61 protein-coding genes and 2 pseudogenes (2 of these 63 cut by a window edge) are annotated in these 57,671 nt (G+C 39.5%); 26 read left to right on the top strand and 37 right to left on the bottom strand.

Annotated elements, in window-relative coordinates; translation table 11 throughout:
- Both ACRQ5D_RS31855 and ACRQ5D_RS31850 read left to right on the top strand, forming a co-directional pair.
- Window positions 1-225 carry the 3' end of an adenylyltransferase/cytidyltransferase family protein gene (locus ACRQ5D_RS31855; RefSeq protein WP_431198752.1) on the top strand. It extends 225 nt beyond the left edge of the window, so the window shows 225 of its 450 coding nt (coding positions 226-450); its start codon lies off the left edge, out of view; its stop codon occupies window positions 223-225.
- 140 nt (window positions 226-365) lie between these two features.
- A complete protein-coding gene (locus ACRQ5D_RS31850; protein WP_431198751.1) occupies window positions 366-1,526 on the top strand; it encodes a glycosyltransferase family 9 protein in 1,161 nt (386 codons plus the stop codon).
- Here the strand turns inward: ACRQ5D_RS31850 and ACRQ5D_RS31845 are convergent.
- Window positions 1,523-1,810 carry a hypothetical protein gene (locus ACRQ5D_RS31845; protein ID WP_432327788.1) on the bottom strand — a complete coding sequence of 96 codons (288 nt, stop codon included), beginning with the start codon at window positions 1,808-1,810 and terminating at the stop codon, window positions 1,523-1,525. The genes ACRQ5D_RS31850 and ACRQ5D_RS31845 overlap by 4 nt on opposite strands.
- Before the next feature lie 819 nt (window positions 1,811-2,629).
- Between ACRQ5D_RS31845 and ACRQ5D_RS31840 the strand changes: the two genes are divergently transcribed.
- The 3 genes from ACRQ5D_RS31840 (at window position 2,630) to ACRQ5D_RS31830 (ending at window position 5,734) form a co-directional block, all read left to right on the top strand.
- A complete protein-coding gene (locus tag ACRQ5D_RS31840) occupies window positions 2,630-3,130 on the top strand; it encodes a response regulator (RefSeq protein WP_176844562.1) in 501 nt (166 codons plus the stop codon).
- 417 nt (window positions 3,131-3,547) lie between these two features.
- Window positions 3,548-4,792, top strand: a complete 1,245-nt coding sequence (locus tag ACRQ5D_RS31835; RefSeq protein ID WP_256337530.1) for an MBOAT family O-acyltransferase — start codon at window positions 3,548-3,550, stop codon at window positions 4,790-4,792.
- 3 nt (window positions 4,793-4,795) lie between these two features.
- A complete protein-coding gene (locus tag ACRQ5D_RS31830; protein ID WP_091174168.1) occupies window positions 4,796-5,734 on the top strand; it encodes a hypothetical protein in 939 nt (312 codons plus the stop codon).
- Window positions 5,735-5,815: 81 nt separating this feature from the next.
- Here the strand turns inward: ACRQ5D_RS31830 and ACRQ5D_RS31825 are convergent, their stop codons facing one another.
- Both ACRQ5D_RS31825 and ACRQ5D_RS31820 read right to left on the bottom strand, forming a co-directional pair.
- On the bottom strand, window positions 5,816-6,799 hold the full coding sequence (locus ACRQ5D_RS31825) for a UDP-glucuronic acid decarboxylase family protein (protein ID WP_431198750.1): 984 nt from the start codon (window positions 6,797-6,799) through the stop codon (window positions 5,816-5,818).
- An 878-nt stretch (window positions 6,800-7,677) separates the two neighbouring features.
- The gene (locus ACRQ5D_RS31820) at window positions 7,678-8,046 is read right to left on the bottom strand and encodes a hypothetical protein (protein ID WP_091174161.1); all 369 of its coding nucleotides are present in this window, start codon (window positions 8,044-8,046) and stop codon (window positions 7,678-7,680) included.
- 399 nt (window positions 8,047-8,445) lie between these two features.
- Between ACRQ5D_RS31820 and ACRQ5D_RS31815 the strand changes: the two genes are divergently transcribed.
- A complete protein-coding gene (locus ACRQ5D_RS31815; RefSeq protein WP_091174159.1) occupies window positions 8,446-8,841 on the top strand; it encodes a response regulator in 396 nt (131 codons plus the stop codon).
- A 167-nt stretch (window positions 8,842-9,008) separates the two neighbouring features.
- Complete coding sequence (locus ACRQ5D_RS31810; protein WP_091174157.1) at window positions 9,009-10,103, top strand: acyltransferase family protein; 1,095 nt, start codon at window positions 9,009-9,011, stop codon at window positions 10,101-10,103.
- Between the two features lie 303 nt (window positions 10,104-10,406).
- Here ACRQ5D_RS31810 and ACRQ5D_RS31805 read toward each other — a convergent pair whose 3' ends face one another.
- On the bottom strand, window positions 10,407-10,622 hold the full coding sequence (locus tag ACRQ5D_RS31805; RefSeq protein ID WP_431198747.1) for a hypothetical protein: 216 nt from the start codon (window positions 10,620-10,622) through the stop codon (window positions 10,407-10,409).
- Between the two features lie 25 nt (window positions 10,623-10,647).
- Here ACRQ5D_RS31805 and ACRQ5D_RS31800 point away from each other — a divergent pair, with 25 nt between their 5' ends.
- Window positions 10,648-11,709, top strand: a complete 1,062-nt coding sequence (locus ACRQ5D_RS31800; protein ID WP_143020866.1) for a hypothetical protein — start codon at window positions 10,648-10,650, stop codon at window positions 11,707-11,709.
- A gap of 71 nt (window positions 11,710-11,780) precedes the next feature.
- Here the strand turns inward: ACRQ5D_RS31800 and ACRQ5D_RS31795 are convergent, their stop codons facing one another.
- Both ACRQ5D_RS31795 and ACRQ5D_RS31790 read right to left on the bottom strand, forming a co-directional pair.
- Window positions 11,781-12,866: a glycosyl hydrolase gene (locus ACRQ5D_RS31795; protein ID WP_091174150.1), complete on the bottom strand. Its 1,086-nt coding sequence runs from the start codon at window positions 12,864-12,866 to the stop codon at window positions 11,781-11,783.
- Window positions 12,867-13,978: 1,112 nt separating this feature from the next.
- Entirely contained in the window at window positions 13,979-14,398 is a 420-nt protein-coding gene (locus ACRQ5D_RS31790) for a hypothetical protein (protein ID WP_432327783.1), read from the bottom strand.
- Between the two features lie 413 nt (window positions 14,399-14,811).
- On the opposite strand from ACRQ5D_RS31790, the gene ACRQ5D_RS31785 reads away from it, so the two are divergent.
- On the top strand, window positions 14,812-15,504 hold the full coding sequence (locus ACRQ5D_RS31785) for a hypothetical protein (protein WP_091174143.1): 693 nt from the start codon (window positions 14,812-14,814) through the stop codon (window positions 15,502-15,504).
- 9 nt (window positions 15,505-15,513) lie between these two features.
- Here ACRQ5D_RS31785 and ACRQ5D_RS31780 read toward each other — a convergent pair whose 3' ends face one another.
- The 15 genes and pseudogenes from ACRQ5D_RS31780 to ACRQ5D_RS31710 all read right to left on the bottom strand — a co-directional run bounded on the left by ACRQ5D_RS31780 (window position 15,514) and on the right by ACRQ5D_RS31710 (window position 29,981).
- Window positions 15,514-16,527 (bottom strand): virulence RhuM family protein, encoded by a 1,014-nt coding sequence (locus tag ACRQ5D_RS31780; RefSeq protein ID WP_091174486.1) that lies wholly within the window; start codon window positions 16,525-16,527, stop codon window positions 15,514-15,516.
- A 318-nt stretch (window positions 16,528-16,845) separates the two neighbouring features.
- Complete coding sequence (locus ACRQ5D_RS31775; RefSeq protein ID WP_431198742.1) at window positions 16,846-17,034, bottom strand: hypothetical protein; 189 nt, start codon at window positions 17,032-17,034, stop codon at window positions 16,846-16,848.
- A 688-nt stretch (window positions 17,035-17,722) separates the two neighbouring features.
- Entirely contained in the window at window positions 17,723-18,967 is a 1,245-nt protein-coding gene (locus tag ACRQ5D_RS31770; RefSeq protein ID WP_431198741.1) for a hypothetical protein, read from the bottom strand.
- A 115-nt stretch (window positions 18,968-19,082) separates the two neighbouring features.
- Complete coding sequence (locus ACRQ5D_RS31765) at window positions 19,083-19,352, bottom strand: AAA family ATPase (protein WP_431198740.1); 270 nt, start codon at window positions 19,350-19,352, stop codon at window positions 19,083-19,085.
- A complete protein-coding gene (locus ACRQ5D_RS31760; RefSeq protein WP_432327780.1) occupies window positions 19,352-19,672 on the bottom strand; it encodes a hypothetical protein in 321 nt (106 codons plus the stop codon). Before ACRQ5D_RS31760 ends, ACRQ5D_RS31765 begins: the two co-directional genes overlap by 1 nt.
- The gene (locus ACRQ5D_RS31755) at window positions 19,669-21,120 is read right to left on the bottom strand and encodes an Eco57I restriction-modification methylase domain-containing protein (RefSeq protein ID WP_432327779.1); all 1,452 of its coding nucleotides are present in this window, start codon (window positions 21,118-21,120) and stop codon (window positions 19,669-19,671) included. Before ACRQ5D_RS31755 ends, ACRQ5D_RS31760 begins: the two co-directional genes overlap by 4 nt.
- Window positions 21,089-21,916 (bottom strand): hypothetical protein, encoded by an 828-nt coding sequence (locus ACRQ5D_RS31750; protein ID WP_431198738.1) that lies wholly within the window; start codon window positions 21,914-21,916, stop codon window positions 21,089-21,091. Before ACRQ5D_RS31750 ends, ACRQ5D_RS31755 begins: the two co-directional genes overlap by 32 nt.
- A 430-nt stretch (window positions 21,917-22,346) precedes the next feature.
- Entirely contained in the window at window positions 22,347-22,766 is a 420-nt protein-coding gene (locus tag ACRQ5D_RS31745; protein ID WP_431198737.1) for a hypothetical protein, read from the bottom strand.
- Complete coding sequence (locus ACRQ5D_RS31740; protein ID WP_431198736.1) at window positions 22,759-22,890, bottom strand: hypothetical protein; 132 nt, start codon at window positions 22,888-22,890, stop codon at window positions 22,759-22,761. Before ACRQ5D_RS31740 ends, ACRQ5D_RS31745 begins: the two co-directional genes overlap by 8 nt.
- Window positions 22,891-23,195: 305 nt before the next feature.
- The gene (locus ACRQ5D_RS31735; protein WP_431198734.1) at window positions 23,196-24,353 is read right to left on the bottom strand and encodes a C-terminal helicase domain-containing protein; all 1,158 of its coding nucleotides are present in this window, start codon (window positions 24,351-24,353) and stop codon (window positions 23,196-23,198) included.
- 307 nt (window positions 24,354-24,660) lie between these two features.
- Complete coding sequence (locus ACRQ5D_RS31730) at window positions 24,661-26,049, bottom strand: SNF2-related protein (protein ID WP_432327776.1); 1,389 nt, start codon at window positions 26,047-26,049, stop codon at window positions 24,661-24,663.
- A 371-nt stretch (window positions 26,050-26,420) separates the two neighbouring features.
- Window positions 26,421-27,617, bottom strand: a complete 1,197-nt coding sequence (locus tag ACRQ5D_RS31725; protein ID WP_091163332.1) for a relaxase/mobilization nuclease domain-containing protein — start codon at window positions 27,615-27,617, stop codon at window positions 26,421-26,423.
- Entirely contained in the window at window positions 27,614-27,910 is a 297-nt protein-coding gene (locus ACRQ5D_RS31720) for a plasmid mobilization protein (protein ID WP_432329929.1), read from the bottom strand. The genes ACRQ5D_RS31725 and ACRQ5D_RS31720 overlap by 4 nt, the downstream gene beginning before the upstream one ends.
- Before the next feature lie 142 nt (window positions 27,911-28,052).
- A pseudogene (locus tag ACRQ5D_RS31715) lies at window positions 28,053-28,220 on the bottom strand (helix-turn-helix domain-containing protein); the annotation flags it as partial.
- Between the two features lie 504 nt (window positions 28,221-28,724).
- Window positions 28,725-29,981, bottom strand: a complete 1,257-nt coding sequence (locus ACRQ5D_RS31710; RefSeq protein WP_091163335.1) for a site-specific integrase — start codon at window positions 29,979-29,981, stop codon at window positions 28,725-28,727.
- Between the two features lie 541 nt (window positions 29,982-30,522).
- Between ACRQ5D_RS31710 and ACRQ5D_RS31705 the strand changes: the two genes are divergently transcribed.
- Window positions 30,523-31,476 (top strand): hypothetical protein, encoded by a 954-nt coding sequence (locus ACRQ5D_RS31705; protein WP_091207758.1) that lies wholly within the window; start codon window positions 30,523-30,525, stop codon window positions 31,474-31,476.
- A 335-nt stretch (window positions 31,477-31,811) separates the two neighbouring features.
- Here ACRQ5D_RS31705 and ACRQ5D_RS31700 read toward each other — a convergent pair whose 3' ends face one another.
- The 15 genes and pseudogenes from ACRQ5D_RS31700 to ACRQ5D_RS31630 form a co-directional block, all read right to left on the bottom strand.
- A complete protein-coding gene (locus ACRQ5D_RS31700) occupies window positions 31,812-32,666 on the bottom strand; it encodes a bestrophin family protein (RefSeq protein WP_243487254.1) in 855 nt (284 codons plus the stop codon).
- Between the two features lie 79 nt (window positions 32,667-32,745).
- Window positions 32,746-33,333, bottom strand: coding sequence for a D-sedoheptulose 7-phosphate isomerase (locus ACRQ5D_RS31695; protein ID WP_208864631.1), 588 nt, complete (start codon window positions 33,331-33,333; stop codon window positions 32,746-32,748).
- A gap of 20 nt (window positions 33,334-33,353) precedes the next feature.
- Complete coding sequence (locus ACRQ5D_RS31690; RefSeq protein ID WP_167667796.1) at window positions 33,354-34,043, bottom strand: DUF1345 domain-containing protein; 690 nt, start codon at window positions 34,041-34,043, stop codon at window positions 33,354-33,356.
- Window positions 34,043-34,708, bottom strand: a complete 666-nt coding sequence (locus ACRQ5D_RS31685) for a hypothetical protein (RefSeq protein WP_091207752.1) — start codon at window positions 34,706-34,708, stop codon at window positions 34,043-34,045. The genes ACRQ5D_RS31690 and ACRQ5D_RS31685 overlap by 1 nt, the downstream gene beginning before the upstream one ends.
- Window positions 34,709-34,719: 11 nt before the next feature.
- Window positions 34,720-35,217 (bottom strand): hypothetical protein, encoded by a 498-nt coding sequence (locus ACRQ5D_RS31680; protein WP_432327773.1) that lies wholly within the window; start codon window positions 35,215-35,217, stop codon window positions 34,720-34,722.
- Window positions 35,218-35,498: 281 nt separating this feature from the next.
- Entirely contained in the window at window positions 35,499-35,942 is a 444-nt protein-coding gene (locus ACRQ5D_RS31675) for a hypothetical protein (protein ID WP_432327772.1), read from the bottom strand.
- Window positions 35,939-37,285, bottom strand: coding sequence for an RIP metalloprotease RseP (gene rseP, locus ACRQ5D_RS31670; protein WP_091207743.1), 1,347 nt, complete (start codon window positions 37,283-37,285; stop codon window positions 35,939-35,941). The genes ACRQ5D_RS31675 and rseP overlap by 4 nt, the downstream gene beginning before the upstream one ends.
- Window positions 37,282-37,917, bottom strand: a complete 636-nt coding sequence (locus tag ACRQ5D_RS31665) for a hypothetical protein (RefSeq protein WP_143065075.1) — start codon at window positions 37,915-37,917, stop codon at window positions 37,282-37,284. The genes rseP and ACRQ5D_RS31665 overlap by 4 nt, the downstream gene beginning before the upstream one ends.
- Entirely contained in the window at window positions 37,893-38,072 is a 180-nt protein-coding gene (locus ACRQ5D_RS31660; RefSeq protein WP_091207738.1) for a hypothetical protein, read from the bottom strand. The genes ACRQ5D_RS31665 and ACRQ5D_RS31660 overlap by 25 nt, the downstream gene beginning before the upstream one ends.
- Before the next feature lie 6 nt (window positions 38,073-38,078).
- Window positions 38,079-38,810 (bottom strand): ZIP family metal transporter, encoded by a 732-nt coding sequence (locus ACRQ5D_RS31655; RefSeq protein ID WP_091207735.1) that lies wholly within the window; start codon window positions 38,808-38,810, stop codon window positions 38,079-38,081.
- On the bottom strand, window positions 38,807-39,487 hold the full coding sequence (locus ACRQ5D_RS31650; protein ID WP_091207733.1) for a hypothetical protein: 681 nt from the start codon (window positions 39,485-39,487) through the stop codon (window positions 38,807-38,809). The genes ACRQ5D_RS31655 and ACRQ5D_RS31650 overlap by 4 nt, the downstream gene beginning before the upstream one ends.
- Before the next feature lie 22 nt (window positions 39,488-39,509).
- A pseudogene (locus ACRQ5D_RS31645) lies at window positions 39,510-40,801 on the bottom strand (Nramp family divalent metal transporter).
- 1 nt (window position 40,802) lies between these two features.
- Window positions 40,803-42,923 (bottom strand): heavy metal translocating P-type ATPase, encoded by a 2,121-nt coding sequence (locus ACRQ5D_RS31640; protein ID WP_243487255.1) that lies wholly within the window; start codon window positions 42,921-42,923, stop codon window positions 40,803-40,805.
- Window positions 42,924-42,937: 14 nt separating this feature from the next.
- The gene (locus tag ACRQ5D_RS31635) at window positions 42,938-44,140 is read right to left on the bottom strand and encodes an efflux RND transporter periplasmic adaptor subunit (RefSeq protein WP_091207722.1); all 1,203 of its coding nucleotides are present in this window, start codon (window positions 44,138-44,140) and stop codon (window positions 42,938-42,940) included.
- Window positions 44,141-44,148: 8 nt separating this feature from the next.
- A complete protein-coding gene (locus ACRQ5D_RS31630; protein WP_091207720.1) occupies window positions 44,149-48,537 on the bottom strand; it encodes a CusA/CzcA family heavy metal efflux RND transporter in 4,389 nt (1,462 codons plus the stop codon).
- A gap of 52 nt (window positions 48,538-48,589) precedes the next feature.
- Here ACRQ5D_RS31630 and ACRQ5D_RS31625 point away from each other — a divergent pair, with 52 nt between their 5' ends.
- The gene (locus ACRQ5D_RS31625) at window positions 48,590-48,808 is read left to right on the top strand and encodes a hypothetical protein (protein WP_143065073.1); all 219 of its coding nucleotides are present in this window, start codon (window positions 48,590-48,592) and stop codon (window positions 48,806-48,808) included.
- 10 nt (window positions 48,809-48,818) lie between these two features.
- Here the strand turns inward: ACRQ5D_RS31625 and ACRQ5D_RS31620 are convergent, their stop codons facing one another.
- On the bottom strand, window positions 48,819-49,124 hold the full coding sequence (locus ACRQ5D_RS31620; protein WP_394332295.1) for a DUF6660 family protein: 306 nt from the start codon (window positions 49,122-49,124) through the stop codon (window positions 48,819-48,821).
- 163 nt (window positions 49,125-49,287) lie between these two features.
- Here ACRQ5D_RS31620 and ACRQ5D_RS31615 point away from each other — a divergent pair, with 163 nt between their 5' ends.
- From ACRQ5D_RS31615 to ACRQ5D_RS31545, 15 genes are all read left to right on the top strand, one after another.
- Window positions 49,288-49,743 (top strand): MgtC/SapB family protein, encoded by a 456-nt coding sequence (locus ACRQ5D_RS31615; protein ID WP_091207715.1) that lies wholly within the window; start codon window positions 49,288-49,290, stop codon window positions 49,741-49,743.
- Between the two features lie 32 nt (window positions 49,744-49,775).
- Entirely contained in the window at window positions 49,776-50,159 is a 384-nt protein-coding gene (locus tag ACRQ5D_RS31610; RefSeq protein ID WP_091207713.1) for a YidH family protein, read from the top strand.
- Between the two features lie 116 nt (window positions 50,160-50,275).
- The gene (locus ACRQ5D_RS31605) at window positions 50,276-50,626 is read left to right on the top strand and encodes a hypothetical protein (protein WP_432327769.1); all 351 of its coding nucleotides are present in this window, start codon (window positions 50,276-50,278) and stop codon (window positions 50,624-50,626) included.
- Window positions 50,627-50,759: 133 nt separating this feature from the next.
- Window positions 50,760-51,260, top strand: coding sequence for a MarR family winged helix-turn-helix transcriptional regulator (locus ACRQ5D_RS31600; RefSeq protein WP_432327767.1), 501 nt, complete (start codon window positions 50,760-50,762; stop codon window positions 51,258-51,260).
- Window positions 51,261-52,154: 894 nt separating this feature from the next.
- The gene (locus ACRQ5D_RS31595; protein ID WP_091207706.1) at window positions 52,155-52,979 is read left to right on the top strand and encodes a hypothetical protein; all 825 of its coding nucleotides are present in this window, start codon (window positions 52,155-52,157) and stop codon (window positions 52,977-52,979) included.
- A 270-nt stretch (window positions 52,980-53,249) separates the two neighbouring features.
- Complete coding sequence (gene mobC, locus ACRQ5D_RS31590) at window positions 53,250-53,561, top strand: plasmid mobilization relaxosome protein MobC (protein ID WP_432327765.1); 312 nt, start codon at window positions 53,250-53,252, stop codon at window positions 53,559-53,561.
- A 448-nt stretch (window positions 53,562-54,009) separates the two neighbouring features.
- Window positions 54,010-55,164, top strand: a complete 1,155-nt coding sequence (locus tag ACRQ5D_RS31585; RefSeq protein WP_432329927.1) for a relaxase/mobilization nuclease domain-containing protein — start codon at window positions 54,010-54,012, stop codon at window positions 55,162-55,164.
- A gap of 21 nt (window positions 55,165-55,185) precedes the next feature.
- A complete protein-coding gene (locus tag ACRQ5D_RS31580) occupies window positions 55,186-55,821 on the top strand; it encodes a ParA family protein (RefSeq protein ID WP_091207698.1) in 636 nt (211 codons plus the stop codon).
- Between the two features lie 159 nt (window positions 55,822-55,980).
- On the top strand, window positions 55,981-56,151 hold the full coding sequence (locus tag ACRQ5D_RS31575) for a hypothetical protein (protein WP_432327763.1): 171 nt from the start codon (window positions 55,981-55,983) through the stop codon (window positions 56,149-56,151).
- The gene (locus tag ACRQ5D_RS31570; protein WP_091207693.1) at window positions 56,148-56,468 is read left to right on the top strand and encodes a hypothetical protein; all 321 of its coding nucleotides are present in this window, start codon (window positions 56,148-56,150) and stop codon (window positions 56,466-56,468) included. The genes ACRQ5D_RS31575 and ACRQ5D_RS31570 overlap by 4 nt, the downstream gene beginning before the upstream one ends.
- A gap of 5 nt (window positions 56,469-56,473) precedes the next feature.
- Window positions 56,474-56,605, top strand: coding sequence for a hypothetical protein (locus ACRQ5D_RS31565; protein WP_432327761.1), 132 nt, complete (start codon window positions 56,474-56,476; stop codon window positions 56,603-56,605).
- Window positions 56,606-56,642: 37 nt separating this feature from the next.
- Window positions 56,643-56,768: a DUF4134 family protein gene (locus tag ACRQ5D_RS31560; RefSeq protein WP_432327758.1), complete on the top strand. Its 126-nt coding sequence runs from the start codon at window positions 56,643-56,645 to the stop codon at window positions 56,766-56,768.
- A gap of 90 nt (window positions 56,769-56,858) precedes the next feature.
- Window positions 56,859-57,167 (top strand): DUF4134 domain-containing protein, encoded by a 309-nt coding sequence (locus tag ACRQ5D_RS31555; protein ID WP_091207688.1) that lies wholly within the window; start codon window positions 56,859-56,861, stop codon window positions 57,165-57,167.
- The gene (locus ACRQ5D_RS31550; RefSeq protein WP_091207685.1) at window positions 57,167-57,475 is read left to right on the top strand and encodes a plasmid transfer protein; all 309 of its coding nucleotides are present in this window, start codon (window positions 57,167-57,169) and stop codon (window positions 57,473-57,475) included. The genes ACRQ5D_RS31555 and ACRQ5D_RS31550 overlap by 1 nt, the downstream gene beginning before the upstream one ends.
- Window positions 57,453-57,671: the 5' end (the start) of a TraG family conjugative transposon ATPase gene (locus ACRQ5D_RS31545; protein WP_091207682.1), read on the top strand. It continues 2,235 nt past the right edge of the window; the window shows 219 of its 2,454 coding nt (coding positions 1-219); it begins with the start codon at window positions 57,453-57,455; the stop codon falls past the right edge of the window. Before ACRQ5D_RS31550 ends, ACRQ5D_RS31545 begins: the two co-directional genes overlap by 23 nt.

The following is a 57,671-nucleotide window of genomic DNA, read 5'->3' as shown; positions in this document are numbered from 1 at the left end:
GGGCTTAATCGCCCTATAAACAACCAGCACGACAGGGCGGCTCTGTTATCCGCATTATATTTTGTTGATGCCATAGTTGTATTTGAAGATGATACCCCACTTAACGTGATCACCAATATCAATCCTGATATACTTGTAAAAGGAGGGGATTACACTGTGAAAAACATAGTTGGAAGCCAGGAAGTGCAGGCCAGGGGGGCGGGTAGAAACAATAATTTTTGTTGACGGTGTTTCATCAACAAAAATTATTGAAAGACTTCAGGCCCAGGCGTCTGAATGACAATCAGGCCACACAATTTCCTGCTTACCTGGCAATGTGACAATGCCGTTTCCTTGTTAAATATTTTAAAAGCGAAAACACAACAATGAAAACGCCGGTTAATTATCGATTCTATCCTGATTCGTCAGAAAGATCTATCAAGTTCATTAAGTTGATAGATCGGATAACATACTTTTTTAAAAGCCAAAACGATCATAGATTTAAGTGTGATGAAAAAGAAGAGATAACACTTGTACAGTTAGCTCATATTGGTGATATGATATTAATGCTACCCGCCATAAAGGCTTTAAAAATTATGACGGGGGCCAAAATAAGCTTGGCAGTTAGCAGCGGAAACTTTAAAATAGCTACTAAAGTGCCTTTTATAGATGCTGTGTATGTTGCCGACGCCCCTTATTTTTCAAGAGACAAAAAAATATCCTATCTGAAATTTTTGGATCAGCTACGCAGAATAAAGACAGGGATACTGTTTGACGTTAGAGGGGATCTAAGAAATAATTTATTTTTAAAGCTTTTTGCAAAAAAAATATTTGCCGGTTATAACGTAGGGGGTGGCGGTGCTTTACTGGATGCAGAATTACCTTACGTGCACCGCGGGCATGTATCAAAAAGGATTAATCCGCTTTTTAACTATCTGAATTTGCCAGATCCAGTGTTTTCAGAATACTGGGAGCCAAACGATTTACCCTGTGATCCCATTGAGGGCGTAACATTACCCGAAAAATTTGTGTTGGTACATTTAGGCACTGGAGCACAGGCGCGGAAATGGCCGGTCCAAAATTTTATTCAGGTAATTAAAGGGATAGCGTTATACTTTCCGGTATATGTGATGGGAGTAGAGGCTGATTTATCGCCAGATGAAATGACGGAGATTTCCCTGCTTAATAATGTCACCAACGGTGTTGGCAAATTTTCAATGTTACAGTCAATTTCCATCGTTAAAAAATGCACATTGTTTTTAGGTTTAGATTCAGGCTTTTCACATATAGCAGCGTTGCTTTATCGAAAAATAGTTTTAATATTTAGCGGGACGGTTAATGTCGATGAATGGAAACCAATATCTTTATACAAAGATCAGGTAATTATTATAAAAGAGACTGTTGATTGTGATTTTACTACTGGCTGCGGGAAATTAAAATGCAGCCATAATATATGTATGACTCGTATATCGCCACACAGGGTTAGTGAAGCAGTACTACGTAATGTACACGAAGCACTTGCTATAAATAAAAGTGAAATAAATTAACTAGTCCGCTGATCCTTATTGAAGGAACCGGTATCTACATCGCTACTGTCTACTTTTTTAATAAGAAGGTCTAACTCTTGATGGTAATTATCGAGGCTCATTTTTGCCTTGCTCATCTTATCAAACAACGATTCCAACTCAATTTTTAGTAGCTCATTTTTATTGAGGCCGTCAATTACTTTAAGCGTACCCATGGAGTAAGAAATGAATTCAGGTTCCTGGAAAAAATTAAGTTCTTTTTTAAGGTATTCAATTTTTACTTTTTCGAGCTTAACCAAGTTCAAAACCGCTAAGTTTTTTTTGGTTCGGATAATGTTCAAAGCGCGTTTTCGTTGGTTGCTCATTTTATAATATCTAAAAGGAGGTGCATTTTTTGATAAACATCGTGAGTTTCTTGCTGTATGTATTCATACGCAATCAATTGGTGTTTGTTGTGTTTATTTGAAAATAATCAGTAATAATAACTAAAAAAAGCACTAATTTTCAATGAAAAAAATGGACAAACTGCCAGCAAATGATCGTCGCAACACTCTCTTACAAAGATTATTTATAATCATGAAGAATGAATGAATGCATTGGCTAGTTGCTGGCAGTCCCCTGAACAATTTCTAATTTAAATTCGGCCCGATTTTTTCTGTCATCGCGGCGGTTTTACCGGAATTCCTAAATAAATTAGTCCTTCGATCGGGCTTGTATAGGGCTATGTTAAATTTGTTGCCTTTTTAAGCTGGATAAATGTAAAAAAACATATATCGCCTCAGGCTAATAAAGAAAACAATCAGTAATCCAATAACTCAATAAATTAATATAAAGAAATGGGCATATGTGTGTAATATATTGGGTAGCAGTGAGAAGGTTATTGCCGTTCCCGTTTATTACTTTTGAAAGTGGATTTTTCAATTGTGGTTTATATGATATAGAATAAGGTCTGAAAAGGGCTCATTCTATTTTTTAAGTAAAGAGATAGTAAATAGGAAAAACCCTGGTTTCAGCTTTTACTCAGATGATTTGTTGTGATGAAAAATTCGACATTTACAATTTGTTATTGCTTTAATAAAGACTGTCCAAATTCGGTATACGGTTACCAATGTGTGCCCGTTAAATTGAGTGAGGAAGCGGTACTTACTCAATCGTTCGGTTGTGCTACTTGTGGTTCTGAACTTTTATCTTCTGTCACGCTCGATTTGCAAATCGAGCTTTTTTCGATGCTAAATCACAGGCCAATAAAATCAATAGCGATAGTCGATGACGACTTGATGTATCATTATTCTGTTAAGAATTTGCTTCGAAATGCGCCTTTTATCAAGGCAGATTTTTATAAAAATGGAAAAATGCTTCTTCATGACCTGGAAATTAATTTAAAAAACGAAAGTGGTTTACCCGCTATTATATTTTTAGATATACACATGCCGGTTATGGATGGTTGGGAGTTTCTTGAACATTTTGAAAAAATTAATAACAATTTAAATGTTCCTATACACGTTCATCTCGTTTCAAATTCAATTGAACCTTTAGATAATATTATAAATCAGCGCTACCCTTTTATTAAAAGCTATATACCCAAACCTTTAACAATGCAGTTGTTAGCACAAGTGTTAACCTGAAGCATTAAAACCCATGCTACATCTCTTACTATTATATGCGTTTGGTTTTTGCGCATAATTGCTCACATTTTGTGCATTAAACTGTCGCTTCAAAAAAGCTTTCTATTAATATAATCCTACTATTTTTATCGATAGCAAAAGGAGCTGAAATGAATTTGATTTTCGATGCAATCAATTTATATTTAGCTACTTAGTTGGTTTTATTTAAAATAATAGCCTATGCTTTTTAATTCACTTAACTTCGCCTTTTTTTTACCAATCATTTTCTGTTTATACTGGTTAATAAATAAAAATGGATTAAAAATTCAAAACATACTTTTATTAGCAGCCAGCTATTATTTTTATTCTTGCTGGGACTACAGGTTTCTTTTTTTATTGATCTTTTCAACCTTACTTGATTATTTCACCGGGTTGAAAATGGAAGACGCAAAGAGCTTAAAACTAAAGCGATTTTTGTTTTGGCTAAGTGTAACCGTTAATCTTGGTTTTTTAGGTGTATTTAAATACTATAACTTTTTCGCTGAATCGTTGATTTCAAGTTTCAGCCATTTCGGAATAACGCTTCACGCTTCTGCAATTAATGTAATACTACCGGTAGGTATTTCGTTCTACACATTTCATGGCCTATCTTATGTTATCGATATATATAAAGGACGGATCAAACCGGAGCGTAATTTTGTAGATTATTCATTATTCGTGAGTTTTTTCCCACTGCTGGTAGCAGGCCCAATTGAGAGGGCGACTCACTTATTACCGCAAATAAAGCAGAAAAGGGTTTTTGATTACAGTAAGGCAATAGACGGATGCCGGCAAATTTTGTGGGGACTTTTCAAGAAAGTGATTATCGCCGACAATTGCGCCGAATATGCCAATATGGTTTTTAATCATTCTTCAAATTATACAGGCAGTACGTTAGCATTAGGGGCCTTGATGTTTACGTTTCAAATATATGGGGATTTTTCAGGCTACTCAGATATTGCCATCGGAACGGCTAAACTCTTTGGCATTGACTTGCTTCGGAATTTCGCGTTTCCTTACTTTTCGCGCGATATGGCAGAGTTCTGGAGACGATGGCATATCTCGTTATCAAGCTGGTTTAAGGATTATTTGTATATCCCTTTAGGCGGAAGTAAAGGCAACCTTTGGATGCGGATAAGAAACACTTTTATCATATTTATAGTAAGTGGTTTCTGGCATGGCGCAAACTGGACATTTATAATCTGGGGTTTTTTAAACGCGTTGTTTATCATACCATCCATTGTGATGAAAACAAACCGGAACAACCTCGAAATCGTAGCCCAGGGTCGTTTACTACCATCATTTAAGGAATTAATGCAAATGGTTTCCACATTTTCGTTAACTGTAATTGCGTGGATATTTTTCCGATCGGCCAGTATTGGCCAGGCTTTTCAAATTATAGGTGATCTTTTTAACCGCAGCTTGTTCACTGCTCCCCATAATCCTCCCCGCCCGGTAATGTTATTGATCCTGGTAGTTTTTATGGCGGTTGAATGGATTGGAAGGGAGGGGAGATATGCTATAGAGAATGTTGGTTTGAGATGGCCACCCATTTTGCGTTGGAGCTTTTATTCAATTATCATAGTTTTTATAGGAATGTACATGCAAACCGGTGGTTCTGATTTTATTTATTTTCAGTTTTAGATCATGAAAAAATTTGTATTCAGATTTTTCTTTTTTTCTGTGTTTTGCAGCTTATTTTATGTTGTACTAATACTATTATATGGCACAATAGTGCCTGCATCATTTGCAGTGAATTTTAATTATTTCGGTGGCATGGGGTTTACCAGGCAACGATTTGATGAAGTTTCGAAAATAAAAAATGTTGATTTGGTGGTAGCAGGGTCGTCGCACGCCTATCGCGGGTACGATCCCAGAATATTCAAAAAATCGGGGATATCAATGTTTAATTTAGGGTCAAGCTCGCAATCGCCCTTACAAACGCGTTATGTTTTAGGTAAGTACGTAACAAAATTAAAACCTAAATTGGTTATTGTTGATGTTTATCCGGTTTTGTTCGGCGTTGATGGACTTGAATCGCAAATTGACCTCATATCAAGCGGACTAATAGATAAAGATATTATTGCTTTATCCTTTAAAATTAACAACATCAAATTATACAATACCTTACTGTTTGGTGCTTTCAATAATGAATTTCACATAAAAAAGCAGAAGCTATCAGACAATGAAGGAGACACCTACATACCCGGAGGATATGTCCAATCTTTCAGGCATTTGCAATTCAAAAAAACAAGATTTAAACAAAACGTTAATATCTCTGCCACACAGTTGGAAGCTTTTAAAGCAGGCTTAAATGAGTTGCGGTCGCAACAAATAAAATTCGTAATTATCCAGGCACCCTTTTCAAGAAGCAATTATGCTTCATATCAAAATAATGATGAAATAGATAGGGTATTTTCCAGCCTTGGTGAATACTATAATTTCAATAAAATATTAAACCTTCCGGATAGCATGTACTATGATGATAGCCATCTAAACCAACGGGGTGTAAATATTTACAATGCTAAACTTATTGATACGTTGTCAAAAAGAGGGCACTTTCGAAGGTTGTCAATGAATAATTAGCCGTCGTACGATGATATAATGCAGGGACTTCATAAATAGCATATGCCGGTAAGCCAAAAGCACACCGGCATTGTTATTTTGTTATTTGTTATAGTAGTAAAAATCCTTATGCTCAATCTCCATTTTTGAAAGAGATTTGAAATACTCAAGCGTTATTTTTAATCCTTCGTTTCGCGAAACCTGCGGCTCCCATCCCAATATAGCTTTGGCTTTCGTTATATCGGGCCTGCGTTGTTTCGGATCATCGGTCGGCAATGGTAAACAAATTAGTTCCTGGTCGCTCCCTGTTAATTTAAGTATTTCTTCTCCAAACTGGCGTATCGTTATTTCATCAGGGTTACCTATATTCATGGGTTGAACATAGCTGCTATGCAGAAGGCGATATATTCCTTCAATCAAATCATCAACATAGCAAAAAGAACGAGTTTGCGAACCATCGCCAAATATAGTTAAAGGCTCTTCTCGTAAAGCCTGCCCAATAAAGGCCGGCAGCACGCGGCCGTCATTTAATCTCATCCTTGGCCCATATGTGTTAAATATCCTCACAATTCTTGTTTCCACACCATGAAATGTATGGTACGCCATTGTAATGGCCTCTTGAAAACGTTTTGCTTCATCATAAACGCCTCTTGGCCCCACAGGATTTACATTGCCCCAATATTCTTCGGGCTGGGGGTTAACGGAAGGATCTCCATATACCTCAGAGGTTGAAGCTATAAGAATCCTGGCATTTTTAGCCCGGGCCAATCCCAATAAATTGTGAGTGCCCAGTGAGCCCACTTTTAATGTCTGTATGGGGATTTTTAAGTAATCAATAGGACTTGCTGGTGATGCAAAATGTAAAATATAATCTAATTCTCCCGGAACGAAAATGAATTTAGATACGTCATGGTGATAAAATTCAAAGTTTTCTAGTTTGAACAGGTGTTCTATGTTGCGGAGTTCGCCGGTAATTAAATTGTCCATCCCTATAACATGATAATCCCCAAGGATAAATCTATCGCAGAGATGAGAGCCTAAAAAACCTGCGGCTCCGGTGATCAAAATTCTTTTTTGTTTTCCCATTTTGCTGAATTTCCAGCTATTTTACCAAAAAAAGTGCCGTTACAGCTGCTTAAATGAGATTGCGATTTTATTGAGAATAATTGAGCAAATGTGTACAGCAGCGCATGGTGATTTAAAATTAGTTTCTTTGTATATTATGATTTCTACCAAAATATGCAGCTAGGTAAAACATAGAGTATTAGCTAATGTACTATTCTGTTAGCTGGCTATTAAGTAAGAGAAATGGAATTTAAAGAATTTATACCTAACCCCAAGCTCTAATCCGGTATCGTCTGTTGCTTAAACAGGGGCTTTCGTAAAAACAGCCTGGTCTTAGTACAAACCCTTTCATTATATAACCATATTCAATACCCGTCTGCCAAGCCAATTTTTTCTGTTTCTTCAATAAAGCCGCCCGGCGCGTCTGCAAATAAAAAGCTTTTGAGGAAATCGATACATAGTCGTTTCCCCGTTTTGTCGTCATCCCAGTGAATTTCAACTGCCGGAGAGGAGGGTAAGAGGTTTGTTGAAATCCAACGCAAAAATAGACTTGCTGATATGGTTCAAATCTGAAGCGTTGGGCTAGTGTTAAGAAAGGGATTCCCCTGTACGCGAGCTCGCTAAGTACCTCCATCCACACCAGTTTGCTTGCTTAAAAACAGCAAAACAAGTGCTAGTTAGATAGTGTTGATTGGGATTTTTATCATGCGATTGGCCTGTTAAATAGGGTTTTATCGTAGTGGTTATAAAATACTATAATAGAGGTATTTAGTTGACCCGAAACGCGCCGTTATGAGACAGAAAGTTTCTCAGTTGTGTGTATTTAGCATAAAATTACACACAATAACTTTAATAGTAAAGGTGATGGAAGAGCTATTTGTCGGCGAAAAAAGAAAAATTTATTTTGCGGTCACTAACCACTTCTTGTCGGTAATTAGTACTGCTGTATCATATTCTTCTAACAGGCGTAAATATTTTTCCTTCCAGTCCGTTAATTGTTGTTGAGTGGTTGAAACCAAAATGTTATCAGCGTAACGTTGATTGATAAACTTAAAATCATCTTTAGTAAACATATCAGGAAATTCAACTGAAAAATCATGCCGTATAACATTTCCAATTTTAAAGATATGTGCGGCACTCAGGTCCTTTTGATTAAACCAGTTATACAACGATCTTCTGTTGATGTCTAAACTTCGGGCCAGATCGCTTATATTATAGCCTTTTTTCCTGATAACGTATTCAATTATTTGTCCGTAATGTTTTTCCATATGTCAATAAAGTTTAGTTGTTTAATACCCAAGTTAGAAGGATGCTAACAAGTGAATATGTTTCCAATATAACCTATTTTTTTCTTAATGTGAAAAAGATTATGAATAATTTTTGAGTTCTGTAGTCAAATAGTTACCCGCAGAGGTAAATTTTAACCCAAATCGAGATTGTTTTATAAAAATTTAACAATTAGAGAATGAAAAAGTCTCTTAACACTGGATTAGCATTAATTCGGTAAATTTTGCCATAAAAAACGGCGTTATTATCACAATATTTAATCAATTGTTTCACTAAAAATGAGCATTTTGGGGTTTTTAGAAGTAGCAGCATTAAACAATTTAGATAAATTGATAGGTTAGTATTGTTGAAGGTTAGGGTGTTGTACAGGCTTTTAATATATGTTGAAAAATGTCTTATATATTGATGATAATCAGTTGGATCTTTATATTCTGACACTTCTGCAAAGAAAGTATCATTTATTTAAATCCTGTATAACAACGGCAGATGCGGTTGGCGCACTTCGGGAATTAAAAGAATGTGCTACTGATAAAGATCATTTGCCTGAAATTATATTTTTGGACTTGTATATGCCTAAGTTTAATGGCTATCGATTTTTGGATAAGTTTGAGCAGATTTATCCCTTGTTTACAAAAAATATTGAAGTTCATATATTATCTTCGTCAATGAGTCCTAAGGATATGCAACGATGTATGCTGTACCCGCATGTTTGTGCATATCATATAAAACCTATAACCCTCGAACAGCTTTTAAGTGTGATCGGAAGTAAACCATAATTATTTCTATAAAGTAGTGTTGAACAGATTCCGAAAGTGACTAGTTGTATGCTGTTACAATTCTTAATATCTCATAAATACACATTTTAGTATCAATTGTATTTAAGTGAGGTTAACTTTAGTTAAAACCCGTTAGTTTAGTTTTTCCGCAAACAGAAATTTTTAATATGCAGAGCTACATCCAAGCACAAACACCAGGGGTAACTAAGCTCCATAACCTAAGCGATAGATTGTTGTGGGTTGACTATGCTAAAGGAGTGGGAATTGTGTTGGTTGTTTACGGCCATGTGTTGCGAGAAATCAGGCCGGTAAAAGGATTGTTTAACCAATATGCAAGCTTCTTTGAGTTGTCTGATAAATTTATCTATAGCTTTCATATGCCTTTGTTTTTTATGTTGTCTGGATACTTTTTTATGTCGTCATTATATAAAAAGGATTTTCTGTTCGACAAAATTAGGGGATTGGTTTATCCGTTTATTATCTGGTCTATACTACAAACATCGGCCGAGATCCTAATTTCTACCATGAGCCCCTATACCAATACGCAAACACCCTTGGCCGAATTAATTACCTGCCTAATAATACCAAGGGATCAGTTCTGGTTTTTATATGCATTGTTTTTCATAACAATGATTAATTATTTTTTATTCCGGCTAAACGCTGCGGCAGGGATCTATTTTTCAACAGCATTATGGGTTGCATATGTTTTATTCAGGCAGTTTGTGCCCGAAACATTTAATAACACTTTTCAATTTTTAATATTTTTCAATATAGGGATATTGTTTTCTCAAAGCCGGAGGTTTATTCTAATAATGGGGCAGTGGAGTTTTTTGTTGGCAGGGATAATTGCTTTTGCGGCAACGGAATACTTTTATTTAACCGGAATTTCTCCTTTCAATTCAACAATCTTGTCGAAGTTTTTAGTGGGTGTCGCGGGATCGGTGTTAGTAGTTCAGCTTTCAAGGCTGGCAATAGCAGCAAATTTTCTTTCGATACTTGGTTATATCGGAAAACGGTCACTGCCTATTTACCTTGCCCATATGCTTGTTGCAAGTGGAACGCGCATTTTTTTATTAAAAATTTTAAAAGTAGATAATCTTGCTGTTAATTGTGTTGCAGGTACATTAGCGGGCATATTTATACCTCTGTTTTTGTATAAAATAGCAGTGAAAAACGAGTACACCGCCTGGTTATTTGTGTTCCCGAAAAAAATCGACAAAAAGCGCGAATCGATAAGGCAAACTATTATAAAAACCGCCTGAATCTATGGGGCTGGTGTTTTTGTAATTGCCGGTACCGTCAAAGGCGGTAAGTGCTAACAGTGGGAGGGAATGTAAATTTAGCACACTATTATACAATATTTCACATAAAGCACCCAATCAATCAAGTCCGGTTATTAATGGATAAAACTTTGCAATATTTGCTTAAATACTTATTTAACAAGTATTGCGCAATGAGACAAATGCTTCGGCTGATTCAATTATAGCACATGAGGAACTTAATGATAAATGGGCCAACCTATATGTTGGATACCGATGCTGATGCAGCTTTTGTAAAGAGATGCGTTAATTTTTTGATGCTTTTTTTCCGATTACAACCTTCGTGCTTGTACCCTCAATACCTGGTACTACTATTATAACAGTTTTTGCGGGTTTGCTATTTCCGTTTATTCCTCTGTTGCCATCAGTAGCAAGTAAAAGGCGTTTTTTCCGGGAATTCGCCTGTTTTTTTTGCGTAATATTAATATTCGCCTTTTCATCACAATTGATCAACTTGCTCATAAATTTAAAATTAACTAACGACCTGTTGCTGATCAACAAAAACAATTTTACTAAAACTTTCTTTCGTACCTCGTTAATTACCCAATCGCTATCATTAATAGTCGGGTTTGTTATTTATTTGTACGTCAAGAATTTTTCTAATGATAAGATAATCAATTTTATATACTTCGGATTAAGATTGTTATGTTTTTATGCGTTATATGAATTTGTGCTTTATGCGGCAACAGGTATAAATGGTGATTTTATGGTTAATCGAACTTTTGGAGATGACGCCTCATCGGGTTCCTTGTTTCAAACAGTTAGCCTTGGCGGCATAGGGCTGATGAGGTTAAAAGGCTATACCGGTGAGCCCTCTATGTTTGTTTATACCGTCTTCCCTTTTTGGGTGTTAGCGTTTGGCTTAAAAAGGAATTACGATATCTGGCTCCTATTTACTTGCTTGCTATTTACCTTTTCAACAACCGCATATGCATCAATGCTATTGTTTTTGGGTTTTTGGGTATTGTATAAAAGAAATTTTCAAATATTCTTCTATGCATGTGGTTTTATGGTTATAGTATGCGCAGTACTGCAAATGGACAGATTTCAGCACCTTTTGGATAGTGTATATGATTTTACATTTGGAAACAAATTGGGCGGTCAAAGTTCGTCTTCTGAATCAAGAGGGAAGGATTTTGTTAATCATATTTCGTTTTGGGCTAACCTCAACGGTTGGAGCCAGGCTTTAGGTATCGGCTTTGGTTATGTTCGCTCCGGAGATTATTTTTCAACCTTAATGCTTAATAATGGCATTATAGGGTTTTTAGTATTTAGCTGGTTTGTTCTAAGGAATATGTTTCTGTCGATTCCGATTAAGTTGGTTTCAATTGGATATAAATTAGGTTTGGTGATGGTTTTCCTGATCTTAATGACCACGGTACCTGAATTTGCCTACCCATCTTTTTGGATATATTTAGCATTGGGCTTTGTGTTGGAGCGCCTACATGTACCGCGTAAAACAAGCGAAAAACAAACAACCGTGCACCCATCAAAAAGCATTACACTTGTAATGGCTGACAATGAAAAAGTGGCTGTTTCTACCGTATGAGATCAGCCACTTTTTCTGTTTTTTTATTTTGGCCTAACCTTCAAAATTTTTGAAAGCAAATAATAGCCACTTTAAAGGGTTAAGTTGGTCGCTACCAGTTTCTTTGCCCAGCTGGTATAAGGAATGGTCCATTTCAAAAATCCGTAGCTGCCTTCTTGCGCGCTTTTTAAAGGCTCATCAAATAATTCGTAAAACATCAATACTTTAACTTGGGGGTTGGCTTTACATTTGGCTACAAAGTTGGATACGAAAGTATTTTGATTTTGCTCTTTTATGCTCTGCTCCTGAGTGCTGTACCTGACGTTAGATTCTGTGATCCAAATTGGTTTGTTGGGAAATAAACTTCCAAGCTTGACTGTAATGTCGTTTATCTTGTAATTGGGAGCAAGCCTTTCCATTTCTGAGTACCAATGGTAAGCTACCACGTTAAATTTCACGCCATAGGTGTCGCACATTCTTAAAAACGCGTATTGTAACCAACCAGCAGAAATCATGGTTTTTGCATTAGGGTCTTGGGATTTTAAACCCTCATCCATACCTTTTAGATATGCTGCCGTTCTGTTAAATTTCGTCCTGTCAAAGTCATATTGGCTCCAGCCTACTTTACCTGGAAGCAACAAATCTAGGGTAAGGTCGTTTCCAAGATCGTAGTACTCAAAGTTTTTCGCATACTTGGCACCAAAATTAGTCCCCAGTTTTTTACCAGCCTCGTAATTGTAACTTTGGCTTTTGGTTAGATCCATGGTTCTGGTGTAAAGCATTGGTAAAATGTTTACTTTACCGGCTGCGGCAGCATCTAACAAAGGACTTAACAGATGTGGTACGGTAATCGTACCGTCAGATTGTGCCATGCAATCTATCCTGTACCAGTTCATACCCATTCCTTGTAAAATTGAAATTTGTTTGGTAGCGGGAGTTTGGATGTAAGGCTGATCGCCAAGCGGGTGGCCATTGATGCCTAATTGGAGTGTCGAGCCGGCAACGGTAATTTTTGATGAAACCGCGGTAGTTGCCGTGCTTGCGAAAACCGTTGATTGGTTTTCAGGGATTGTAGCCATGTGGGCGGGTTGTACGTCATCTTTAATTGAACAAGATGCCAGACAACATCCGGCCGTGACGCCAAGTGCCCATAGTTTTGTACGATCAAACTTTAACATGATATGGGATTTAATTAATAGTTAGGGGTCAAACGGTGGTTTTGTTATAAATGTTACATTGATTTTGGTAATTATTTGAAAAAAATGAATTAATTGGAACCTTAATGGTAATTGTTTGCTTTCTTATTAGTTGTTATGGTCTGTTTTTGAGTTAGTTATATTGTTGCATAGTGTAATGGAATTGTTGCAAAAAAAATAAAAAATTCACATTTTTTTTGCATTAAATGATGGTGTTAACTAATGGGCAATAGTTTTTTAGGGGATTTATCTCCCAAAACTTAATTGTTGTTAGCATTGATGCCGGCATGTCCTTCAAACATAATGCATTTCAAGTCAGGCTGCGAGCTTGGCCTATGTCCGGTATCGGTTTGGATGCTCCCTTATAGTGTTATAACTAAACAAAGATAGGCCGAAACCATAAAAATATAATGCGGCTTTTTGACCAAAAAAAACACATTTTTTGGTCAAAAATAATGAAATTGTGATATTTTATGTGTATTTGAAAGGTTTTGTTCCTTTTTACAAAATGGTGGTAAACGTTGAATGGAGCTTTGGTTTTTTATAAATACATGATGTCCACAATATATCTTGTGTGTGGATTAGGCCATGGAAAAATGGCGCTTCGGATTCAGTTGGTTTCTCATTGATAAACAAATTGTTATACGTTTGTAACCTACGTACAACCGCCTGGTAAATAATTTGTAATATTGCCGGATGTAAACATACAATTCGGCTATAGGTAAAAAAATTATTGCTATTGCGTTTGATTGCGTTTTGCTGGTTGTAGAACGTTAAGACAGTAACTCCCCTGATATTAATGAGTCGCTGGCTGTAAAGAAAATTCCTGTGTACCAGAAATTAAGGTGAAGGTCATAGTCGCAAATTTATTTCAGTGGGCAGCGGGCCTTTTAATGAAAGGGCTCGGACCTACAGGCCGGGTTTAAAGGATTTATTAAACAGTTTTTGCCTGGCGGAAGACAGGGTGTAAATCCAGGTCACGTTAAATTATTAAAAGTGTGAAGATACTGAATGCTTCTACTGGCTTTAGTGGTTTGAATGCTCAATGTTTAAATGAAACACAATGATGATTGAATCCAATGGAGCTATTGGATTCAATCCATTTTACAATTTAGAGTTTCGTTATATCTCTCCAGCAGGCGAATATATTTTTCCATCCAGTAATATATCGCCTCCTGTTCTTTATCGGTGTATAAAGCTTTAGTTCCCTGGATTTTCAAGCCTGATAGGCTTTTCTCATTGATCTCAGAAGGAAATTCTTTTAAAAAGTTGTGATTTATAGCAAGGTCGACCTTCATCATATTGCTCATCCCAAGGTCTTCTTTTTCAAACCAGTTATACAATGTCCCCCGGCTGACGCCGACTTTTCGTGCGATTTCGCTCAAACCCATTGATTGACGACGTATAGTAAGTTCTACAATTTTACCGCGGTGGGGATTCCGCTCTTTCCTTGCTTCAGCCTGCTTTGTAAATCTGCCAGGCGTATTAATCATTAGACTGACCACTTTTGCCATATCACTACTTGTTTTTAAAATAACTGAAACCACCGGTTTATAAAGATGCTAATTCAGTAGCCATTTCGTTCCGTTAATTCCTTACACAGAATGGAGCTTTAAAAAATTATTTGTTAATATTTTAACTGCTAATTTAAATATCATCAAAGATGATGCTTGCTGGATAATATGATTGTATACCGAAATGTATATCAGTTGGGAAGTTTTTGCGAGCCACAATGCATTCAACATGCCGCAATTAACACCTCAATCTTGGCTTAACGTTAGATTTAATGACTGCGTACTATTAATCCATTGTGTCAATAACAAGTAAATGTCGGTTGGTGAATATAGGATTTATTAGTATTTGCTATTTATCCACAACTGGCTGATTATTATACAAATAGACTTATCTTAGAGTAAAATGTATTTTTATGCGTATTAATCAATCACCACGTATTTCAATAAATAAGCTTGGAGAGTATATTTATGCTACCCCTGCCAGAAAGAAGAGAATATTGCTCGATGCCAAATTTCCGTCCGAAATAATCACCAGCAGGTATGCTCCTGTGCAAAATGCTGCTATACAAAATTTTGCAGCTTCTGTTAAAGATATTGAAATATTTAACCGCGTGAAGGAAATATTGTCTCAAAAGCAACCAGCCAATGACCATCAAAAAGAAAAAATAAAATCTTGTATAGAAGCCCTTACTCATCTAACAAACTGTGCTTCAAGTAAATTGGTGCCATACACTGAAATACCAGCTATTAAAGGATATAAAGATTGTAAATCAATTACGATAAACGGTGTAGTAATAAGTTTACGGCCGGAAATTTTGCTTTTAGATAGAAATACCAATCAACCTAAAGGCGCGATTAAATTAGCTTTTGCTAAAGGTCATTTTTTATCTATTCAGGAGGGGCAATGCATAGCGGGTCTTATAAAGTCTTATTTGGAGAAAGAATTGAAAATTACATGCAGCTATAAAGACTGTATTACTTTGGACGTATTTTCAAGCCGGATTATTTATGCTCCAACTAAAAATGAATGGACAATTAATAAAATCCAAAGCGCTTGTGAAGACATTAGACTTATATGGCCGTCATTGCAGCAAAAGGTAGCTTAATATCTTTTATTAGCTCTTTTTCTTATTCGAACTTATTCTTTTAATTTCTTTGTCAAAGTCACTTTCAAAATTTTGATCCTGTATAATCCTAAATTTATCGTACTCTTTTTCAGCTAATTTTATCGCTACTTCATGGCTTACCTTTCCAGCATCTTTCAGGATCTGATATTCGTTGAATTGTAGGAACGCGTCTAAGCGGCTTATCCAATCACTCATCTTCATAGGTATCTGCCTTGATGCTTGTAATTCTGCAAAGTCAAGGTACATAGTAACAACTCTTTCTAATTCTTTGATCTCCTTTTCTATTAGGTAGTTCTTCGCTATCCCTATATCACCTTTTAGTACTTTGCCGCTGGGTGCATTTTTGAAAGTCTGGAGACCCATATTTGGCTTATCTGCACTTGCCCGTTCTGCAATGATCTGCGCAGCGGTTTTACCTGAAATAGCAAAATGTAGTTTGTTTTGAACCGTCTTAAAAAACTTTTGGGTTATATCAGCATCCTTATTGTAATCTATACTGCATTGCTCATATATATCTGTTATCTTAAGATAGAAACGTCGTTCGCTGGCGCGTATCTCTCGAATGCGCTCTAAAAGCTCATCAAAATAATCTTTACCGAAACGCTTACCTTGTTTCAAACGCTCATCATTCAGGACAAAGCCTTTAACAATATACTCCCTTAGTGTTTTTGTTGCCCATATACGGAACTGTGTAGCCTGATAGCTATTAACCCGGTATCCGACTGCTATGATTGCGTCTAAATTGTAAAAGGAAGTAAGATATTTTTTACCATCACCGGCAGTTGTTTCCATTTTGGAAACAACTGAATCTTCTTCAAGCTCATTACTTTCGAAAATATTTTTCAAGTGTTTACTAATAGCGGGCACTTCCACGCCAAAAAGCTCTGATAAACGCTTTTGGGTTAACCAAAAAGTTTCATCATTAAAAATTACTTCAATTTTAACATCACCGGTAGGGGTGTTGTAAAATATAATATCGTTTAATTCCGGCTGTTCACTCATTTTAAACATTACTAATTTCAAAAATTATAGACACTGATAATAATACCTGCAGAATTGTGGATCTTCTATATGTAATATCGTTCGCAGTGCGGACGATATTACATAAATCAAGAACAAAAATATTCAACGGAATCCCCAATTAAAAATATGCAATTATCAACATCTTTGATGTTGCCTTTGATAAACATAGTCAACAACTTGATCTATAAAAACTATAGCATTACCTACATACATTGCATCATAATATTTTGACAGGTGGCCCCAATAGAAATTAATGACCATGTTCTTAATTTCTTCCTTTGTTTTCATATACAGCATTTAGGCAGGTGTCCAAAATTCAACATCTAAATGTATGCGAGCGACACCGCGTCGTTGAGCTTCGGTAAATGCCAAATCTTGATATTGCTGATGAACTGCTCTGTCTAAACCTTTAATAGATGTCCATTTTTCTTGGCTTAAAGAATTTGCAGTCCTACTATCAATTGGCAGTTCGAGTGGAGCAAGCACAGATGTATTTGAATATAAATCGTCTTCATTTATAAACTCCCTTTGAATAAAGCCATTATAACAAATATGTCTAAAAAAATGTTCAGTACTTTCCTGGCTGAACCATATTGGATATCTTCATTCCGACAATAATCAATTAGCAAGTCTGTTTGTTCATCTAAATACAGTGCATAGTTATTTTTTAAGGCTTTAAAGAATTCATCTAGATCGATTTGCGCACAAAATTCGCTGCACTTGGCAACGGTTCCAGCTCCGCTTTGATTCCTTAATACACTTATATCAATACACAAAAAAGCAATGTTCCTTTTTAATTTTGAGAAAAATATTTGGCATCCACACATTATCAAATAATATTTAAGACATCAATATAATTTCAAATTATTCAAACTCGTACCAATTTCATCTGTAAATAAAGAATACATGTCATTTTCAATCAAAGCCACATCCGTTTTGTTAATGTGCTTCACTGTATCATCGTAAAGTTTTTGTAATGAACATTTGTTTATTTCATGATTTAAAGCAGTAGGTACATTGTCCACGGAACATTCTAACATAGCATAACCTCTCTCGTCTGTGTCTATAAAATAACTTGGACTACCATCGCTTTTTTGGTAAAGAAGAATTTTGTCAAGCAGACGAGCTTTATAAATGTATGATTTTCCACTTTGTGTATCAATTTTGTATTTAACTAATTGATTATTAACAACCAGAGGGTGAGCTCGATTTTTTTTAGTTCGTCGATAATTCTGAAAATATCTTGCAGCTCCTTTTTAAAGTACTCCGTTCGAGGATTGTAGTGTGAAGAGGGATTTAAACTTCGTACCCTATACCTTTCAAGTTTATCTAGGGGTCTTGTATTAAAGCCAACGCTATCAAAGTATTCTCTGGCTTTAACTAACAACGTATCAATCATCAATCCCGTATTTGGGATGGGAGTTCCATCATTATTCACCAGAAACTTATGTGGTATAAACTCCCTGAAAAACTCTTCGATTGATATTCTTAAATTATTCCCACAAGCATTATAATCAATCTCACTCTTAAAATATTTTAATGCTTTTTGCAGACTGCTTTCGTAGGCTGTAATTAAAGGAACAGGTATGCCAGCATTGTTTTCTGACTCATACATCTCAAAAAACTTCCACTTTTCTTTCCAACTGTTTTTTATAATCAAAGTATCCGTTTCCCCAGATTTTTTAGCTAATTGCGCATAATATGTTTCAATGAATTTTCTTGCGTCTTCAAAAAGCCCTCGTTGATGCGTGAAGAATAATATTTGATAATCTTCCAGATAACCTTCCATTATGACATTTAAGACAAATTCGCGATTACTCATATCCATGCTCATCAATAAATCATCTAAAACCAATATTTTTGGATACGCTTTTACAAATTTTTCATCTAAAATTGCTAACCGTATTGCCAACGCCATTGTTGATAGTTTAGCTTCGTTTAAAAAGCTTTGTGGACTATTTACAATTTTTTTATTCGCATCAGGAATTAAGGTCGTTATCAGCTCGACAGACATTATAATTTTGGGGTATTTTAATTTCCAGGTTCTTCCTTTGCTCCCGACTTTAAAGTCATTATAAGTTGCTTTTTTATAGTTGAATTTTACTTTAAATTTCTCTTCAAATTTTTCTTCTAAATATTCATTAGTCGTTTGTTGAATTTGAACAAGATAATACTCGAATTCAATATTAAACGTATTTATAGTTAATTGAAAATCCTTGTAGCGCTGTTCGTGCATTTTTGGCTGAGGGCTCAATCCCTCTGCAATATAATCCCACCAATATTCTGCGTTTTTATTTCCTTTGGATTCACCGGGTTTTATTAATTCCTCACGAAAATTTATAAAGGAAAATAATTGATGCTGAAAAAAATCAAATAAATCAGTTTCTTCTTTATGGTAGTAAGCGTATATTCTTGACAATACATTATGGTCAAGAAAGTCACTACCAAGGGTAGTTTCTAAAACTAAATTATCCGATTTCGTATTAATGGTAGAAAGGGATATCTCCCTTCTGGAAGTAGCTTTATGTTCATCTTCAAATATAATAGCAATTGAACTTTCTAAATGTTCTGTCGCTGTATCTATTTATTAAATTTTCATTATGCTTGGGGTCAAAGTATTTCCTTATCTCAAGGTTATCTGTTTTAAATACACTCTGTAAAAAAGTATATAATGCCCAATAGATTGAACTCTTACCACTGCCATTTTCACCATATAATAAAACATTCTTTCGTTCAAAATCTAATTCATGATTTCCAAGAAAGAACTTGAAATTTTGCAATATAAGTTTTCTTATTTTCTGCATTATTTTGCTGCTTTTATTGGCATGATCAGTTGGTTTAAACGGGTATCCATCAATTTTAAATTATTGCGGATTTCATTTTCTTTTTGTCTTAATTTTTGATAAGATTCATGGATCACCTGCATTTTATTATCATCTTCCAGTCCGTCTATTATCGAGAAATCTCGTTCGGCGTATTTAAAAAACTCCACCCCGGCATTTTTAAATTCATCCTCGAAATATAATTCATATACCAATGCATCGACAATCTCCTCAAACATAGTTACAAGATGATGATTGTCTACATACTCATTGACATGGTTGGGTACAGACAATGCTTTCAAAAAATAATGTAACTAACCAAATTATTAAATGGTTGTTGCCTTTGAGCACTTGCCAAGTGAATGGGGAGACCTTTCGCATCTTCCGGATAGAAATGTAGTGATTCCGATAGAAAATTTAAAAAATACCAGTTAATCAAAGTAGAATTTAAGATCGCAATTAAATATTTATAAGAAAATTCTTTCCCAAATTGAATCTTCTTGGGCGTTATATTTCTTTTAACTGTCGTATGATTCGCTTGAGCAAGAAGATCCCACTTAACACAGTTTATTACTGTATGGCTATTGTAAAAATGCTTTGTATCCAACGCAAATCGCAATCTGTCTTTAACAATGTTAATAAACATTATTTTTTCATTTTCAAACAGTTCCTTAAACATTGAGTTATAATGTTCATTGGGCTTATAATCAAGCCATCCATATTGAGAGAATGAGAATCTTTCAATATTTTTCCCCTCAGTAAATGGTTTTAATCCCGGTTTGAAGTCTTTGAAAATATAGTGTTCTTTTTTATCACCGTTTGTTTTGTGGTTAATGCGCGCGCCGTAAGAAATAAGGCAAATGTTGTCTAAACTTATTGATTTGTTCCAAATGACAGATTTTAATAGGGATACAGTTGAAACGTCTTTAGTTTCTAACCTGTAATCTTTTAAAGTCAAAAAAACACTTTGGTTTATAGAGCTTTCGGTTATTTTATTTTCCAGGAAATTTTTTTGTGAGTTTACTTTTTTGATTTTTGTTAAAGTATCAGAAACTTCGCTACCTACAAACAAAGTAATATTTTTTACTACTGCAGCGTCAAAAACTCGATATTCACTAGTATCTAATATTTCCAAAATGGAATAACTGTCGATTAATAATTTCCTGGAGTCGGTTCCATATTTTTGATTTGTGTATGGATAGGGAATAATAAATGTCAACAGGCCTGTGTTTTTTGCAAACAGTTTTAAAGCCCTTTCAATAAAAGCAATATATAAATCTGTACGGCCTTTACAAGTTTTATACTTAAGAAACAGATACTTCTTCGTTTCGGTATCTATCTTCTCTACATTAACATAAGGAGGGTTACCTATTACAATGTCGAAAGTATTTACTCCGTACATCCATAAAGGATCAAACCAATCAACTTTTTCGTGGTTAAAAGGATTCCATGTGCTTATTTTAAAAGCTCGGCTTGTTTCTTTAGCTCCAAACGATAGTTGCTGTTTAAAAATACTTGTTTGAAGGTGCAAAAAATTTTCTTTTATTTTCTGTTTTTCTACTCCATAGCTTTGCAAATAATCTAAACGAAATTGCTGTAGGCTATCCAAATCTTCATTGGCATTAAATAATCCACCATAATATTCTTCGTCAGGTAACATAAATAAACTGTTAGCCGTAACGAATTTGAATTCTAAATTTGGTAAAGGTTCAATGCCTCTATTTGGTTTGGTTCTCGTCAATATTTTCATCAACAACTAATGTTAAAAAACAGCGTAGTTTGGAAATTTCAGCCGCAATTGGTTGTATATCTACGCCATACAATGAATTTTGAATAATGCCAAGCTTTCTTGCATATTCCGGGCTTCCTTTTTCTAATTTGTCTTTAACAACTTTTCTTAATACTGGATTGTCGATTCGGCTTACTTGCTTTTCTTTCCACCAAACTGCATTGCTGTCTAGTTTCTGTAACGCCATTACTATTTTCTGCAACATTCCTATTGGGAATGCCCCGGAACCACAGGCTGGATCTAATATTTTGATCCTATCTAATGCTTTTAAGATTTCCTGTTTTTCATTACTTTCAAATTGTATGTTTTCGCCGTTATCCAGTTTAAACAGAGGTTCCAATCGTTCATTAGAAATATCGGTTTGTGCATGAATATAGTATACTAAGCTTTGCGAAGTCATGTAATCGACTATTTCGCGGGGTGTATAAAAGCTACCGGTAGATTTCCTCGCAGTATCACCGCTATCTGGGTCAATTTCTGCTAATAAGTTTTCAAATATCCTTCCTAACATTTCAGGATCAACGCTTACCTCAATATCAACTACCGAATTCTCATCGATTGTAAAATTGTATTTCTCTAGCTCAATAAAAAAATCAAAAAACCACTCGTCCGGAATGACAAGTGTATTGATATTTTGTGACAGTCCCGTCGTTTTGTTTAATGAATAATAGTCCTCATCTTGCTGTTCAAATAGACCGCCATTTAAAAAAGGAACTTGTTCGCAACCTAAGGGCAGGTCTTCATTCCTAAAATCCATCGGAGTGTTTAGAGTTTGAAAAAAAGTTTCTCCAAGATAAAATGATAATAACCTGGGTTTTCTTTCACAGCTTCACTAGAAAGTAAATGTTCAGGTAATAAGGAAATATCTAACCTGGATTTTTTAACTTTCAGAAACCAGCAAAAAACCGTCCGGCCAATTAGCCGAACTGCGAACTCTTGGTAAATTTCATGCGAACCCGGACCGTCTCCTATTGAAGGTAAAATGAGACTCCTTTCATAATTAATCGTTTTGCCATTTCGGATTCGTTTGCCTCCAATTAAATTGGAAAATTTATCTGCGATAATTTCATAAAATTCCTTGTTTAATGCCTCAACGCTAAAGGCACTTCTTAAATCTTCCAGGCCAATCGGCTTGCCCGATAACGAAATAATCCTTAAAACAGGGGTTCTGATTTTTTCTCCTCTTCCTAAAAGATATGTATATCGCTTAGGTTCGGTTTTTTTACACCTATAGTTCCATCTTCATCGAGAGTCCTTATTTCTGATACAAAAGATAAACGCCACTTGTTGTCTTGAACAAAAACAATTAAGGCACCGTCCACGTCGTATTTATAAACTTGTCTAAGTAGTTCCCTTAAACCTACTTTATTGCGTTCAAGCCAAACTCCCGGTTTAATATTGACTTGATAAATCCCAATAATTCTATCGTCTTTAGTATTGAAATTACCCAATTCGAACGCCTCAGATGCCTTATCATTCGTTGGCAATAAAATAGACAGTGGATTTTGATGTAAAAATTTTACATCGAATATGTCCACCAATACCTTTTGCCATAATTCAATTGAATATGGCTTTGAAAATATGTCTTGTAATTGTTTTTTATCCATTAATAAATGTCTCGCTTAAAACAACTTCAGGTGAAATGTTAACTTCAATTTCTTCTGGTTTTTCTTCATCACTTGATTCGTAAGCATCATATTTATTAGCAACAAGCAATATAAGGTTATCCAATTGTCCATACGTAATTTGCCGTTTGTCTAATTGTTGCCTGATTTTTTTAATTCATTAGGTAATGGTGTATGTACACCTTTATCCACTAGAATAATTAAGTTTTCACAGGCAACTTTTACTTCTGACCTCTTAGTGAGACTTTTAAAATCTCTCAAAAACTTTTTAGCTTGAGACGAGAACTCCGTCAGCTTTATCATTAGTTGTTACTGTTGCCGTAGATACACCTAAAAAATCCTTCTCAAAAGTAGTCAAAGCTGTTTGAACTTGATTATAATGCATTTCAGGTAACTCAAAAGATGTTTCATTTATTTTTGCCTGAAATAATTCTGCTGCTTCAAGAAATGACAGGGGGTTGGTTTAAATTTTTCATCGACTTTATAAAACTCGATTTTGAAATTAGATTTTAGAAACACAACAGATGAATTAATTACATTCTCTTTTTGAGCTTCTTTGCTATCTCTTGCTGTCCTTGCCTTTAATGGAAAACCTTTAATTCTTTTGAACTCCTTAGGATTATTGTCTTTAAACTCTCTAATAAATCGAAGATATTGTAAACGTTTATCTTCATCATCAGGCAATCCTTCTTTAAACAATTCAAACTGTTCTAACAGCTCTTCGTGCGTATAAATTTGCGCATCCTCACCAAAGGCTGTGTGAAATCCTTGTAATTTAACCAAAGCTTTGCTGTATAGTTTAATTTCCTCATCTCCCTGTTGCGAAGGATAAAAGTTATAATTATAGATGACACCGGCTACACTGCCAATTCTATTAACGCGTCCAATACGTTGCATTAATCTAGTTGCATTCCAAGGGGTATCATAATTCACAATAACATTGGCACGGTGCATATTTACACCTTCTGCTAAAACATCAGTAGTGATAATTATACTGTAAGTGTTTTTTTGCTCTCCTAAATAATTGGCATCAAAATTTTCCTGTATAGTATCAAATTGTTTACTCCTGTTTTCAGAGGATATACAAAGGATTTTTTGATCTAGAATTGCTTCTAACTTTTCACAGAGATAATGTGCCGTGTCGGCGCTTTCTGTAAACACAACAAGTTTGCCTGTGGGGTTAATTTCCTTGTTAAATAATTCGGTCTTAAGAGCAACAACAAATTTATCTAATTTGGGATCTTCGATTATGTTTTTCCATTCCTCAACCAACTCACTTAAAAAATCATGATCTTTTTTTAAATCAATAATGAAATTTTCGTCGAAATCTTGCGGTTTAAAAACATTGCTTTTAGGATTTGATATACTGTCTTCCAAAATTTTTGTTTCAATCTGTTCAAATGATAACCCCTTTTCCATTAAACTATTAACACCAAGATCAGGTGCTATAAATATCTTCCCTTTTTCAAACATCTCAATCATCCTACCAGTCGATATTTTGAGGTTATTAAGTGAAGATTTAAAAGCAGTAAAGCTACTTTCAAGCCGTTTTATCATTAGCGTTTTCATTATAGCTGCAAGTGAATAAGAAACCAATTCAGCATTGTCATAGACACCCTCGCTAATTTCCTTATTTAATGCACCTATAGCCTGATAGCGTTTGTAATTAATTTTGTCTTTGTCCGTTAAAAAAATATCGTGTGATAAAATAATTTGCTCAAGCGCGTATTTAATTCGTATAATTTTGCCTTGGGAGCGGCGATTTCAGGAAACCTTATTCCTTGCGCATTTAAGTCTTCGAGATATTTAGGATAGTTTTTCAAATCTCTTCTTGTTCTCCGGACTGTTATTTGTGAAATAACTTTTTCCCTAATTGTTAGATATAACGCGCGGATTCGTTCCATGTCAGGAATGTCAGCTTGTAGAATTTCACGATATTCGCGAATAATCGGTCCGAAAAAGTTTGAAGGTTCGTAACCTGCAATGTACTACGCCTTGCGTCTTGGAAAAGCAACAACTGATAGTATAAATCCTGTGGCCGGTTATTTAATGGGGTTGCGGATATTAGCATTACCTTTTTCCTTGCACCGGATAGTAATCCTTCGCCGTTGCGAGGTGCCTTACATATCCGCTGCAATTGGCTAAACATTTGCGATGTATGATTGCGATATCTATGCGCTTCGTCAACCAGTACTAGATCATAATCTTCTTTAGCCCAATAGTTTATATCACCTTCGATTATTTTATTGATTTTGCCATTTGAAACAAATTTAGTATGGCGATCAATCCCAAATTGTTTAAAAGTATTTTTCCAATTCTTTTCGAGCGCAGGAGGGTATACGACAAGAATCTTAGTATATAATGACCCGTTAGCAATTAAGAACCGCTTTGCAATCATAGCAGCAACTACAGTTTTACCTAAACCTACTACATCTGCTAAAAAGAAACCATTATGCTCACTAAGCATTTGAAAGCCTTCGTTCACAGCATCTATTTGGTAACTAAGCTTCTTAAAAGATTTGGGTAAATCACCTACAGTATCTGGGTCATAATCAATGTTTTTTCCAAAATATTCAATCAAAAATTTGATGTAAATCTCAAATGGCGTGAATGATTGACCAATATGTGTTTTTTGTTTCCACAATTGTATGTCGGCAGGTAATATTTGAGTGCTTTCTGCCCACAAATTACTAAACTCCAATTTTGTGAACTGAACATCATCGTAGTTTTTCAATGCAATATTAAGTTCATAATTAGGCGCTTTTTTGAGACCCAGACCAGCATCTGTTAAATTGGATGACCCCATTATTACCCACCCATCGGAATGTTCTGTGTGTTTTTCAGGCAGAAATAAATAAAACTTAGCATGTATAGCTTTGGATTTATGAGCTCTAATTTCGATACGACCGTCGATCATATCATTTATAAATTGCAAAATTCCATTTTCAACGGTAGAAGAATATTTTGCCTCTTTTATGTCTTGAATAAACCACTTCAAAAACTCATCTTTTGCTTTTACCTCATCTCCAAAGTACAACAGTCCCTTACTTTGAGCCTCGGCAAACATTTGGTCAACGTTTATTCCGACAAGTATTTTAATTTCTTTTAAGTCTTTTAAATGCTCTTGCAAAGCGAAATAACCTGAAGATCGAAAATATCCTATAACGGCATGAAAGGCATATAAGTCTTTCATGTCACGGATTATTCCTGTGAATTTATCAAAGAGATTGCGCTCTTTGTTATTAGTAAAAAAATGAGATGACATACACTACAATATTAAAGCAATATCTCACTAAAATTTCATATTGTTTTAATTTATAAGATTTTTATAACCGCCTCTCTAGTCGATTAAAATTTATTTTTATAACTAGCTTTTAAAAAATGAGTATTTTAAATTATAGTTATGAAGCATCGATTTGCTATATGATTTGAGCTCAAGCAGATAGATTATGTGCAGCAGGAAATATTTCTCTCTACGCGGCGAGGCCGGTAATAGAATGGTTCACGTGCAATAACGTGCTGTGTAGTTCAGCAACTTTCGGTAGCAAAGTTGGTATGTATATTTATCCCAACTAATGTAACGATAAGCCTTAAAAATTGGGTCTTATCGTTACACTGGAAGTAAACTTTTCATTATCATGGCCTATATCGGCATCTCTTTTTCCGCTTAAACTGATTCACCGCATTTTGATCCATATCACCAGCATTGTTATCAACGCCGAGCAAATTCCCGATAAGATTGCCACCAAGTATAGCCGAATTAACCATCTGCTGCCGACCCGATTGTTGGATTGATAGATCTGCTCCGCGCTCGCCACGATGCTTTTTATTTGAAATGATAGGTTGGCCGCTGTGCTCTCCAACTGGTTGAGCCGCCTTGATGTTATTTCTATTTGCCTTTCCGATTTGATCCTGTAGTTTTCCAGTGCCCTGCTGTACATCATTTCTATTTCCGGCAGTAACTTTTGTATCTGCGATAGTTCGCTCAGTTGCTCCGGTAGAGGTTGATTGTCCGGTTCGTTCAGACTGGTTGGCTCTTGTCCTAACATTTGCCTGGTATATTGCTGTGCGATCTCTTTCTTGTTCATAATTGATAGCATTTTTAACAGCCTGCCATTTGTAAGCGTTTCCTAAATGAGCGCCTTTAAATTGCATCCCTTCATAGCCGTAAGAAATTCCACTTACAAATCCGGTGCTGGCCTGATTAAATAAAGCATTAATACCCTGTGCTTTAAGTTGACTGATAAATTGCTCTGCGATTGGCTTTTGATTTAGTATGTTTTTTATAGTGACCTGCAACTTCATTTTTACAGATGGTTCGTCTGTGTGCTTCATCATTTCCAACTCGTTCTTAGTCATCGCTCGTTCTTTTGCCTGGCGACTGGAGATTACTTCAGTTAATCCGTATTGCTTTTCTAACTTCCTAATTATCTGTTCGCTTCGCTGGTAGTCTTTACTATCGGAAAGGACTGTACCATCATAACCAATGCGGTTAACTAAAATGTGCATGTGGGGATGATCTGCATCAAAGTGACGGAATATTGCATATTGGTGTTGGTCAAATCCCATAGCCTCCAGATAATCTTTGGCAATGGTTAACATTTGATCATCCTTCAAATTTTCATGTGGTGGAAAGTTAACCGAGGTATGATAAAAGTATTTGGCCAAATTGGGCCTTAGCACTCGGATCATTTTTACTTCATCCATAATTGTCCGCTCGTCGTGTTGAGCAAATGAAGTGTCGAGCCACTTTGCTACGCCCTTGTTTACTTTCTCAAGGTTATAATTAAGTGCTCCTCTAAAACCCTTCCCTTTGACCTGATCCCCTGTCATTTCATTAAACAGTTTAAAATATCCTTCTGCGTTTTCATCAATCCTAAAAGGATAGAAAGGTAGGCCGGTGATAATTTGCCCGCGTGTAACTGCTTTACTGCCTGATTGAGATTTACACCAACCTTTTGCAGTTCACGGTACAGCGCTGCATTTACTGGCGATAGCTTTATATTGGGAAATCTTCCAGTAAAGGCTTTTTGCCTGATCCAGTTTGCCGGTGTCATGCCCGATGCTTCGGCATAGTTTAAGACGGTATCATTCTCATCTTTTGTCAGCCGGATATTCACTTGTATGATCCTTTTTCTTCTTCCTGTAACGTTGGCCTTCCCATGATCTTAGATTTTTAAACGAAGTGCAAAATCAATTTTAACTCGAAGGAGCAAGCCGTTTAAGCGTAGCGAAAACATGGCTTGCTCCTAACAGATGAACACACATTTATTTACTGAAATTTATACGTTTGCTTTTTGCTTCCCCTCTCAAAACTTTCATAATATCCTCGTAATTGTAGTAAAGGATACCACCTATTTTAGTGAATGGTATAGTTCCATTCTGCCGTAAGTTTTGCAAGGTATTGTCGGAGATTTTTAGAAGATTCTTAACCTGGTAGGTCTTTAAAAACTTTTTTTGCTCCTCTGTTGAGCCGCCGCCTCACAAAGCTTTCATTTGATTTATCAATCGTTCTCCAAACTCCTGCAAATCCTCTCTGGTGATAATTTCTGCAGCCATAATAAATATTCGTTTTTATTTGTTAAAACTTAAACCTATTGCGATATATGGTATTAGACAAGTCCAACTTTCGGCTGTACCCTTGGTACAAAGTTGTACCCTTTGTTTAAATAAAATTCACCACTCATGCCTAACTTATGTGTTTTTTTTATTACAACGAGTTGTTATGTATTAGCACAAAAGTGAAAGTCTTGCTTGAAAAAACTTCACACCTCATGTACGAGGTAGGTGTTTTTTTAACAAAAATCAACGAATGGTATTGGAATTTACTCCAAGTTTATCCGAGTCGGACTTGGAAATTTTTAAAGCAAGATTGGGCTTGCCATTATAAACAATTTGATGTTCCAATTTGGAACATCAAATTGTTTAATTTATTAACTATTACTGATTGGTGATTTTATTAAGGACGGTAGATTTTTTCTCTTCCATCTTACCTCTTAGCATATCCATATCCCGGCTAACTGTACTATCTAAAATTTTTGCATAATGCTGGGTAGTACGAATATTCTTATGTCCCAACATTTTTGAAATGCTTTCTATAGATACCCCGTTTGCAAGCGTAACTGTAGTGGCGAAGGTGTGCCTGGCAATATGAAACGTTAATTCCTTTTGAATGCCGCATACATCAGCTATCTCTTTTAAATAGGCATTCATTTTTTGATTGCTTAAAACTGGCAGCAATTTCCCTTCATTAATACATGAGGGATAATCTTCATATTTTTTCAATAGTTCAAGAGCCACGGGCAGTAAAGGGATGCGGGAAGCAGTGTCGGTTTTTTGCCTTGTAGTAAATATCCACTTCTGGCTATCAATGCCGGTGCTTATTTCAGAGCGTTTCAATTTATTGACATCGGCGTAAGCCAGGCCGGTATAACAACTGAATAAAAATACATCACGAACTTGATTCAGTCTTTCTGAAACAAAGCGCTTTTCACTAATCAAATCCAGCTCCTCTCTTGATAAGAAATCTCTGATTACTTCTTTAATCTTCGTCTTATAGTTAATAAAAGGACTACGTACAAGCCAATTGTTAGCCACGCAGATATGGATTATCTTTTTTAAGTTCTTGATATACTTTACTGCTGAGTTGTTATTGCAGTGCCTTACGGTTCTAAGATAGAATTCCAGCGATGTTACAAACTCATGGTCTAAATCCTGAATATTAATATCAGAGACCTTATACTTCCACTTTAAAAAGTTTTTTACATGTTTAATCGTGGTCTGATAGCGAATGGCTGTAGCAGGTGCATACTCTTTTCCAACCAGCGCCTCAACCTGCCTGTTATGATCTTCAAAGATGGGGATCAACATACGGCAAACAACTTCCTCTTCAATGCCATTCATGCGATCTTTAAAGGTTTGTGCGGTAATGGGGATTTTCCGTTCGATCATTTCCCGATAAATCTCATAAGCTTTTTGCTCAATTGTCTTGAGGTGGCTGTTGACAGATCGGGCATCTTCTGTATTGCCCATTACTTTTTGGGCGGTATTATTCCATTTATCAGGCGGGGCGTTTCGCTTAGTTGCGATCTCAACTCGCTCACTATCAATAGTTATCCGAAGATAAATAGGGGCGTTTCCATTGGGTAACGCCTTTGTTCGTTTCATCTGAAACAAAAGGGCAAAAGATTTTGTCATTTTCAGGTCTCTAAAGGGTTAAAAAATCAGTCCTTTACACAGCGGATTTCAATCAGTTGATTTTGTATAACAAATTGAAATACAATAGCTTCCAGTGTTTCCAGAGACCTAAGGTAAGAAACTTGTCGAGGTCTCCGAATAGGTCTCTAGAACGTTGAGCTATTTTGACATCTTTTGAGGGAGAATTCATAAAAAAAACGCTATAAAACCGGGTTTTATAGCGTTTTGATCTTCTTTAGACCTGTAAAAGTGGAGCCGGAGGGATTCAGGTCGAACACCTTTTACCAATTCTGTTTTTTATTAATGCATTGAAAAACAGATTGTTAAATAAAATAGCTGTATAATTTCTAATTAAATTTTAAAGGATAAAATCTGTTGATAATACGGTTTTATCCTTTTCATTTTTAAATTCCCACCTATAAAAAGTTCGACTATCGAACACATAATATATAATGATGATAATGGCCATAATACGAAATCAAGAATTAATTTTCTTGAAGGATAAGGAAGTGTTTGCATTCAAATTGGGATCTACCGTTATATGATTATCTTCGATGAACCAACCGAATTTCAAATGACGTTATTGATACAAACGCCACCACATTCCGAACCATTAATAAGTGATAATGTGCTCAAGTACCTAATACCCGCATGCGTATCCTTGTTTGTTTTTGGGCTGGGAATATTTGCGACCTGGTTCAAGCTAAACTTAGAAAGGAGGCGTCAATATCGACAATTGAAAGCCTTGTTCTATACTTGGGTACCGAACCTCTCAGCACCTGTCGAAGCCTTTGCTTTATCTTGTTCGGACTTGTCTGCAAGACTAATTGCATCCGAACGTCTTGCTGCGGAAGCCTTTGGATTTTTGTCGTTGAACACTGATAAGTTAGCAGCAATTGATATTCATCAACTTGTGAAAGCTTTTATTTATAATAGTACCGGCGAAGAGGCCAGTAATAATGAACAATTGTTTTATCTAACAAGTAATCTGGATTATCTACACAGGCTTGGCCCCGAGATTGAAGCAAAATATCAAGAGCACTATGCGAAGGCAAATAACCTTATGAATGATTGGAATACCGCATTCATGACGCTCACAAAAAATACAACTGCATTATTCAGTGAACTAACAATTAAGAGTCAACAACGTCAAACCCTGGAAAATCAACTACGTGATAATGCTGCAGCTTGGCTATTGATTTCGGCTCAAAATCCTCAAAATACTACATTAATATATAACAATCTGATCACACCGAACACGACAGCTTTGAACCAATATTTTCAAACTGCTCCCTCACAAGACACTCAGGTTAATGACCTCATGGCTGCTATCAGCGTAATTTCGGTAATCTATATGCAATGGCGAACGAGCCATGAAGGATATGCTACCGTCTTTAATAATTATGCAGGGAAACTCCGGGATACATACAAGCGGTTGCAAGCAGCTGTAGATCACTTTCAAACAAATACCGCTATCAAACCTATTTGCGATTGATATTCAGTGATTTTAACTATTATTTATTTTGTAAGTTATCCAACTTTCTAAGTTGGTCCCGAAATCTTAAAGATGCTTTTAAACTCCCATATATTTTTAAAATTAAAATAGCAGAAGGATAGTTACCAAAAAACAAACTGTTATCCTTTGCCATAATGGATCTTGGGACTTTTTCTTTTTGATCCTTCTTATGGTCAGGCCATGTTGCTCACCTAATTTTTTTGACTCATTATAAGTTTTTATTCTTTTCCTTTTCTTTTTTCTCATTAACGATAAGCCAAGGTTCTTCCAGTAGAATTCAATGGTTTCTAATTAAATTTCAGGAAATATTTATATTACATGATGTAATAAATTTCCGGCTGTGACGGTTGAACAGGAGCAGCAGGTTTTCCAATCATTTCCCGCAAATTGCCCTCAATAGTTCTGCTCAACGTTGTCATTGGGGTATCGGTCGGTTTATTTTCAAAAGGGTCCTGCATAAGGATCGCAGTACGTTCGATGGCAATGAATAATACTGGAATGGCAAAAGTGAGACAGATCTCTATAAATTTTGATTTATCCTCAAGTCCGAATGGAAGCAAAGTCATGAGCACATAAATTAGAAAATGGATCATTACGCTATAGGATCTCGGGAAAACAGTATTTTTAAGTCTTTCACATTTACCCATTCCATCACATAGTCGTGCTATGGTCGAATCAATTTGAACTTGCTTATTGGCATTAATGTTGAACTTTTCAGATGCATTAGCCAACAAATCAGCATGTTTATCCAGCAAATGATTTGGCAGGTTATTCGTTTTAACCTGGTTAACCGTTACATATTCAGCCACTGGTCCGGTAAAGGGGACTTTCCGAAGATTTTCAGTCAGTGCAAAACACCATAATATTTGTTGCTCTGCAAGTTTTGCCACCAATTCTTCACCATCTTTGGTTTTAGGAAAAAATTGTTTTGCCTGCCTGATCAGTGTGCGGCTATCATTTACTATACCTCCCCATATTATTCTCGCTTCCCACCATAACTGATATGATTGAGACGTACGGAATGCAAGTAGCAATGATAATAAGGTTCCCACAAAGGCAGAGACGGCCAGTGGAATAGAAACTTCTTTCAATAACCAGTAATGATCGAAGGTGCCAGCCAAAATCGCATAAGCGGCAACAGCAATGATGTCATATTTGATCAGGTTCAAAAAATAGGTGATCGAGATTCTTTTTTTAATAGCATGGTAGATTAAAGTTTTAATTAAATTGAAAGTAATTTAACAATAATTATTTTTCACCCGAAGCAAATATCCGGTCAACAGCGCTGCATAAAAGATGACCGATCAATATATGCATCTCCTGTACCCTGGCAGTAATATCGCTATTTACATTTAAGGTAATATCACAAACAACGGATATCATGCCACCGTTGGCACCCGAAAGACCTATCAAGCGGCATCCCCGGTTCTTGGCTTCTAATAAACCAGAAACAACATTCTCGCTATTCCCGCTTGTTGAAATTCCTATCACTAAATCACCGGGCTGCGCCAGTGCTTCAACTTGCCTGGAGAAAACTGCCGGGAAACCATAATCATTACCTATCGCGGTTAGAGCTGATGTATCGGTAGTCAAAGCGATTGCAGGTAAACCCCGCCGCTCTTTTACATAGCGTCCCGTGAATTCAGCCGCGATATGTTGTGCATCGCTTGCGCTACCTCCATTACCAAAGAGCAGTAATTTTTTTCCGTTCTTAATGGTTTCAATAATCAATTCCGCAGCTTTTTCAAGCTTATTTAAAAACTCAGGATCTTTTAGCGTTGCAGCCGCCTCCAGGTGTTCCTGAATTTCGGCCTTCATGTGTTGGTGATTTTCCATAAGTAAGCTTTATTTGGTGGTTATTTTTGAACAATGCCTGCGATAACATTAATACTCAGCGCTACAATAATTGTGTTAAAGGAAAATGCCAGTAACCCGTGCAAAAGGGCAAGCCGGCGAATACGCCGGGAAGTTACTTGTACATCAGATACCTGGAAAGTCATACCGATCACAAAAGAGAAATAGGCAAAATCCAGATAATCAGGTTTTGGCTCATTCGGAAACTCTAAACCTCCTGGCTTAAATGCTTTGTTGTCCGAACCATCTTCTACATCACAGTAGTAAAAGTGGGCATAACGAAAAGTAAAAATGGTGTGAACTAATATCCACGAAGTAACAACGCAGGCTAATGACAAAAGCACATGAAAGGTTAGTTGTCGCAGATCGTTCTCTGTACCATTTTTTAATAATAATACAATGGCAAATAAACTCGCTACAGATGCAAATATGGCAAATAGGAAAACGAGGGTTTTACTCGAATCCTGGGCATGTGCATCATGGTGCATGGTAGACGGGTGAACTTTAAAGATCGTCAACGCAGAAAGTGTCAGTGATACCAGCGAATATGTCAGCCAGGTTAATAAGTACTGGTTCGAGATGGATACTGCCCCACGAACAGCAATCCAGCATATTGCTGCCAAAGTCAGCGCTACATATAATTTATGGTGGGCATCGAGCCGGGTAATATTTAATTTTATTGGTTTGGTCATTATTTTAATTGATGTGGTAATAATTTAATCGTCATCCCGATGGCCGCTGAAAGATTGGTAGGGTATAATAATTGGTCTCCTCGCAATTTAAGATCACTAAGGCCGGTAGAAGCATAAAGGGATAAGCGGTTGCTTAATGACAGGTTATAATTCAAACCGCCAATCAGGTAATTAGAGCTTCCTTTTAATGCTTTAGCAGGCTGATGGAATCTGAAGAAATTGACACCCAGGTATGGTGTTAAAATCAATGCATCAGGCGCTCGCTTGTTATGAATATCATAGGCTAAATGCAGACCGTACTGCCTATAATAGGTATTATTCGTCCCAAAATTCTTTGCAGCTTCTGCTTGCAAAAAACATTCCCGGTGTAACCGCACAGAAACGCCGAACTGCAAGCCGTAATTAATCCACGATAGGCGGCCGTCAGACTTCATTGTTGTTCTAACCGGAAATGCATTTAAAGCATAGGAAATACGGAAACGTTCTTCCCGTAAAGTATCTACTGATTGATGTTTTGCGGGATATTTTGTATGATCATTGGCTTGCGCCTGGGCATTTAAAGAAAAGCCAAGGAACACGAGCAAAATAAATGGGCTTACCCCGCCCCATAGCCTGGCTATGGGGTTCCGGGGATCTGCCTGAGCTCTAAACGTATGTGTTACCATTGACGGTGGTATTATCTTTCATATTTTGATTTCAACTGTACGATCATTTGCTGCTGCATCTTTAGACGCTGCCATACCTGGTCTTTTTCTTTAGTTGAGAGACCTACCTGCAAAAAACCGGCATTGATCTGATTCAAGTTTTCAAATACCTGAATCATCACCCACAGGTACAATCTTTCCCGATCCAAACCTTTGGGTTGCTGATACCTACTAAAATTTCGCATTGCAGCATCAACGGTCCGCTGAAACAAATCGGGTATTGGGGTGGCAGTTTGTTTGCAGGACGAAGGAAAAAGATCCGCCCGAAGCTGGTATTGTAATTGAACCATAGCTCGCGTAAATCCTGAATTTCCTGTACCGCTCTGTATTGCCGATTCCGTCATCGTAATCTTTAAAGCCCGGTCATAAATGGATCGGGTGATTTTAATGTAGTAGCTACGTGCGTTGTTGGGTGAAAATTTCAGCACCGAATCTGCTGTTCGCTGAATTTGTGTCAGGTAGTCCGGCAATGCTTTTTGGACGTTAGGGGTTGCGCCAGCAAAGGATGGACTCCTAAAAACACAATGAGGAGGAACATTAATACAGTTTGGCAAACGTTGCTTGATTTAATTTGATTGATCTCCATCGGAAAAGTCGTTTTGTACCTGGTCTGTAAGCCATGATTTTAATTGACTGATATTCCTTTGTTTTACAGGTTCCCAATGCTTCTTCGCGTGAGCGGTAAAATAGGTATGATCGCTCAAGAATTGCAGATTTTGACGAACCCAATCCGAATTGCTATATTCTTTATCTAATACATTCGCCCATTCCATTCGGAGGCGTTCAGAATGAATCGCAAAATCAGGGAGTGCCAGATGACGCATGTCTGCATCACACATAATCGCCTGGAAATGGGTTTTAGGCTCTTGTGGCATCTGTGTGGCCCGTATACATTCATTAACCGGGTTAATGAACAAATCTTTTTGCCCATACTCCGCAGAAAATCACCGGCAATTGTCATGCTAATTGCTTCATGCCCCTGATAGGTATAACAATATCCGCTATCATGAAACCAGGCCGAAACCATTAATATTTCCTGTTCCCATTCATTGAGGTGCATTTCGGTGCATAGGTCATTTACTGCAGCTACCATCAGCTGGGTATGATCGAGATTATGATAGACCATGCCGACAGCCAGCTTTTGTCCTAAAAGATTGATTATATATTCTTCAGTTTTTTTGATGAGTTCATTCATGGATGCATTGTGTTTAGTGTGCGGATGTCATTAAAAAGTACATAGCCGGATAATAAAAGGATTATCACTAATCCGCTGAGGGAGAAAAAGGCCCAAAATGTCCGGCTGACAGGTTTACGGGTAAATCCCTCGTAAATGAGTAATAACAAGATCCCGCCGTCCATCGGTGGTAGCGGAATTACATTGAACAGTGCAAGCGCAGTGGAAAGAAGTGCTACAAGCTCCCAAAACCTTTTGGGTTCAAAATTTCCGCTGAAAAGTGTGGCGATACGTACGGGTCCTACAAGTCCTTCGTTGGCTTTTACCTCACCTGATACCAGTTGGCTTAATCCGCTGGAGTTTTCAGATATGGTGTTCCAAACTTTATTAGTCCCTGCGGAGAGGGATTGACTTAATGTAATCCTTTGGGGTTTAACCAGAGGCAGTTTGTTATCCACGCTAAAGCCGATATGGCCGTCTTTCTCCTGATGGGCCAGCATAGTACTGGTTTTGCCGTCATGAATAACCGTCAGATAAAGCTGTCGCTGTTTATTCTCCTTTAATCGAATGATAAAATCATTATATGATTGTACGTAATCCCCATTAAGAGCGACGATATGCGATTTTTTAAAAGTCTGATTGTGGCGCAGATCGATGTTCGTGTAAATAGAATCTACCTGAAATCCTGCTTTTATCGAAAAAAATTGAGTTAACCCTTTATCTGCGACAAGCTGCATGATCTTTGGCGAGACGGCAACGTGCATGTGTATTTTTTCCTTGCCCTGATGACGGACAATGGATAAAACAGTATTACCCCGCATCAGGTGAGTACTCAGCAACTCGTCTTCATATAGAGAAGAGTCGGCATTGATCGATGTAACTTCATCGCCTGGCTGTAAACCGGCCTGTAACCCTAACTCACCAGGAAGTATGATTAAATCCCGGCCAATAGCAGTGACCTGGTTCCGGCCATAATAAAGAAAAATCCCGCAGTAAATAATCAGCGCCAGACAGAGGTTCATTGCGATACCGGCAGACATAACGATCAGGCGCTGCCAAACTGGTTTATCTCCATACCGCTGACCTTGTGGAACCTCCGCATCTTCATCGGCCTCATCCTCATCCACGGCTGTAAGACTTCCGGCCATCCGAACGTAGCCGCCAACAGGCAGCCAGCCTATACCAAACTCCGTTCCCTTATAATTGTATCGATACAATCGCTTATCGAAAGCATCGAAGAAAAGGTAAAACTTTTTGATCCTGATACCGAAAGCTCTGGCCGCAAGAAAATGCCCCAGCTCGTGGATGAAGACGAGCAGGCTCAGCCCAGCCAGAAATTGCGTGATCATGATCAGGATGTTCATAGGAGATCGCCAGTTTGTGTTAATTGAATTGCTCCATTAATTTGCTGGCTCACATCGGTTAACGACCGGATCAAAATTCCATCGTAATATCCTTGTGCCTTACCGCAGGTTAAATGGATGAATAATTCATTATTTTGAAGGAATCGCGGCATGAAAGGTGCCACCTCTGCCCGTAACAGGTTAGTAAGCGCTAATAAGCGTCCCGGGTGTAACAGGAAGATGGATACCTCGGAGGCATACTCACCCAAGCTATCTTCCGAAATACTACGGAGGGTCTTCAGATCTTTGAGGGCAACAAGGGCCATTTCAGGTGTGTTATTATTAACCGGTTGAAACCCTCGGTCGATACCCATTCCATTGAAATCATCTACCAATAACCGGTACCGGTAACTCACCTTGACAGATTGGGGCCATAACTCAACAATGATTGGTGAATAAGGAACCAGGGCATAGCAGTTCAGCCCCAGTGAAAGTCTGCGCGCCAGCGTCAGGTAAACCTGCAATTGCAGGTTACTATCCGTTATAGCCCGGTTATCCGGGTTGACTTTAATATGCAGGAATTGGTATGTACCCGCATCCTGGGTTACTTTAAACGGAAAATCCATATTTACCCCTCCAAATCTAAAAACCATTGTTGGGCCTGTTTAACGGCCTCCTTCTCCCTGGTACTTCCTTCCGGGATGTCGCTTTCTTTCAAATTCGCCTCAATCTCCAGTGCTTTAGATTTTACTTCAGGCTCCAGGTCTTTCAGTGGCGTTTGCATGTTTTTCGATTGATCTTGTTCCATTAGTTTTTATAATATTATGCCCAGAATTAGAAATATCAGGAAGCCTCCAAAGAACAATGCCGTATAAAAAGGCGAATCCTTTTCCTCATGTGCCTCGACTAAAAGTTCCTCGGTCACCAGGTACATCAGTGCCGCCGCTCCGAACGAAAGGATAAATTCCATTACCTTATCGGGAGCATTGTGCAACAGGAATAAGCCAGCTACCGCGCCAATCAAAAACACAATTCCAAGGCCTATCAATACCTGGTACATTTTACCCCTGCTTACTGCGGATGATTGAATGGTGGTAATGACTGCAATACCCAATGAAAAACATTCCAGCGCCAGCGCGAATGCCAGCAAAGTACCTTCCTTTTGGCCGGCAGCAAAGCCGATACCCAGTAAGATCCCATCGATGAGCAAGTCGATACCGATAGCGCTAAGTGCCGCCCATGGCAATTTGCCCGTCTTATCTTTGTTAGCCGCTTTTTCTTCCATTTTTTCAGTTACCTGCTTGACGATCAGCATTGATGCAATACCAAATACGAAACCAACCACGATCAGCAACGGGTCATGGATCTTGATCATATCCGGCAGCAACTCTACAGCTACGACCGAGAAAACTACACCTGCCGCGAAATGTAACGTCATACTTTTAAAGGCACTGCTGGCTGTGCGGAAGATGCCCAGGATTCCCCCAGCGATTAGCAGAACAACTGGGATTAAGGTAAACAGGATCTCTTTTTCTAATTGGCTCATAATTTTATATACTTATATAGTTCCGGAAACTGTTCTTCACTGGCCAGGCTGATCCGCACATAGGTAATACCCGCTGCTCCAGCGGCAATTGCTAAAGCAATTAATAATTGTAATGGGAAAAATTTCCTTTCCATTAACGCGGCCAGGTTAAGTCCGAGGCTGCATAGGGTCAGCATCACTTTTACCATCCAATGCCGTTTGCGCAAACAGAAATAGGCCAACAGGCACATACCTGTTACGACCGACCCGGTAACAAAGAGAATTTGACAACTTTCATAGGGTTTGGGATGGGCAAAGTTCAGTGACCTGCCGCATAATTCTGGCCAGAACCAACGCATAGCCTGGTTAAACAAAAGCAAAACAGCCGTAAGCAACAATCCAAACATGGAAAACCTGTTCAGCCAAAACATAAATCGCACGCGTTCTTTGTAGAGGAACATGAGAATAATTGCGCACCAATACGGAATCCAGTAGGGGACATTAATTAAATGAGGTGCCATGCTCCGAACCTGCTGCCATCTGACATACTGTACTGTTGTTTCCAACCAGCCATTTACTGCGCCAAGGTTTACATGAAAAACCGTAAAAATTACAGCGATCAGAAAACAGCTCATTGCTGCGATAGTAGCCCAGCAAACGATCTGAAATGTTTTTGAATCATATTTACTGAACTTCATTTGCTAAAAAATTCGAGGTAAATCAAAAAAATGCTCCTGCTGTCATCACCAGCAAACAGAGTGTTCCCAAGACATTGGATAATGTTTTATTCGTGTACTCGCCCATGATTGTTTTGTTATTGGCGATGTGCAGCACAATTCCAATAATTACGGGACAAGTAACCCCATAAAGTATGGCTGTATATAGCAATGCATCTACCGGGTTGATACCGAAATAATTAATACCCAGACCCAGTAACACGGAAATAATCAGAATTACATAAAAGGCTTTTGCCTGATGAAATTTCTTATCAAGGCTGCCTTTTAAACCAAAAGTTTCCGTGACGATATAGGAAAGCGAACCACTTAACACAGGAATAGCAAGAAAACCTGTACCGATGATACCTACTGCAAACAACAGATACGACAGCCTTCCGGCAACAGGGGCTAATGCTTTTGCAGCTTGCTCGACTGTATCGATATTTCTTACACCATGCGAATAAAGCGCCGTGCCTGTTGCCAGGATGGTGAAGAACATGATCAGGTTGGACAAAAACATGCCGAGGTTAACATCAACGCTCATCTTTTGGATAAGCAAACCAAGTAATTTTCGCTCCCGTTTCTCACCATTATCTGGATGAGCCTCGCTCAGCGTTAACCTTCGTTTGTTAACGATCAATTGCCGTTTTACAGTTTTTACGTCCTCGGCTTCCATTGCCGTCTGCCAGAAAAAGAGATATGGTGAAATGGTGGTTCCCAATATCGCAACCAGCACGCCGATAAAATCTTTATCCCAACGAAAAGTCGGTATGACGGTTTGTTTAAGCACCTGCCACCAGTCCGGTTTTGTAAAAAACGGTACCGCTATGTAAAGCAGTAGGGTAAGACATAGGTATTTTAATACCGCAACGAACTTTTGGTATGGCAGATAAACAATAAAAAAAGCAACAGACCTGTAAAAGCAATGCTGAAGTAAATGGGTGGCACTGATGGAATAAGCAAATTAGCGACAGCACCCATTGCAGCAATATCCGCTCCGATGTTCAGAATGATGGCAGGTACACTAAAAATCAACATCAGGTACAAAACAGGTTTGCCATAATGAGCCTTCAGCGTAGTCGTTAAACCCGCTGAGGTGATCAGGCCAATCCTGGCGCACATTTCCTGAATTGCCGCCATTAACGGGAAGGTGATGATAACAGTCCATAAGGTTGTTAAACCATATTTAGCTCCGGCCTGCGAATAAGTCGCTATACCCGAAGGGTCATCATCACTGGCCCCGGTCACGATACCTGGCCCCAGCGCCCCCAAAAACTTCCTGATCTTTTTGAGCATCTTATTTCTTTTTTCCTTTCGCCGAATTATTATGACCACTATCGTAAGCCAGCAAGCGAAGTGCGTTAAAAACCACCAGGAGTGTTGAGCCTTCGTGAGCGACAACCGCCGGGCCAATAGATGCAATTCCTAATATGGTCAGCGGGATCAGTACAGCGACCATTCCAAGGCTGATACACAAGTTCTGTTTAATAATGCCCCGCGATTTACGGCTAAGGCCTATGGCGAATGGCAGGCTTTCGAGTTTATCCCCCATTAATGCGATATCTGCTGTTTCCAACGCTACATCGGAACCGGCTGCACCCATAGCTATCCCCACAGTACTTTTGGCCATAGCCGGAGCGTCATTAACGCCATCACCAACCATCGCCACTTTTTTCTCTGATTTATCGAGTTTTTGAACAGCTGCAACCTTATCTTCCGGCATCAGGTTACCCCAGGCATCGGTTACGCCAACTTCTTTGGCGACGGCTTCAGCAACCTGCTGGTTATCGCCGGTTAGCATGACCATTTTTTTAATGCCCAGCTCTTTTAACTGGCTGATCACGTTTTTGGCCTCTTTTCTCGGGGTATCCATCAGGGCGATAATGCCCAGGAAGTTTTTTCCGGATTTCACTGTCATAGAGGTGTTGCCACCTTTCTCCAGTTCCTCAACCTGTTTCTTCAATTCCTCGGGCAGCGTTTTGCCAAAAAGTGCCAAATTGCCGATCAATATTTCGTGACTGCCGATCTTAGCCTCTACACCTTTGCCAACAATACCTTTTACACTGCTGGCTTCCGGGATTTTGTGGTTTTTCTTCAACCGCTCCATACCGCCCTTAACAATTGCCTCGGCAAGGGGGTGATCACTCAGGCGTTCCACAACGATAGCAGTTTCCAGGAGTTCTTCTTCTGTAATGCCTTCAAATGGAATAACCTGTGTAAGTTTGGGTTTGCCTTCGGTTAGCGTTCCTGTTTTATCGAACGCGATGGCTTGCAGTTCACCCAAATCTTCCAGCGGACGTCCGCCTTTGATCAACACCCCTCCGCGCGCGGCACGGGCTACTCCGCTTAACACGGCACTGGGCGTACTAATAGCCAAAGCGCAGGGACTTGCTGCAACAAGCACAGACATAGCCCGGTAAAAGCTTTTGCTGAAAGGTTCGTCGATGACAAGGAAAGCAAAACACAGCGCTGTTACCAGTACCAGTACAGCAGGTACAAAATATTTCTCGAACTTATCCGTGAACAACTGCGTAGGGGATTTCTGCTTTTCTGCCTCATTCACCATTTTTACCAGGCGACTGATGGTTGAATCTTTAGCCTCACGAATCACTCTAACCTCTAATGCTGAACCACCGTTGATGGTGCCGGCAAATACGCGGTGCTCAGGTTTGATTGATTTCTCTGCACTGTAATCCTTATCTGGATCAGTCACGGGCCGTTTGTCTACCGGTACACTTTCCCCGGTTATCGGGGCTTGATTCACGCTGCCTTCTCCTTTGATCACGACACCGTCCGCAGGAATTTTGCTGTTTGGTTTGATCAAAATGATCTCGCCCAATTGCAGGTCTTCTATCAGGATTTCGGTTTGTTTCCCGTCTTTGATAACAAGCGCGGTTGGCGGTGCCAAACTGGTGAGCGCTTCTATGGATTTCCGGGCTTTGCCCATGGCATAATGTTCCAATGAATGGCCCAGGCTGAATAAAAATAACAGCAATGCACCTTCCAGCCAGGAACCGAGAATTGCGGCACCAACTGCTGCCACCAGCATCAGGAAATCGATCTCAAAGCCACCTTTCAATACGGTTTCTACAGCTTCTTTGGCTGTAAAGTACCCGCCGAAGAAGTAAGCGACGATGTAACAGGAAAGACTTACCCAATCCGGCAGGCTCTTAATGAAATGCAATCCCCAGCCTGTCCCCAGCGCCACACCGCAAAGGATCGCGAAAATGAGTTCGGTATTTTTTCCAAAAACACCACCATGTTCATGATCATGGCCTTCTTCATGTTCATGGTCTTTCTCGTTATGCTTATGACCCTTTTTTTCCTCTTTATCCTCTGGCCGACTGATATCTACCCTCGGAGTTTCGTGCTTGTGGCCATTTCGCTGGGCCGCATTTTTGCTTTCCTGTTTTTTCATCGTTTTTTAGGATTTTATTCTTCTTCGCTATTTTTAAGCTTACTCAAAAGGTCATAAGCACCTTTTGTAACTATTTGGCTATTAGCAGGTACTTCGGCCGGCAATTGCACCGCGATATAACCTCCTTCATTTACGCCGGTCGTAACCGGCGTCATTTTAAATCGGTATACTTTGGTATCACCATCTTTACGTTTTTCATTGGCGGTCCCTGTACTCAAAAACACATATTGCTTCCCTTCAAAATTCACAACGGCAGTTTCCGGAAGTGCAGGGGTCGCGTTTTTCCCGGTTTCAATAAATGCCTTTACGTAAGTTCCCGGCAAGAAATTAAAGCTGCCTTTGGCAATACTGTGAATGCGTATCGTCTTGTCCGCATTGATTTCTTTACCTACAAGGGAAACGATTGCCTGGCGCTCTGTTGAGTCGTTGGTTAAAGTAAAGCGTACGGTTTGGCCGGTTTTTACTTTTTCGGCATCCCGCTCGAATACATTTAATTCCACGTGGAGGTTATTGCTGTTTACTATTTCCAGCATGATATCATTTGGATTAACAAATTTACCTACGTTGGTATTCACCTTGGTCACGTAGCCGCCTATAGGTGCATAGATATTTACCGTACTACGTATGCCTGCCGGTGTCAGCTTTTCAGGGTCGATATTGATCAGGCGCAAACGTTGGCGCAAGGCCGCTTCGCGCGCCATTGAACTCTCATAACTGGCCTTGGCCTGTTGTAAAACCTTTGTAGCCGTTACATTTTGCGAGGCCAGGGTTTGCTGACGCTTGTACTCGGCTGAATTAAGATCATGCTGGCTTTTGCTATCGAGGTAGTCTTGTTGTAATTGTACATAATCCTGGTTTTCCAGTATGGCGATCACTTGCCCTTTCTTAACTACAGAACCTTGAAGCACCGGTATCGATTTTACAATACCACCCATTTGGGTGCTGATGCTCACTAAATCCTGTGGTGGTACGTCTATAAATCCGTTAACTTTCAGAACACCACTTAGCGCTTTCTGGCTTACTGTTTCCAGTTTAACACCCAAAGTATTATACTGCGCGTCGCTGATCTCAGCGACATTACTTTCTTCTTTCTTTTTCGTGGTATCTGCCGTAGCAGCAGTTTCTTTATTGCCACCACCACTGCAGCTGCTCATCGATAAGGCCAGTGAAACGATGATCATCAGGCCCGAAAATTTTATTATTAATTGCTTTTTCATTTCTTTTATTATAAACCGGTCAGGTATTGCAAGTCGTAAACAGATTGATTGTATTGATTAAGGGCTTGTAAGTAAGCCAAACGAATGTCCGATGCCGTTTTCAGCGCCTGCACAAATTCTACATAACTGATCTCCCCGTTTCGGAAGGCGATCTGCGCCTGTTTCAGGATCAGCTCTGCATTGGGCAGGGCGCTGCTTTCATAGTAGGATACCGAACGGTCACTTTTCAGTAACTGGTGGTAAGACTGCTCATATTGGCTGGAGAGGTTTTTCTCATACAGTTGCAATTGCGTCTGCGATACCTCCTTTTGAATGCGGGCCGCTTTTACGCGTGCTGCGAAAGGTTTAAAGAACAAAGGAATTGAAATTCCCGCCTGAAAGCCCTGGAAGCGGTTGGCACCGGTGAAATTTTGATCAGTTCCGTTAACATTTTGAATACCCATGATCGACTGGTTGAAATAGCCTACGGTAAAATCCGGCCCGGATTTCGCTTTCTCCAGGCTGATCGTACGGTCTGCTAAAATTACCTGCTGGCGCTGATACGCCAGTTGGGGATTTTGGTTAATGGCACTGTCCAAATGTTTAAACTCAGCGCTCGCCCTTTTCAGCGAACCGCTTACCAGCGATACGGAATCGCTTGTATTCATTAACCGTTGCAGTTCTGCACTTGCTGCGGCAATATCTCCGCTGTTCTTGCTGCGTTGGTTACGTACCTCATTTAACTGAGTTTCCGCGGTGGTCTTTTCCAGTAAATTGCTTTCACCTGCTTTAAAACGTACCGAGGCGGCGCGGAAGAACTCGTTATAAATCGAATCCTGGCGCAAATAAAGGTCGCTCAGTGCAGTAAAATAAGCGAGTTGCCCGAAGGCCTGCCGCACCTGGTAACGCAATTGCGATTGGGTAACATTCAGTCCGATCCTGGCGTTCTGCTCCTGCGCCTCATAAACCTGGCGCTGGCTTTTAAATAAACCGGGGAAAGGGATACTTTGCGTGATATTGATCTGATTATCCCGCTTGATACTGTTGAACTGACCGTATTGGAAGTTGAAATTAGTTTTGCCCAGGTCAACGGAACTACCTTTTAGTGCCGTTTGCTGGCTGATCTCCAGTTGTGAGGCCTTAACACCAAAGTTATTGGCAGATGCAGTTGAAATAGCCTGCTCCAGCGTAAGCGGTTGTCCGGGGGCAGGACGGTTTTGTGCTTTGGCTGAAGGCAGGCAAAATCCTAATAGCAATAATAGTGAGGCTACAACCTTTGCGGCTTTGCCACCTTTACGGTTTTTTCCGAAATTCTCGAAATACGTATATAACACGGGTAATACAATTAAAGTCAATATCGTCGAAGTGATCAAACCACCGATAACTACGGTTGCCAGCGGTTTTTGCACCTCAGCCCCGGCAGCAGATGAAATTGCCATCGGCATAAAGCCTAACGAGGCAACCGTTGCTGTCATCAGTACCGGACGGAGCCGTTCAGCAGTACCTTCGAGCACGATCTTTTTAAGATCGGTAAGGCCACTTTTCTTTAACCTGTTAAACTCAGTGATCAATACGATACCGTTCAATACCGCTACACCGAATAGCGCGATGAAGCCCACGCCAGCTGATATACTGAATGGCATACCGCGTAACAGTAAGGCAAATACGCCGCCAATAGCTGCCATTGGTATTGCGGAAAAGATCAGGACGGATTGCTTGATCGAGCCAAAAGAGAAGTACAATAATAGCAAGATGAGCAACAAGGCCACCGGTACCGCAACGCTTAATCTTGCAGTCGCTTCTTTCAGGTTTTCAAACTGTCCACCATAGGTGACATAATAACCGGCAGGCATTTTTATCTGTTGATTAACCTTGGCCTGTATTTCAGTTACTACAGATTGAATATCACGGCCACGTACATTCAGGCCTACCACGATACGACGTTTGGTATCCTCGCGCTGGATCTGGTTAGGGCCAACCTGGAACTGCACACTGGCCAGTTGTTCCAGTGGTACCTGGTTACCGTTTGGCGCTGTTACATAAAGGTTCTTCACGTCATCAATATTCTGACGGTTCTGATCCGAGAGGCGCACGACCATATCATAACGGCGCTCACCCTCGTAAACAAGCCCTGCGGATTGACCGGCAAAGGCGGCATTAATGGCCTGGTTAACGGTTGACACACTCAAGCCGTATTGGGCCACTTTATCCCGGTCAATTTTCACAACGATCTGTGGAAGACCTGTTGCCTGCTCAATATATAAATCTTTGGCACCTGAAACGCTGCTCACAATTTTGCCAACCTTTTGTGATAGCTCGGCTAATGTTTGCAGGTCGTCACCAAATATTTTGATACCAATATCCTGTCTAACGCCGGAGATCAGCTCATTGGAACGAAGCTGGATGGGCTGGGAAAATCCGAAGGTTACACCTGGTACGCTCTCCAGTTCCTTGGCCATCAGATTGGCCAGTTCTTCGCGATCCTGGGTGGTTGTCCATTCTTTTTTATCTTTCAGGATCACCGTTAAATCGCATGCGTCCATTGGCATAGGGTCTGTGGGAATCTCCGCTGCACCGATCTTACCGATCACTTCTTTTACTTCAGGGAATTTTTTTACCAGTATTTGTGAGGCCTGGTTTACCTTATCAATAGTTTGGGAAAGGGAACTGCCGGTCAGCAATCTCGTTTCAACGGCGAAATCGCCTTCTTCCAGCGTTGGGATGAACTCACCGCCCATGCGGGTAAACGTGAACACTGCTGCGACCAATAGTACAACAGAAACGATGATGATCGGCATGCGGTGATTTAAGGCACCTTTGATCATCGGCTCGTAGCGTTTATGCACCGCGTCCATCATTTTGTCTGAGAAGTTCTTGCCTTTTTTTGGTTTTTTACTCAGGAACATCGATGAAATCATTGGCACATAGGTCAAAGACAAAAGGAATGCACCAATAATGGCAAACGCAACGGTTTCAGCCATCGGCCGGAACATTTTACCTTCTATACCTACCAAGGCCAATATTGGAAAATATACAATCAGGATAATTATCTGCCCAAATGCTGCAGCACTCATCATACGCACAGCCGACGTTTCTACCTGGTCATTCATCTCCTGTTGCGTATAAGCTTTTGCGCGTTCTTTTGCATAAAGCAAATGCATCGTAGCTTCCACGATAATCACAGCGCCATCCACGATCAAACCAAAATCTATCGCTCCAAGGGACATCAGGTTACCGGATACCCCAAAAAGGTTCATCATACAGATGGCGAAAAGCATCGCTAACGGGATTACCGAGGCAACTACCAAACCGGCCCGAAGATTACCCAGGAAGATAACCAACACGAAGATTACAATAAGCGCACCCTCGATCAGGTTCTTTTCTACTGTACCTATAGCTCTTCCCACCAGGGCACTACGGTCAAGGAATGATTCTACAACTACGCCCTGCGGTAATGAGGTATTGATGCGGGCGATCTTTTCTTTCACCGCTTTTACAACGTTATTAGCATTAGCGCCCTTTAACATCATCACGATACCGCCAACCGCCTCACCACTGTTCTCTTTAGAAGCGCGGGTAAGCGCACCATAACGGATAGAATTGCCAATTTTAACAACCGAGATATCTCGGATCAGAACCGGTGTACCGTCCGTATTGTTCTTCACGACGATTTTGCCGATATCATCGGTAGATCCTACCAAACCTTCGCTCCTGATAAAGTAGGCATTGGGCTTTTTATCTATATAAGCGCCACCGGTATTTTGGTTATTCTGCTCCAGGGCATCAAATACATTGGTAATGCTGAGGTTGAAGCTGCGCAGTTTATCGGGATCAAGCGCGATTTCATATTGTTTTAATAGGCCGCCAAAGCTATTTACCTCGGCAATACCAGGTGTGCCTAATAGCTGCCGACGAACGATCCAATCCTGGATGCTCCGCAGCTCACGGGCGTTAAATTTAGTTTCATATCCCGGTTTGGCGTGAATCACATATTGATAGATCTCGCCAAGACCAGTTGAAATAGGGGAAATTTCAGGGTTGCCTAAACCGGCCGGAATATTGTTTTTGGCCTCTGCAAGTTTTTCGTTAACCTGCTGGCGTGCCCAATAGATATCCACATCATCGTGGAATACAATAGTCACCACCGAGAGACCGAAACGAGAGATAGAACGCACCTGTTCAATCTCAGGAATGGTGGCCATCGTTTGTTCGACCGGATAGGAAATAAGCCTTTCAACCTCCTGGGTCGCCAGGGAGGGGCTCAATGTAATAACCTGAACCTGATTATTAGTAATATCAGGAACGGCATCTATGGGTAATTTTTTGAGTGACCAGATACCCCAGGCAATCAGCCCGAGCGTAAATAACCCAATTACCAATTTATTGTTGATGGAAAAATGAATGATCTTATTCAGCATAAAATTAATCTAATGCTTGGATAAGATATGACAGTACCTCTGTATCATCCCTATGATCGCCAGTAACAAAACAATAGTAACGATGATTAGCGATATGGTGCGGATAATGCGCATCCATAGTGGCTTACGGGATTTTTTCTTCTTTTTATTTTTGTTGGTTACAGAGGTACGCTTAGCAGGTGTTAACCTGTTTGTTGCCATACCGGTACAAGTAAAACATAAAAAAATAAACTTGCCGCAGGAATACGTCAGTTATGACGCAAGCGGCTAACTCGAAATGTTTATGCGTTTAGCTTGGGCGGTTGCCAAATATTAGCTGGTCGGGTAACCGGCTTTTCCGGGATCATGTAAACAGTAATAGGTGTATACTTGCCTGCAACTGGCCTGAAGACCATTTTACCTTGTATAACTACCTGCATATTGCAGCAGCTACAATGGCACATCGGCGGGCATTGATCCTGAGTAGTATTAGATTGATGGTGTTTTGTGAAAATAGTTGAAACGAAAGAATCAGGCGCAGCACCGACCTTATCCTTGCATGGCTCTAAGTCCAGGGCAAGAAAAAAGATCGCAAATATGAAGCACATCCATTTCATTTCGATGCAAAGATATTAAAACAGTTTTTAAAAATATAATTAATAAGTTTGACTATTGTCATAACCAGATACGTAACAACTATTTATACGGTTTGTTTATAAGACTTTACCCTATAGATCTTGTTACATTTTTAACATCTTTTAACACTTCTCCATGACCTACCAGGCGGAACTGATAATTTTAGGCAAGATTTTACTGGCGGCGATCCTTGGTGCGGTCATCGGGTACGACCGTGAAAAACATGGCCGCGATGCTGGTATCCGCACTTACGCTGCCGTTTGTGTCGGTGCCGCTATATTTACGTCGATTGCTGCCCATCTTGGCGATACTGCCGCAGCCTCCCGTATTGTTGCCAATATCGTTGTTGGAGTTGGTTTTCTTGGTGCGGGTATTATTTCCCGAGATGCGTCCGGCAAAGGTTCACAGGGATTAACAACTGCGGCGACAACCTGGTGTACCGCCGCAGTTGGTGTTACGCTTGGCCTGAATGAATTTTTGATTGCGATAGGTACGGCTGCCTTATTATACTTTCTGCTGGCTCTTCATCATCATAAATGGTACGTTAATTGGAAGAGATCATTACATGAAAATGAACGCAAGGAAGAATAATAACAGTTGTTCATTCGATCTAATTATGATGTATGACAACAGATAATCAACAAAAGATCAATGCCAGTGACCATTTGGCCAATGAGCGTACCTTTTTAGCCTGGATACGTACAAGCATTGCCCTTATGGGTTTCGGGTTTGTGGTGGTCAAATTTTCGCTTTTTTTAAAGCAACTCACCATTGTTGTAAATGACAAGATGCCAGCTCCTTCCAGAGGTTTTTCGGTAATTATCGGAATTTCTATGGTTGCAATTGGGGCGATAACCGCGTTGATCGGTTACCTGCGTTATCAAAGGATTGAACAGCAATTGTTGAATGGCAAATTTAATCCCACCTCCAGGCTTTTATTTCTGCTGACCACGCTTCTTATTGCCGCCTCCATAGTTTTGTTATATTACCTCTTGTCAAACTTGTAATGTTCGCAATTGCATTCATTTTATGAGCCTAAACCGAGTTTGCTTAATTTAACCTCCAATAAAAATTTGCTACGAATCGCAAATTTTTATGATGTTTGTTCTGCTACCGGAAGACAATGAAATATAAAAATACAATTCGTGGCAAATTCTTCTCTGTGCTTGCGCTGACATTAATCTATTCGTTAGTCGCAATCACGCATATTTTCCTGCTTCCTTTACAGCATCAGCCAGTATTCCATACCAAAACTGTAAAAGGCAATTCCATATTTAAGAGAAAGCAAGAACAGGTCAGCGGTATTTTACCATCTAATAGCCTGGTCAAGCGCCTCGATAAATCCGTATTAGAAGATCGCAAGCTGGCTCATGGCCTCCCTTTTGTCTTACTTCATAAGTTTAAGGCCTTTCTGATCGTTGCGCAATTAAAACAGTTCCTAACACAATCACCAGATTGTTTTTTTCTGCTTTAAGGACTCGTCAATTATTTCTCTCGCTCTGTACGATCCGTATCTGATCAACCTATAAGGTTGCCAATGCATCCTTCCAAAAATCTTACCTAAAACAATCTGATGATGGGAAAAAGCACCTATTGCTTGCTATCGTTTGTTAACTGTTACTCGCATTTTTGAGTCATCTAAGTCTATAGGTAGTCAATCAATCAGGGGAAAAATTAATCAACCAATTCAAGGTATGCAATTGATGATTTCTAAACAACTGCGTAAATTAAAGAACCGCTACGCACAATCCGTTCTAAAAGAAATTCCCGGTAAACCTGGGGAGTATTTGATCGACATCATTACTATACTATCATCAGCCACTCAACCGCAAACACAAAAAATGATTGCGGAACTTCTTGAGCTGGACAAGTCTCGTATAGCCGTTATTATCGATGCACTCAACACAAAGGGTTATACCTACACGTCTTTAAACCCGGCAGACCGTCGGGAGCATTTCGTTTTCCTTACCAAAAAAGGTCAGGCAATGCAGCCATTAGTTCAGGCAGCCATAGATAAAGTAAATGAAACGCTTTATAAAGGGATGACAACTGACCAGATCCTTCAATTTGAAGGTTTGCTGGTCAGGTTAAATAATAATTTAGTATAAATGAATCAAAGGGCTGGATAAAAATTCAGCCCTTTTTGTTTTATTCAATTTAGGAAACTCAGAGATAGTTTACCGTATCATAAATCCTCTTTGCGATTTAGTCTGTCCCCTGGCGATAAAATCTTTAACCGCACATTAACTACTGATTTAGTCAGTGGAATAATCCGGTAATTACAATTCCCGTTGTATCCGGATTTTATTTAAATAAGGCTCCCGAAACTTTATATCCAGATAAAAATATTTATAGGTAGTACCTGAAAGCTCCTGATATGCACCTTCCCGTTAACCTCACTTTTGGCTCCATGGAGCTGGAAGTGAGGTTTCGTTGTTTTGGAAAGTGTTCGTTATCTGTGGTGTAGTTCATCCACTTTAACCAGTTAACCTTTCTCAAGCAACTTCCCTAAACAGTAGCCTGCAATGGCGACGGTCGAATTAATATTCGGCATCATAACCTTGTAGGGTAGCTGAAATCTCCATCGAAAATTGATTGGGCTTCGCTGAATGCCATTGTCGCATCCAGCAAACGAAGCTCCTATCTGCCAACCGCAGATAGCACTGACGGCACTGTCCGCAGTTCTTTGACGTATGGGGATGAAGCATTATCCGGCCACTAACCGGAAATCAGGCGAAGGTGCGCGTAAAGCCGCAATAATCCGAAAACGCCTGGGCAGTTTAAAGACCGTGTTGTAGAACACGACGTGAGTAATCCCGAAAAAATACCGGTAGAAATGAATTTTCGGGTTCGTTACCCGCTGCCGGTACAAATAAGGTCGTTCGACATATATCATTTAGGATCGAACCAACTTTATCGTTCGCTGTGGCTTGAGTTACTCAACAATTATTCCGATCCACAGCCTTTCTGAAATAACAATTACGCAATTAATAATCATTACCATGAATGAACTGCATGAACTCTCATCAGCAGGGCCAGGTATTTCTATATCCCAAATCCTCAAATATGCCGGATTTAGGCAGGTTGAAACCTGTGGCCGAATTGTAATCTATGAAAATTGGTCACCATTGGCTGGCGCAAGTATAAAAATAGCTTGTGATGATCAATTGGAAGTATGGTACGATCAACATTATAAAAAAGGCGGTACGCTGGTTGATCTGGTCAAGCACTGGTGGCATGTAGACGAACAGGCCGCAAATCATAAAATTGCCCTGCTACAGCAAGATGCTACAAAGGTCAAACGTCCCCGTATTCAAGTTCCCGTAAAAATCCCCAATTATGTTATTGAAGATGTTAAGGATTTAGGTACGAACGACCTGATAACCAATTTCCTTAACCAAAATGGCCTGTTTGACACAGCCAGGCAATATTTTAAGGAGCTGTATTACTATACTGTCGATTTTTATGGCAATAAAAAAGATTTTTGCGCAGCCGCATGTCAGAACTCAAAATATGGCTGGCAGGTCATCAGCAAACACTTTAACGGTTGCATCGGAAAAGTAGGAATCACCATTCTTAAAAATGACCTTCGAAGGCTTGTCGTTTTTGAAAATCAATTCCGCTACCTGATTTGGAAGAAAGAAAATAGCTCAGTAAATCACTCGGCAGTGATCCTAAACACAAATGAAGGCCTTAACGAGGCCATCAGGATGGCAGCCTCATTCCCCGAGATCGGGCTATACTTTTCAACAACTGCCGCCGGTGTTGAAGCAGCAAATAACTTCGCCAGGGCATTGCCTTATGCGAACAATCATCTTGTTTACTAATATATTGTATCTGGATACAATTTGGTTTTTATCCTTGCAAGATGTCTTCGTGTCCGACAAAAACCTCCGGTATTTTGCCAGACACTCAGAATCTTGCCCCGGCCATTCACTTCGTTCGTTCCTCTCTGCGTGAAAGACCGGGGAGTATCGGAATTTCGCAACCTCAATTCCTCTTATGAAGGCAAAGCTGAAACTCGGGGGACGGCCACCAATGACCGATGGTAAAAGATCAAAAAAATCGATGTCCGCTTTACAGAAGAAGAATACCGTATGATTCTTCAATGGGAAGAAACCATGGGCATCACTAAAACCGATTTGATACGCGGTCGCGTTTTACAGAAAACAAAGGAAGCCATTGTGAATGCAAAAGCATTGATTGAAGAAATTGATGCTATCGGAACTGAGTTAGGCCGTTGTGGTAATAATATCAATCAACTGGCGCGTCATGCCAATACTCTCAATAAAGCCGGTCGGTTAAATCCTTCGGTTATCAATGAGTTCAACCGGCTTTTTACGGATTATCTAAAACGGATAGAAACATTGGAAACCACCTTTCGGAAACTGATCCGCATCGCGCGATAATATATCCGGGGATAAAATACTCAGGTGGATTTTACCTGGAGACAATCGCCAATGTATCCCGATACACCGGCACAATGTATCTGGCTATCCAGAGACAAAGTTTAAAGGTATCAGGCTACAATATACCGGGGTATCTTGTACCCGGCTTGAATTTACCTGGAGATAAAAACAGAGATATGATGTAGCTGGAGATCATTCACTTTGTAACCGGATATGATCAATCCCGTATCTGGAAATTTTGTATCCGGATCTTTTATCTCTGGTTCTTAATGATCCCGGTACGATATAGCCAGCTCTCCAGGGGTAAACAAGCTAACTATGATCGTTAAGATATTGTCTTCAGCCGCCTCTTTTCCCGGTGTTGATTATAACACCAGTAAAATGGATAGGAATAAAGGTGAATTGATGGCCGTTCGGAATTTCGGGGCATTGCAAGGCCTGACGAGACCTGCGCCCCGAAGATTATATCAATTACCTGAAAATGGTTTCTGCTACCAATAAGGCGGTATCTAAACCACAATTTCATGTGACGATTTCAACCGAGGGGCGACTTCATAATAAACATGAATTAACCGGCATTGCCGAACAATGGTTGGATAAAATGGGGTATGCTGCCCAGCCTTATTTGATCGTCTTTCATAAAGATACCGACAATAACCATATCCATTTGGTATCGACAAGGATTGATAAAAATGGTAAAAAAATCAATAGCGGCTTTGAGAAAAATCGCGCCATTCAACAACTCAATGAGGTTGTGGGTATTGCCCCCGTGCTTAACGCGAAATCAGATATTGAAAACGCTTTAAATTATAGTTATTCGACCAAAGCACAATTTATGATGATCCTGGAAGCACAGGGTTACAAATTCAGCGAGAATGAGGGGCTTCTTAATATCATCAAATATGGGAAAGTTCAGGCGCAGGTTAACACGCAGCAGGTATTGGCCCATATGGGTACAGAGCCGGATAAAAAACGTACAGCTCAGCTTAAGGCGATATTATATAAATACACACCACAACATGATCTGTCATCACTAACCCAATACCTGAAAAGCAAACATGGCCTCATATTGCTCCTTCACGCTAAAGGGGATCAGCCGCCTTATGGATATTCAGTTATCGATCATGCGGGTAAAAATGTATTCAAGGGCAGCGAAATATTAGCCTTAAAGAACTTGTTATCAATGATCAGCAATCCTCCGGTTGATCAGCGTGTTCTGGCCGAACCCGTCAAGTACCAGTTGGCGGACGACGACCCGGGACGCCGCACCTATTATAAGGCCATGCTCAAAGTGGCTACCAATAATTACCCTGACATCAGGCAGGGGCTCCATCAGGTAGGTATCGATATCTACGAACGCGACAATCGCTATTTTCTCATAAATCATAAAGACGGGGCTTTTATCCCCCTCGATCAGCTGCTTGAACCTGCTGATTATCACCGTACCCTTGAGGCGTTTGATGCCTCCGGTGAACTTGAATCGGAACTATCTCCCGAACATCTCTTTATTCCTCCGCCAATCATCGCGGAGTCCATCGACGACGAGGCCATTAACGGCCGTAACAGACGTCGCAAAAAACACCCGCGCACCAACAGCAGGTAGGACAAAAAAATCCCACACATCATGATTATAATTATCGGCAACCAAAAAGGTGGTGCCGGCAAAAGTACGCTTACTCTTTTGCTGGCCAATTACCTCACCATGGTCAAAAAAAGAAAAGTGACCGTCATTGATATGGACTATCAGCAGTCCATCGCACAGAAGTACGAAAAAGCCAAAGTGCTTGAAAATGAAGAGCCTTATGAGGTGGTAGCGGCCTCACTCGAAGACTACCCGGATTTACTGGAACTGATAAAATCCGACCCCGAAACCCTTGTATTGATCGACCTCCCTGGAAAACTGGATGATGATGGCTTGTTGCCGGTTTTCAAATCCGCAGATCTCGTGATTTGCCCATTTGCCTATGATGAGTTCAGCTTTGAATCGACCATACTGTTTTCCGTCGTTTTCAAAAAATTGTGCCCGGACTGCGAAATGATGTTCGTTCCAAACCGCATCAAAGCCAACGTCCGCTATGACACCCAATCCGACGTGGACGAGCAATTGAAAAAATTCGGTATGGTCACCGCTGCTATACCTGATCGGATCGATTTTCAGCGGACGAGTACATTTCAAACACCTATATCTGTGTTCCCCGCCGTCCGGCCGGTTTTCGATGGCTTGTATAAACAACACCTCAAAATGGAGCCAAATGCATGAAATTAAATCACTGGCTGATCAGCTCCGCAATCGCATTAACAAACCGGATGCGCCAGCGGTGGAAAAATCACCACCTCAAAAAAGAAGGGGAAAAAGCAGCAGGTAGCAGCGCCGGTTCTTGAGCTGCTACGGGCTTATGATCTTGCCGACCACAAAAGCATGATCCATGTGCGGTTTGAAACACCTACAGCACAACTACTGCATCATCTCAAAATGGCCTCGGGTATCGAGGTCAATAAAGTGGTCGGCTATGCGGTGAAGCAGTTTTTAGAACAGCATCCCGAATTGAAAATTATCGTCAAGCAATACCTCCAAACTATTGAATTATGAACTGGACAACTTTTTTACTCTGGTTGGGGGCGATTTATGCCCTCTATTACACCGCAATCATTCTTTTTGAATCATTAAACCATAAAGATCCGGCTGCCACAAAGACTGCCGTGCACGAGCTCACCTTTTCTGAGCCGGTTGTACCGCTAAATGCGGTCGAACTGTTTGGAGGCAATACCGCCCCGTCAAGCCCGATATCGCAAGGGCCGAAATTAAGTGCCCCGGAAATGATTGCCTCGGGTGGGGTACTGCTGAAAGACGTCTTCAGCCTGGCAAGAAAGGAGGCCATCGTTTATCTCAAAGAAGTAAGTTTTTAACCAGCATGAACAAGCGCATCATACTGGTATCAGTATTGGTCGCGTCAGCTCTATCAACCTCCGCACAGCCCGGTATCGACGAAATCAACCAGGCCAAACAGCAACTAAGCTCAACTTTTTTCCGCTCTCGACTGTAGTCTTGTCCTTGCCGGAATCTTCGGCATCTTAGGCGCGGTGCGTATTTACCACAACTGGCAAATGGGACATCCTCGCATAGATCAGGCTGTGGCCGGTTGGTTCTTCGCGGCCATTTTTATGATACTGGCAGGCGGCTTTTTGCAGGCCCTGTTCGGTATCTGAATCTATCATTTTTCTAATCTAAACAACCCTGAAAGCGGCTCCGGTTCACCGGGCCGCTTTCTTTTTCCAACCCTTAATAACCTCATTTTCATGAATAAAATGAAACGTCTATGGGCCACCTTAACAGTGCTGGCCCTTGGCTCAGCTTCCGCTTTTGCCCAAAGTGGTGTAACTGGTATAAATACAGCAACCTCAACACTTAAAACCTATGTAGATCCTGCCAGCAATATCGCGCTCGTCATCGGCGGTATTATCGGTATCGTGGGCGCTATTCGCGTTTACTCGAAATGGAATTCAGGAGATCAAGATATCAATAAAGAGATTATGGGATGGGGAGGGTCATGTGTCTTTCTCGTGGTTTCTGCGCTGATTGTCAAGGCCTTCTTCGGCCTTAACTAATGGCTAAGCGATTCGCCGTTTACAAGGGGCTTCAAAAGCCCCTTGTATTTAAAGGCTTCCAGGGCAAATTTATTTACTGGGGTATTGCCATCCTGTTAATCGGCCTCGTACTCGGTGCCTTGACCATTGCCCTGATCAATATGTGGCTCGGTACAGCCGTGCTTGCCGGAAGCGTAACCGGTGGATTATTCTACATCGCTGGCAAGCAGAAGAAAGGATTACACTCCAAAACGCAATCCAGGCAAATCCTCATTCATCCCTCAAATCTTAAAAAACTCAAAATTTATGGCAGCAAAAACAGAGTTTAAGCTACCCTATATTGGTGTGGCCCGCGAGTCCGGCATCGACCTGCTTTATGGCGCGGATGGTGATTTTTCAGCAATCCTTACCGTTTCAAATCCTGTCCTGCAATACGGTGCGCAGTCCGAGGCCTACGATGATTATCACAACCTCTTACTGAACATCGTCAAAATATTAGGTGATGGCTACCTATTGCAAAAATTA

Origin of the sequence: Mucilaginibacter sp. P25, from assembly GCF_050859465.1 — a bacterium.
GTDB lineage: Bacteria > Bacteroidota > Bacteroidia > Sphingobacteriales > Sphingobacteriaceae > Mucilaginibacter > Mucilaginibacter gossypii.
Note: the sequence above shows the minus strand (reverse complement) of the source record. Positions and strands in the feature narration are given on the sequence as shown.

Coding starts and splice junctions, on each gene's coding strand:
- ACRQ5D_RS31850 (WP_431198751.1), top strand. CDS start 366: ATGAAAACGCCGGTTAATTATCGATTCTATCCTGATTCGTCAGAAAGA.
- ACRQ5D_RS31835 (WP_256337530.1), top strand. CDS start 3,548: ATGGAAGACGCAAAGAGCTTAAAACTAAAGCGATTTTTGTTTTGGCTA.
- ACRQ5D_RS31830 (WP_091174168.1), top strand. CDS start 4,796: ATGAAAAAATTTGTATTCAGATTTTTCTTTTTTTCTGTGTTTTGCAGC.
- ACRQ5D_RS31825 (WP_431198750.1), bottom strand. CDS start 6,799: ATGGGAAAACAAAAAAGAATTTTGATCACCGGAGCCGCAGGTTTTTTA.
- ACRQ5D_RS31820 (WP_091174161.1), bottom strand. CDS start 8,046: ATGGAAAAACATTACGGACAAATAATTGAATACGTTATCAGGAAAAAA.
- ACRQ5D_RS31815 (WP_091174159.1), top strand. CDS start 8,446: ATGTTGAAAAATGTCTTATATATTGATGATAATCAGTTGGATCTTTAT.
- ACRQ5D_RS31810 (WP_091174157.1), top strand. CDS start 9,009: ATGCAGAGCTACATCCAAGCACAAACACCAGGGGTAACTAAGCTCCAT.
- ACRQ5D_RS31805 (WP_431198747.1), bottom strand. CDS start 10,622: ATGAGCAAGTTGATCAATTGTGATGAAAAGGCGAATATTAATATTACG.
- ACRQ5D_RS31795 (WP_091174150.1), bottom strand. CDS start 12,866: ATGTTAAAGTTTGATCGTACAAAACTATGGGCACTTGGCGTCACGGCC.
- ACRQ5D_RS31790 (WP_432327783.1), bottom strand. CDS start 14,398: ATGGCAAAAGTGGTCAGTCTAATGATTAATACGCCTGGCAGATTTACA.
- ACRQ5D_RS31785 (WP_091174143.1), top strand. CDS start 14,812: ATGCGTATTAATCAATCACCACGTATTTCAATAAATAAGCTTGGAGAG.
- ACRQ5D_RS31780 (WP_091174486.1), bottom strand. CDS start 16,527: ATGAGTGAACAGCCGGAATTAAACGATATTATATTTTACAACACCCCT.
- ACRQ5D_RS31765 (WP_431198740.1), bottom strand. CDS start 19,352: ATGCAGAAAATAAGAAAACTTATATTGCAAAATTTCAAGTTCTTTCTT.
- ACRQ5D_RS31755 (WP_432327779.1), bottom strand. CDS start 21,120: ATGAAAATATTGACGAGAACCAAACCAAATAGAGGCATTGAACCTTTA.
- ACRQ5D_RS31750 (WP_431198738.1), bottom strand. CDS start 21,916: ATGGATTTTAGGAATGAAGACCTGCCCTTAGGTTGCGAACAAGTTCCT.
- ACRQ5D_RS31745 (WP_431198737.1), bottom strand. CDS start 22,766: ATGGATAAAAAACAATTACAAGACATATTTTCAAAGCCATATTCAATT.
- ACRQ5D_RS31735 (WP_431198734.1), bottom strand. CDS start 24,353: ATGAAAACGCTAATGATAAAACGGCTTGAAAGTAGCTTTACTGCTTTT.
- ACRQ5D_RS31730 (WP_432327776.1), bottom strand. CDS start 26,049: ATGTCATCTCATTTTTTTACTAATAACAAAGAGCGCAATCTCTTTGAT.
- ACRQ5D_RS31725 (WP_091163332.1), bottom strand. CDS start 27,617: ATGACAGGGGATCAGGTCAAAGGGAAGGGTTTTAGAGGAGCACTTAAT.
- ACRQ5D_RS31710 (WP_091163335.1), bottom strand. CDS start 29,981: ATGACAAAATCTTTTGCCCTTTTGTTTCAGATGAAACGAACAAAGGCG.
- ACRQ5D_RS31705 (WP_091207758.1), top strand. CDS start 30,523: ATGATTATCTTCGATGAACCAACCGAATTTCAAATGACGTTATTGATA.
- ACRQ5D_RS31695 (WP_208864631.1), bottom strand. CDS start 33,333: ATGGAAAATCACCAACACATGAAGGCCGAAATTCAGGAACACCTGGAG.
- ACRQ5D_RS31690 (WP_167667796.1), bottom strand. CDS start 34,043: ATGACCAAACCAATAAAATTAAATATTACCCGGCTCGATGCCCACCAT.
- ACRQ5D_RS31685 (WP_091207752.1), bottom strand. CDS start 34,708: ATGGTAACACATACGTTTAGAGCTCAGGCAGATCCCCGGAACCCCATA.
- ACRQ5D_RS31675 (WP_432327772.1), bottom strand. CDS start 35,942: ATGAATGAACTCATCAAAAAAACTGAAGAATATATAATCAATCTTTTA.
- rseP (WP_091207743.1), bottom strand. CDS start 37,285: ATGAACATCCTGATCATGATCACGCAATTTCTGGCTGGGCTGAGCCTG.
- ACRQ5D_RS31665 (WP_143065075.1), bottom strand. CDS start 37,917: ATGGTTTTTAGATTTGGAGGGGTAAATATGGATTTTCCGTTTAAAGTA.
- ACRQ5D_RS31660 (WP_091207738.1), bottom strand. CDS start 38,072: ATGGAACAAGATCAATCGAAAAACATGCAAACGCCACTGAAAGACCTG.
- ACRQ5D_RS31655 (WP_091207735.1), bottom strand. CDS start 38,810: ATGAGCCAATTAGAAAAAGAGATCCTGTTTACCTTAATCCCAGTTGTT.
- ACRQ5D_RS31650 (WP_091207733.1), bottom strand. CDS start 39,487: ATGAAGTTCAGTAAATATGATTCAAAAACATTTCAGATCGTTTGCTGG.
- ACRQ5D_RS31640 (WP_243487255.1), bottom strand. CDS start 42,923: ATGAAAAAACAGGAAAGCAAAAATGCGGCCCAGCGAAATGGCCACAAG.
- ACRQ5D_RS31635 (WP_091207722.1), bottom strand. CDS start 44,140: ATGAAAAAGCAATTAATAATAAAATTTTCGGGCCTGATGATCATCGTT.
- ACRQ5D_RS31630 (WP_091207720.1), bottom strand. CDS start 48,537: ATGCTGAATAAGATCATTCATTTTTCCATCAACAATAAATTGGTAATT.
- ACRQ5D_RS31625 (WP_143065073.1), top strand. CDS start 48,590: ATGATCGCCAGTAACAAAACAATAGTAACGATGATTAGCGATATGGTG.
- ACRQ5D_RS31620 (WP_394332295.1), bottom strand. CDS start 49,124: ATGTGCTTCATATTTGCGATCTTTTTTCTTGCCCTGGACTTAGAGCCA.
- ACRQ5D_RS31615 (WP_091207715.1), top strand. CDS start 49,288: ATGACCTACCAGGCGGAACTGATAATTTTAGGCAAGATTTTACTGGCG.
- ACRQ5D_RS31610 (WP_091207713.1), top strand. CDS start 49,776: ATGACAACAGATAATCAACAAAAGATCAATGCCAGTGACCATTTGGCC.
- ACRQ5D_RS31605 (WP_432327769.1), top strand. CDS start 50,276: ATGAAATATAAAAATACAATTCGTGGCAAATTCTTCTCTGTGCTTGCG.
- ACRQ5D_RS31595 (WP_091207706.1), top strand. CDS start 52,155: ATGAATGAACTGCATGAACTCTCATCAGCAGGGCCAGGTATTTCTATA.
- mobC (WP_432327765.1), top strand. CDS start 53,250: ATGATTCTTCAATGGGAAGAAACCATGGGCATCACTAAAACCGATTTG.
- ACRQ5D_RS31580 (WP_091207698.1), top strand. CDS start 55,186: ATGATTATAATTATCGGCAACCAAAAAGGTGGTGCCGGCAAAAGTACG.
- ACRQ5D_RS31575 (WP_432327763.1), top strand. CDS start 55,981: ATGATCCATGTGCGGTTTGAAACACCTACAGCACAACTACTGCATCAT.
- ACRQ5D_RS31570 (WP_091207693.1), top strand. CDS start 56,148: ATGAACTGGACAACTTTTTTACTCTGGTTGGGGGCGATTTATGCCCTC.
- ACRQ5D_RS31565 (WP_432327761.1), top strand. CDS start 56,474: ATGAACAAGCGCATCATACTGGTATCAGTATTGGTCGCGTCAGCTCTA.
- ACRQ5D_RS31555 (WP_091207688.1), top strand. CDS start 56,859: ATGAATAAAATGAAACGTCTATGGGCCACCTTAACAGTGCTGGCCCTT.
- ACRQ5D_RS31550 (WP_091207685.1), top strand. CDS start 57,167: ATGGCTAAGCGATTCGCCGTTTACAAGGGGCTTCAAAAGCCCCTTGTA.